The sequence below is a fragment of the Streptomyces sp. NPDC088745 genome, assembly GCF_044751045.1.
Lineage (GTDB): Bacteria > Actinomycetota > Actinomycetes > Streptomycetales > Streptomycetaceae > Streptomyces > Streptomyces cremeus.
Genome location: NZ_JBIVLB010000008.1, coordinates 1 through 57671 on the forward strand (window position 1 = coordinate 1; position 57671 = coordinate 57671).

Consider the following 57671-nt stretch of genomic DNA (forward strand, 5'->3'; position numbering starts at 1 on the left):
CGGTTACATTCCGAACCCGGAAGCTAAGCCTTTCAGCGCCGATGGTACTGCAGGGGGGACCCTGTGGGAGAGTAGGACGCCGCCGAACAAATTTTGATACGGGAAAGCCCCGCACCAGTCATGGTGCGGGGCTTTTCTGCGTTCACGGGTAATAGGGAACCTTCTCGGGTATCCCCGTCCGTCGGTTCTCCGGGAGATGGCAAAGTCCTAGAGACGGCCCGCAGCCTTCAGTGCCAGATAGGCGTCGGCCAGAGCAGGGGCCAGCTTGTCGGGGGTGGCATCGACGACCGTGACGCCGTATCGCCTGAGCTTCTCGGCGGTTTGCTCCCGCTGTTCCTGAGACTGGGCACCGGCAGCGGCCTCGTACACGGAATCCACGGAGCCGCGAGCTGCGGCCATTTCCGCAATGCGGGGGTCGGCCACGGAGGCGACCACGACCGTGTGGCGCTTGGTGAGCTGCGGCAGGACTGGGAGCAGGCCCTCCTCCACAGGCGCGGAGTCGATGCCGGTGAGGAGCACGACCAGAGAACGGCGGGGAGCGCAGGCGAGGACGGCGGCACTGAGGCCGCGTGTGTCCGTCTCCACGAATGCGGGTTCCAGTGGGGCCATCGCGTTGACCAGGGCGGGAAGGAGTTCACCCGAGGAGCGGCCCTGCACCTGGGTGCGGATGCGGCGATCGTGGGCCAGGAGGTCGACCCTGTCGCCGGCCCGGGAGGCGAGGGCCGCCAGCAGGAGAGCAGCGTCCATGGAAGCGTCGAGCCGGGGGACATCGCCCACGCGGCCGGCGGACGTGCGGCCGGTGTCCAGGACCAGGAGGATGTGGCGGTCCCGCTCGGGTCGCCAGGTGCGTACGGCGACCGAGTTCTGGCGGGCGGTCGCGCGCCAGTCGATGGAGCGGGTGTCGTCGCCGGGAACGTAGTCGCGAAGGCTGTCGAACTCGGTGCCCTCGCCACGGGTCAACACGCTGGTACGGCCGTCGAGTTCACGCAGCCGGGCCAGCTTCGACGGGAGGTGCTTGCGGCTGGCGAACGAGGGCAGGACGCGGACGGTCCAGGGGACGAGGTGACTGCCTTGGCGTGCGGCGAGTCCCAGCGGACCGTACGAGCGGACGGTGATGCGGTCGGCTTGGCGTTCACCGCGACGGCTGGGGCGCAACTCCGTTGTGAGACGGCGGCGTTCACCTGCGGGGACGGTGAACTCGTGGCGGGATGCCGCGGCCTCGGTGGCGGGGGGCCAGCTACTGGGCGGCCAGGCGTCGCGCAGGTGGGCGCGCAGGCGTCGGGGGGAGGGGTTGGTGACGGTCAGTTGGACGGTGGCGGTTTCGCCGAGTCGAACGGATGTATCACCAGATCGGGTGAATTGGAGCTTTCGCACTGGCGCGGCCAGTGCGAAGTCGCACAGGATTGCGAGTGTCAGGGGTGCGTTGACCGCGAGGATTCCTGACCAGCTCGGCGCGAGGATGCCGACGGGAAGTGAGCCGAGGGCCGCGAGCAGGGCGGTTCGTCCGGTGAGGGCCATGAGGTCGTCGCCCGTCTCAGCGAGGGACGGGGACGTGGGAGAGGACGGAGGTGATGACGGAATCGGCGGTGACGCCCTCCATCTCTGCTTCGGGGCGGAGTTGGACGCGGTGACGCAGCGTCGGGAGGGCGAGGGCCTTCACGTCGTCAGGGATGACGTAGTCCCTGCCGGTGAGCCAGGCCCAGGCGCGGGCGGTGGACAGCAGGGCGGTGGCGCCTCGCGGGGAGACGCCGAGCGTCAGTGAGGGGGAGGTGCGAGTGGCACGACAGATGTCGACGACGTAGCCGGTGATCTCAGGGGAGACCGAGGTCTTGGCGACCGCGGACCTGGCGGCTTCCAGATCGTCGGGGCCGGCGACGGGACGTACGCCCGCTGCCTTCAGGTCCCGGGGGTTGAAGCCTTCGGCGTGACGGGTCAGGACGTCGATCTCGTCCTGGCGGCCGGGGAGGGGGACGGTGAGTTTCAGGAGGAAGCGGTCCAACTGGGCTTCCGGGAGAGGGTAGGTGCCCTCGTACTCGACGGGGTTCTGGGTCGCTGCGACGAGGAAGGGGTCGGGCAGGAGGCGGGGCATGCCGTCGACCGTGACCTGACGTTCCTCCATCGCTTCGAGGAGGGAGGACTGGGTCTTGGGGGGCGTGCGGTTGATCTCGTCGGCGAGGAGGAGGTTGGTGAAGACGGGACCGGGCTGGAAGGAGAACTCGGAGGTGCGCGCGTCGTAGACCAGGGAGCCGGTGACGTCGCTGGGCATCAGGTCGGGGGTGAACTGGACGCGCTTGGTGTCGAGTTCGAGAGAGGCGGCCAGGGCGCGGACCAGGAGCGTCTTGGCGACGCCGGGGACTCCTTCGAGGAGGACGTGGCCGCGGCAGAGGAGCGCGACGACGAGGCCGGTGACCGCCGGGTCCTGGCCGACCACGGCCTTGGCGATCTCGGTGCGCAGGGCCTCCAGGGAGGCGCGAGCGCTGTCGGGGGTCTCGGCGGGGATCTCTGCGTGCTGGGCGCTCATGAGGCGCGGACCTCTCTTTCGAGGGCGTCGAGTTCGTCGGCCAGGCGGATGAGGCCGGTGTCGTGGGACGGGGCGGGACCGAACAGGAGGGATGCGAGGTCCCTGTCGGAGTGCGGCAGGCGTGCGGAGACGGCGGGCAGGAGGGCCGTCGCGGTGTGGGAGTGGGCGGTGGGGACGCCCAGGAGGGAGGAGAGGCGGGTGCGGGTCGCCGAGCGGAGGGCGGAGGCGGCGCGGTCGCGGGCGTTGGCCCGGCGGTAGAGGCGGGCGCGGCCCTCGGTGGTTTCGGAGGCGCGGATGGCGACCGGCAGGCGCTCGGTCACCAGGGGGCCGAGGCGGCGGGCCCGCCACAGGGCGGCGAGCAGGGCGGCCAGGGCGAGTTGGGCGGTTCCCCAGATCCAGCCGGGCGGGACCTGGGACAGGAAGCCGCCGGTGGTGTCGTCGGACGCGGGGCGGCCACCGGTGGCGGAGGGGTCGTCGAGCGAGGGGAGGTACCAGGTCAGACGGGGGCGGGAGCCGAGGAGTTGGAGGGCGAGGGAGGCGTTGCCCTGTTGGGCGAGGTTCTCGTTGAGGAGGAAGTCGGGGGCGCCCAGGAGGACGGTGTCGCCGCCGGCGGGGGTGTTGAGGCGGAGCAGCGAGGCGCGGCCGTCGACCGGATAGCAGGCGTCCGGGCGGCCGGAGCCGGGGAGGGAGGCTATGGGGGAGTAGAGGTGGCCGCCCAGGTCGGCGGGGCCGGCGGCGGTGGCGGCGGGCAGGGTGCAGCGGGGGGCCAGGGCCTCGACCGATGCGGGATGCGGGGCGGCGCGTACTCCTGGGGCCAGCGCGGAGAGGGCGGTGGAGGAGGGGGCGATGAGGACGGTGCGGCCGCCGGAGAGGGAGGTCGCCTGGTGGAGGCGGCGCTGCTGGGCGGTGGTGAGGAGGTTCGGGGAGGTGACCAGGAGGGTGGTGTCGGGGCCCGCTGTGGACGTGGCTTCGGCGAGGGTGGCGACGACGCGGGTGGGGACGCCGCGCTCCTTGAGGAGTTCCGCGACGGCGCGGGTGCCGGCGGGGGCGGCGGAGCGGGGGTCGAGGGCGTCGTGGCGGGAGCCGGACTGCAGAGCGGCGAGGACGATGCCGGTGAGCAGGATCAGGGCCAGGGCCAGCAGGGGGCCACGGGCGCGGGCCCAGAGCTGGCCGGTGGTGGGGGAGATCGAGGTGGCGGGCGGCGCGGTCGTCACAGGGCGGCCCACTCGGAGGACGGGGGCGGGGTGTCGGTCAGGGAGGGCCTGGTGCGTTCCAGATCGAGGTCCAGGTCGCGCAGGCGCAGGTATGCGGCCTCGTCGGCGGTGCGGTCGCCGTAGGTGACGTCGTCGAAGGAGCGGGCGGCGGCGTGCAGGCGGGCGGCGTGGTCGGGCAGGGAGCGGCCGGCCTCCGCTGCGGCTTCGTCGGCGGTGCGGCCGGGGCGCGGGTCGATGAGGGCGCGTTCCTCCAGGGAGCGGACCACGGCGCGCATGCGCTCCTGGACGGCGGGGTTCCAGCGCTGGGCGGCGGCGTGGGCCTCGGCGGCGGCGCGGTGTTCGGCGGAGCTGCGCGGGCGGTCGTCGAAGAGGGAGGCGGGGGAGGAGGGAGTACGGGTGGGAGTGCCGAGGCGCCACCACAGGCCGGCCAGGAGCAGGACGACGACCAGGGCGATGACGGCCAGGCCGAGCGGGCCTCCGGGAGTCGCCCCGGAGGCCGCGTGGAAGAGGTCGCCGATCCATTCCCAGAAGCGGTCGAGGGCCCGCTGGAGGAGGTTCGGGTCGTGCTCGTGGTACGCGGGCTCGGACAGTTCGCGCTCCGCCGCTTCGCGGGCGGGCAGGCGCGGGATGTCCAGGGGCGGATCGTCGCCCGCGCGTGTCCGGAGCCGGACCGTGGCAGTGTCCCCCGTCACCGGCACCGCCGCATCAGCTCCCTGGGGTCTGGTCGGCCGAGTGCTCCGTGTCGTAGCCGGAAAGGCCCGCGGCACGGGCGAGGTCCAGGTCGAGGGCCTCGCGGCGGATGCGCTGGTCGATGTAGAGGAGTACCGAAACGCCCGCGGAGATCGGGTACGTGATGCAGGCGGCGATCACCGCGCCGACGCCGCTGATGATCAGGAACGCCCAGCCGAACTCCGCGCTGGCGCCCTTCATCAGGTTCTCCAGGCCGCCGCCGTCCGCGAGCAGGGCCAAGAAGGTGAACACCATCACGATGAGCATCGAGACGACGGCCGTCAGCACGGCCGTCAGGAGCTGGATGCCGAAGACCCGCCACCAGGAGCCCTGCACCAGCTTCGCGGAGCGGCGCAGCGACCGGCCGATCGACTGACGTTCCAGCATCAGGGCAGGCGACGCCAGCGAGAAGCGGACCCACAGCCAGATCACAAGGACGGAAGCCGCGAGCACGCCGAGCGCGGAGAGCAGCGCACCGCCGACCGACCCGAGCAGCAGGCCCGGCAGGGCGGCCAGCGCCAGGATCGCCATGGAGCCGACGGTCAGCAGCAGAGTCAGGCCCAGCAGGGGCAGCAGACGGGGCTTGGCCTCGCGCCACGCGTCGCCCAGCGACACCGGGCGGCCCAGCACCGAGCGGCTGACCACGACGGTCAGCAGCGCCGTCGTGAAGAGGGTGCCGACCGCAGTGATCAGCAGGGTGGGCACCGTGGAGAACAGCTCGGCCTGCGCGGCCTCCACGCTCTGGCGCAGCGCCTCGTTCACGTCGGCCCCCGGGTCGGCCGTGGTGGCCGGGGGCGTCGGCAGGACGAACCGCTGCAGGAGCATGACGGCGATCTGGACGAGTACGGCGACGACCACCGTGACGCCCAGCACCGTCCGCCAGTGCGCGCGGGCCGTGGACACCGAGCCGTCGAGGATGTCGCCCAGGCCCAGCGGACGCAACGGGATCACCCCCGGCTTGGCGGCGGGCGGGGGGCCGCCCCAGCCGCCGGGGCCCGGAGCTCCCCAGCCGCCGCCCCGGGGGGCGCCGTTCCAGCCCTGTCGGGGCGGGGTCTGGGCGTGGCTGCGCGGTGCGGCGGAGCCCGGCGCGGACCACTGGCCGGCCGGCGGCTGCTCCTTCGACCACTTCGATCCGGAGGGCCCGGAAGGCATGGACTCGGGCGCCCCGTCGGCGGGCCCGGTCCCACCGGAGTTCTCCGGGGGACGGCCGTCGGAGGGGGCGGGTCCGGGCGAGGCCCAGCCCGGAGAGTCGTTCATCGTCGCTCCTTCACGGTGCCGGACCGCGGATGCGGCGGCTGGTTGCCAGCCATCGTGCCATGGGGGGTGTCCCCGTGGACCTGCCCCCGTCCTTCCTTACTGCCCTCCGCACCTTCAATTACCGGGGTCCCCCGGGGCAGACTGGGCGGATGGCTGATCACGACGCGCACAGCACGGTGGGCGCAGAACCGCCCACGCTGCCCTCGCTTCGATGGGAGGAGCCCCCCGAGGGCCCGGTCCTGGTGCTCCTCGACCAGACCCGGCTGCCGGTGGAAGAGGTCGAACTGGTCTGTACGGACGTGCCGGCGCTGGTGGGGGCCATCCAGCGCCTCGCCGTGCGGGGAGCCCCGCTGCTGGGCATCGCCGGGGCGTACGGAGTGGCGCTGGCCGCCCGGCGGGGCTTCGACGTGGAGGAGGCCGCCGGGCAGCTCGCGGGGGCGCGGCCCACCGCCGTCAACCTCGGGTACGGGGTGCGGCAGGCGGCCGGGGCGTATGCCGCCGCGCGCGAGAAGGGGCTCGGCGAGGAAGGGGCGGCGCAGGCCGCGCTGGACGCCGCGCGGGCACTGCACCGGGCGGACGCCCTGGCCAGTGCCGCCATGGCCCGGCACGGGCTCGCCCTGCTGGACGAGCTGCTGCCCGGCGGCAGCCACCGCGTCCTCACCCACTGCAACACCGGGGCGCTCGTCTCCGGCGGTGAGGGCACCGCGTTCGCCGTGGCGCTGGCCGCGCACCGGCAGGGGCGGCTGCGGCGCCTGTGGGTGGACGAGACGAGGCCGCTGCTCCAGGGCGCGCGGCTCACCGCGTACGAGGCGGCCCGGCACTCCATGGCGTACACCCTGCTGACGGACAACGCGGCGGGCTCCCTGTTCGCGGCGGGCGAGGTGGACGCCGTACTGATCGGGGCGGACCGGATCGCGGCGGACGGTTCGGTGGCGAACAAGGTGGGGAGCTATCCGCTGGCGGTCCTCGCCAAGTACCACCATGTGCCGTTCGTCGTGGTCGCCCCGCTGACCACGGTCGATCCGGCGACGCCGGACGGTGCGGCGATAGAGGTGGAGATGCGTTCCGGGCTCGAAGTGACGGAGTTCACCGGAGGGCTGCCGGCGGCGGGCGCGGAGGGGGGCGGCGGGCACGCCGTGGCACCGCTCGGGACCCAGGCGTACAACCCCGCCTTCGACGTCACACCGCCGGAACTGGTGACGGCGCTCGTCACCGAGGAGGGGGTCGTGTCACCGGTGACCGGGACCGCTCTCGCGGAGCTGTGTGCCAGGTCACCACGGACAGCGATGAGCTAATGGGATGATGGCGTTTATGAAAGGTCGCGTTCTCGTAGTTGACGACGACACCGCACTTGCCGAGATGTTGGGCATCGTGTTGCGTGGAGAAGGTTTTGAGCCGTCGTTCGTCGCCGACGGCGACAAAGCGCTGGCTGCGTTCAGGGAGGCGAAGCCCGATCTGGTGCTGCTGGACCTCATGCTGCCCGGACGGGACGGCATCGAGGTGTGCAGGCTGATCCGGGCGGAGTCCGGAGTGCCGATCGTCATGCTGACGGCGAAGAGCGACACCGTGGACGTGGTGGTGGGCCTCGAGTCCGGCGCCGACGACTACATCGTCAAGCCGTTCAAGCCCAAGGAGCTCGTCGCCCGGATCCGGGCGAGGCTGAGGAGGTCGGAGGAGCCCGCGCCGGAACAGCTGGCCATAGGTGACCTGGTCATCGATGTCGCCGGGCACTCGGTGAAGCGGGAGGGGCAGTCGATAGCGCTGACCCCGCTGGAGTTCGACCTGCTGGTCGCGCTCGCCCGCAAGCCGTGGCAGGTGTTCACGCGTGAGGTGCTGCTGGAGCAGGTCTGGGGGTACCGGCACGCCGCGGACACCCGGCTCGTCAACGTCCACGTCCAGCGACTGCGCTCGAAGGTCGAGAAGGACCCCGAGCGCCCCGAGATCGTCGTGACCGTGCGCGGCGTCGGCTACAAGGCCGGACCGAGCTGACATGAACCGTGGCAGTGCTGCTCCGAAGCCCGGGGAGCCGGGAAGCCGTACGGAGCGGGCTGCCGCAGCGGACCGCCCCGCGCGGGGCCCCAGGAAGGACCCCCCGCCGGGCGTCTCCGGCCACCCGGGACGCCGTACGTCCCGGGCCGGCCGGCTGCGCGAAGGCGGCCGGCTGCTCCAGGACGCGGCCCCCGGCGGCCCCGTCCTGCGCCTCGTCGTACGTCTCGTACGACGGCCCCTGCTGCCGGCGATACGGCTGTGGCGGCGCAACATCCAGCTCCGCGTGGTCGCCACGACGCTGCTGATGTCCCTCGGGGTGGTATTGCTGCTCGGCTTCGTCGTCATCAGCGCGGTCAGCAACGGACTGCTCAAGTCCAAGGTCGAGGCCGCCCAGAACCAGGCCCGCGGCGGTTTCGCCGTCGCCCAGGAACGGGCCAACGCGCCCGCCGACCCCGGCGGCAGGGACGGCGGCGAGAGCGACAACGCCGGGCGCAACGCCGCCAACTGGCGCTCCGACCTGGTGGAACAGCTCGCCAGCGGCGGCCAGAAGGCCTTCAACGTGGTCGCGCTCAGCGTCGCCAACGACGCGTCCGAGAGCCAGCGCGGCCCGCGCGCCTCCGGCGGCGTCGACCCCCAGGCGAGCGTGCCGCAGGAACTGCGCGAATCCCTCGACCGGGACTCCGAGACCTACCAGGTCAACTGGCGCATCGTGTACAGCAACGACGCCCAGCCCTCCGAGCCCGGCCTGGTCATCGGCAAGCGGCTCAATGACATCAGCGGCAGCCCGTACCAGCTGTACTACCTCTTCCCGCTGACGCAGGAGGAGGCCTCCCTCAAGGTCGTCACGAACACCCTGCTGACGGCGGGAGTGTTCGTCGTCGTGCTGCTCGGGGCCATCGCCTGGCTGGTCGTGCGCCAGGTCGTCACCCCGGTGCGGATGGCCGCCGGCGTCGCCGAGAGGCTCTCCGCGGGACGCCTCCAGGAACGCATGAAGGTCACCGGCGAGGACGACATCGCACGCCTCGGCGAGGCCTTCAACAAGATGGCGCAGAACCTCCAGCTCAAGATCCAGCAGTTGGAGGACCTGTCGCGGATGCAGCGGCGCTTCGTCTCCGACGTCTCGCACGAGCTGCGGACGCCGTTGACGACGGTACGGATGGCCGCCGACGTCATCCACGACTCCAAGAGCGACTTCGACCCGGTGACGGCGCGCTCCGCCGAACTGCTGGTCGGACAGATCGACCGGTTCGAATCGCTGCTTGCCGACCTGCTGGAGATCAGCCGCTTCGACGCCGGAGCCGCCGCGCTGGAGGCCGAACCGATCGACCTGCGCGAGGTCGTACGGCGCGTGATCGACGCGGCGGAACCGCTCGCCGAGCGCAAGGGCACCGTCGTCCGGGTCGTCGGCGACGAGCAGTCCGTGGTCGTCGAGGCCGACGCCCGGCGCGTCGAGCGGGTGCTGCGCAACCTCGTCGTCAACGCCGTCGAGCACGGCGAGGGACGCGACGTGGTGGTACGGCTGGGAGCGGCGGGCGGCGCCGTCGCCGTGGCGGTACGGGACTACGGCGTCGGCCTGAAGCCCGGCGAGGCCACCCGCGTCTTCAGCCGCTTCTGGCGGGCCGACCCGGCGCGGGCCCGCACCACGGGCGGCACCGGGCTCGGCCTGTCCATCGCCGTGGAGGACGCCCGGCTGCACGGCGGCTGGCTCCAGGCGTGGGGCGAGCCGGGCGGCGGATCGCAGTTCCGGCTGACCCTGCCGCGCACCGTGGACGAGCCCCTGCGCGGGTCGCCCATCCCGCTGGAGCCGGAGGACTCGCGCCGGGCACGCGCCCGGTTGGCGGAGGCGGAGCAGGCGGCCGGGCGGGACGCCGCGAACGCGCGGATCCCCGTACAGCAGACCGGGGAGCGGCGGGGCGGGCCCCTGCCCGCGCCGCGGACGGCGGCCGTCCCCACGGACCCGACGGCGCTGCCGGGCAACGGCGCGCGGGTCGTGTCGCGCAGTCTGGGCGACGAGGCACAGGACGGGCGCGCCGGGGCGGAGAACGGCGCCGGGGGCGGCGGACCCGGCGGGAGCGGACCGCGCGACAGTGCTGCGGACGGCGCTGCGGACGGCGCTGTGACCGGGAAGGCGCACGAGGGCCGCGACAGCGCTGCGGACGGCAGCGGGCGGGACGTGCGCGGTGGGCGCGACAGTGGCGTGGACGACGGCGACGGGGATGCACGCGGAGGGCGCGGCAGCGGTCACCGGGCGCCCCGCGACAGGGACCGGGAGGACAGCCCGCGTGGGCGTTGAGGGGCACAGCCGCAGCAGGAAACACACGAACACGAGCCGGACCGTCCGGGCACGCGGGCTGAGGGCGGTCGCCCTGGTCGCCGGCGCGGGCCTGCTGCTGACCGCCACCGGCTGCGGGTCCATGCCCGACCACGGCAACGTGCAGGAGGTCAAGGCGTCACCGCAGGTCGACACGCAGGTCCGCGTCTACAGCGTGCCGCCGCGGCCGGGGGACGCGCCCCGGGCCATCGTCGACGGGTTCATGGAGGCCATGACCAGCGACGACCCCGGCTTCGACACCGCGCGCAAGTACCTGACCCGCGAGGCGTCGAAGACCTGGAACCCCGGCAGCACCACCATCCTCGACGGCGCGGTGCCGAATCCCACGGACACGACGTCCGGGCACGACGGCGGCTCCCGCACCTTCCGGATCTCCGGGGAGCGGATCGCCGAGCTCGACAAGCAGAGCGCGTACACACCGCACACGGGGGCGTACGAGCAGACGCTGCGCCTGGTCAAGGAGAAGGGGCCGGGCAAGAAGGACAGCGCGGAGTGGCGCATCGACAGCCCGCCGCAGGGACTGGTGCTCGGCGAGTCGGACTTCCAGCGCATCTTCCGGTCGGTGAACAAGTACTACTTCGCCTCCACGGCGGGGGAGTCCAACCTGCTCGCTCTCGTCGCCGACCCCATTTACGTACGCAAGCGCACCGATCCGCAGACCCGGCTGGACCCCGTGGCGCAGGCGGTGAAGGCGGTCATGGACGGGCCGTCCGCCTGGCTCAGGAAGTCGGTCCGCTCGCGCTTCCCCACGAAGTCGGCGCTCAGGAACGGCACCAAGTCGCTGCCGATCGGCGACCACAACTCGCTGAAGGTGCCGCTCAACCCGGAGTCGGCGAACGCCGTCAACCAGAAGATGTGCACGGACATGGCGGCCCAACTGCTCTTCACGTTGCAGGACCTGACGTCCTCGACCCGGATCGACCAGGTGGAGATGCAGCGGCCCGACGACTCGCCGCTGTGCAAGCTGCACAAGAACAACGCCGCCGACTACGTGGCGGGCGGCGTCGTCGCGGCGGCCAGCTACCAGTACTTCCTGGACGGCGAGCGTCGCCTCGTGCGGGTGCGCAGCACCAGTGAGAGCGGGCCGGCGGAGCCGGTGCCGGGAATCGGCGAGCAGAAGCTGACGGTGCGGTCGGCGGGGATCTCGCGGGACGAGACCGTCGCGGCGGCGGTCTCGGACAGCGGGCACGAGATGTACGTCGCGCCGATGACGGCGGGCCGCGACGACTACCGGACGCCGTACCGCAGCGAGAAGGGAGCCAGGGAGACGCTGTCCGCGCCGAGTTGGGACGGGATGGGCGACCTGTGGTTCGCCGACCGGGACCAGCGGCGGCCGCGCGTGGTGCGGCTGGTGGACGGCGGCGGCACGGCGCAGGAGGTCCAGGTGGAGAGGCTCGGCGACGGGTACGTGGACTCGTTGCGGGTGTCGGCCGACGGGGTGCGGGTGGCGTTGCTGATCGTCGAGAAGGGCCGCAAGACGCTCAAGATCGGACGGGTGGAGCGCACCAGGACGGCCGCGGGCGAGAAGGTCATGATCGTGGGTCTGCGGCCCGCGGCCCCGCAGATGGAGGACGTGACGGCGATGTCCTGGGCCGGACAGAGCCGGCTCGTGGTGGCCGGGCGCGAGGCCGGGGGAGTGCAGCAGATGCGGTACGTCCGTACGGACGGCTCCAGTTCGGCGGAGGGGCTGCTGCCCGGCGCCAACCAGGTGACGGCGGTCGCGGCGTCGGACGCCGAGGGGGCGGCGGTGCTGGCGCAGACGAAGGAGGACGGCATCGTGCGGCTGCCGCCGGGGGCCAACTGGAAGACGCTGGTGAAGGTGGGCTCGATGCCGGTCTACCCGGGGTAGCGGCGGAAGGTTCCTCCGGGGCGCGCGCGTGCCTCGGTGGCCGGTGACGGCGGGTTCGACCCCTGGTTTTCCACAGGGAGTTGGGCCCGCCGTCGTGTGTTTTCCACAGGGGTGGCGGGAGGGTGGGGGCCCCGGCACAGTGGGGGCATGAAGCGATTACGGGGAGTTTGGCGGGAATTCGCCGCTCTGGTCCTGCCGGTGGCCTGCGCGGGCTGCGGCAGACCGCGGGAGCCGTCAGCGGTGTGCGCGGAGTGCGCCGAGCTGCTGCACGGGGGCGGGCCGGGGCGCGTACGGCCCTCGCCGCAGCCGCCGGGGCTGCCGGTCGTGCACGCGGCGGCCCGGTACGAGGACGCCCCGCGGGCGGTGCTCCTCGCGCACAAGGAGCGCGGCGCGCTCGGCCTGGCGGGCGAGCTGGGGCGGGCGTTGGCGGGGGCGGTGCGCGGCGCGGTGGGGGAGGTGGGGGCGGGGTGGGGGTGGGGTGGGGAGGGAGGGGAGGGGGAGCCCCCGGGAGCGTATCCCCCGGGCAGTTGGGTAAGTGCACCCCCAGTGGACGCGACGCAGGAAGTGGTTCTGGTGCCCGTGCCGTCCGCGCGGCGTTCGGTCGCCGTGCGGGGGCAGGACCCGGTGCGGCGGATCGCCTTCGCGGCAGCGGGTGAGCTGCGGCGGGGCGGGCTGGTGGCCCGGGTGGCTCCGGTGCTGCGGCAGTGCCGTCCGGTGGGCGACCAGGCCGGCCTGACTGCCCGCGAGCGGCTGGCGAACCTGTCCGGCGCCCTGGAGGCGGTCCCCGGTGCCGAGAGGCTGCTCACGGGCCCCCGGGCGGGTTTCGAGGACGTCTTCCGAGAGGTCCCGGCGGGTTCCCGGCCGGGCTCCGACGCCGGAGACGCCCCGGCGGGCGTCCGGGAGACCGGCCCGGCAGGCGCGGGGGCGGGTGTGACGGTGGTCCTGGTGGACGACCTCATGACCACCGGCGCCTCGCTGGCCGAGGCGGCGCGTGCGCTGCGGGCCTGCCGTGGTGCGTACGACAGGCGTCGGAGAAGACCCGGAAGGCCGGGGGAGTACTTACGTACCTCTGGGGGAAGGCCCGGCAATAGCGGATTCCCGACGATTGCGGCAGCGGTTGTCGCAGCTCCGCCGAAATCTTTCGAAATAAACTGGAACTGAGCGGGAACGTGCATCGTTGCAGGTAGCGAGAGGGAAAAACCACCTGAACGGAGGTACGCGCCGGTAGCGGGTGCCGATACCCCACCGGGCGGGCTATGTTCATAAGTGAGGAATGGCGGTCGCTGTGCCTCACTTATTGCACTGCCGTGCTGGTTTTCCCTCGCGCCCCGAAAATTGGAGGGTGTGGATCTTCCCCACGGGGGAGGAGGAGAGGAAGTCGCCTAGTCCGAGACTCCGGGACTGATCCGGAGTCTGGTGCAAAAAGGGAGACGCTCCGCAGCGAGCGGAGCAATCCGGGAACGGAGTTCTGCGTGGACATCGTCGTCAAGGGCCGCAAGACAGAGGTACCCGAGCGGTTCCGCAAGCACGTGGCGGAGAAGCTCAAGCTGGAGAGGATCCAGAAGCTCGACGGCAAGGTGATCAGCCTCGACGTGGAGGTGTCCAAGGAGCCCAACCCGAGGCAGGCGGACCGGTCCGACCGTGTGGAGATCACGGTGCACGGACGCGGTCCGGTGATCCGGGCCGAGGCGTCGGCGGGCGACGCGTACGCGGCGCTCGACCTGGCGACCGGCAAGCTCGAAGCGAGGCTGCGCAAGCAGCACGACAAGCGGCACACCCGCCGCGGCACCGGCAGGCTCTCGGCCGCCGAGGTCGGTGCGGCGGTACCCGACGCGGCCGTCATCGACGGCGACGGCCAACTCGTCGTGGACCACGGCGAGTCGGACGACGGTGTGCCCACCAAGAAGATCGGTTCGATCGAGGTGCAGGGCGAGGGACCGCTCGTGGTCCGCGAGAAGACCCACGTCGCCGCCCCCATGTCGCTCGATCAGGCGCTGTACGAGATGGAACTGGTCGGACACGACTTCTATCTCTTCGTCGACGCGGAGACCAAGCAGCCCAGCGTCGTCTACCGGCGACACGCGTACGACTACGGCGTCATCCACCTCGACACCGACCCGCTGGCGGAGTCCGAGGTCGGCGGCGCGGGCGGCGCACTCGGCGGCTGAGCGCCCCGCGGCGGGGTGCGGTGCGCCGCACCCCGCCTGAAGGCGGTGTCCCCGGAGGGCGTTCGCGCCTCCGGGGACACCGGTGCGTGCACCCTGAAGCGAGTCCTGAAGCGACCGTTCCGTCGCCGGGGCATGGAATCATGGCACCGCAAGTCAAGAAGTGCTCTGCGGACCGTGGTTGGCGCAGCACACGAACTTCGGGCCATGGCCTCAGGGGGAGGAACGATGGCGGACAGCTTCGGTCCGGTGCACGGCGGCGACTACGCACGGAATCTCGACCGCGGACCCGGGTCCGGACCGGGCCCCGGCCGTGACGGCGACCCGGACGAGGGCGCGTTCCGCAAGGAGCCGATCAGGGTGCTGGTGGTGGACGACCACGCGCTCTTCCGGCGCGGACTGGAGATCGTCCTCGCCCAGGAGGAGGACATCCAGGTCGTCGGTGAGGCCGGGGACGGCGCGGAGGCCGTGGACAAGGCAGCCGACCTGCTGCCGGACATCGTGCTGATGGACGTGCGGATGCCCCGGCGCGGCGGCATCGAGGCGTGCACCTCCATCAAGGAGGTGGCCCCCAGCGCGAAGATCATCATGCTGACGATCAGCGACGAGGAGGCCGACCTCTACGACGCGATCAAGGCGGGGGCGACGGGTTACCTGCTGAAGGAGATCTCCACGGACGAGGTGTCCACGGCGATCCGGGCGGTGGCCGACGGGCAGTCGCAGATCAGCCCCTCGATGGCGTCCAAGCTGCTCACCGAGTTCAAGTCGATGATCCAGCGCTCCGACGAGCGCCGGCTGGTGCCCGCGCCGCGGCTCACCGACCGGGAGCTGGAAGTGCTGAAGCTGGTGGCGACCGGGATGAACAACCGGGACATCGCCAAGGAGCTGTTCATCTCGGAGAACACCGTGAAGAACCACGTGCGCAACATCCTGGAGAAGCTTCAGCTGCATTCGCGCATGGAGGCCGTGGTGTACGCGATGCGGGAGAAGATCCTGGAGATCCGCTAGAGGCCCCCTCGCGGTCTCGGGCCCTCCCGGGGGTTCTCTCCTCGCCGGTCCCGGGCCCTTCCGGGCGCTCTCTCGCGGTCCCGGTCCCCTTCCAGGAGCTCCCCCCGGTGCTACGCGTCCAGCGCCGCCCGCAGCGGGGCGTGCAGTTCCGGGGGTGTCGTGCGGTCCAGGCGGATGTCCGTGCAGCCGACCCAGGACGCCGCCTCCCACAGGGCCCTGGCCATGTCCGGGACCGCCTTCGCGGACTCCAGCGAGACCTGCTTGGCCACCAGCACCGAGCCCTCCCGGGCCGGGTCCACGCGCCCCAGCAGCCTGCCGCCCGCCAGCAGCGGCATCGCGAAGTACCCGTGGATCCGCTTGGGCCGGGGGACGTACGCCTCCAGGCGGTGCGTGAAGCCGAAGATCCGCTCCGTGCGCGGCCGGTCCCAGATCAGTGAGTCGAAGGGCGACAGCAGGGTCGTGCGGTGCCGTCCGCGCGGGACCGCGGCCAGGGCCTGCGGGTCCGCCCAGGCGGGCCTGCCCCAGCCCTCGACCTCGACCGGCACCAGGCCCGAGTCCGCGATCACCGCGTCCACCTGGGCGTTCTTCAGCCGGTGGTAGTCGGAGATGTCCTCCCGGGTGCCGACCCCCAGGGAGCGGCCGGCGAGGGCGACCAGGCGTCGGACGCACTCCGTGTCGGAGAGGTCGTCGTGCTGGTGGGCGGCGGGGACGGCGCGCTCGGCCAGGTCGTACACCCGTTTCCAGCCGCGCCGCCGTGTGCACACCACGTCGCCGTGCATCAGGGCGCGTTCGACGGCGACCTTGGACTCCGACCAGTCCCACCACTCGCCGCCGTTCTTCGCGCCGCCCAACTCCGTCGCCGTGAGCGGGCCTTCGGCGCGCAACTGCTTGATCACGCGCTCGTACGCGCCGTCGGTGAGCTCGTGGTGCCACTGCGGGCGGGCGCGGTAGGCGCGGCGGCGGAACGCGAAGTGCGGCCATTCCTCGACGGGCAGGATGCAGGCCGCGTGCGACCAGTACTCGAAGGCGTGCGCGGGCTCGCCGTCGGGGGACCAGTAGGCGTCCTCGACCGTGCGCCGGGGCACCGCGCCCAGGCGGGCGTACGGAATCAGTTCGTGCGACCGGGCCAGCACGGAGATCGTGTCGAGCTGCACCGCGCCCAGGTGGCGCAGCACGCCCCGCACACCGGCCCGGCGGTCGGGGGCGCCCAGAAGTCCCTGGGCGCGCAGGGCGATCCGGCGGGCTTCGTCGGCGGAGAGGGCGACCGATGCGGGCGGCTGGAAGGTCATGACGGAAGACTAGAGGGCGGCACTGACATCGCGGGCGGGCGGCTCCGGCGCGGGCAGGTAGGGGTGCGGGGCGGGCAGCCCCAGGTCCGAGGGGAGCAGCGAGGCGCTCCAGGCGTCGCGGGTGGTCCCCTGGTGGAGGACGGCCGCGCGCCGCACGCCCTCCATGGTGAAGCCGAGCCCGAGGGCGAGCTCGCGCGAGGGGTGGTTGCCGACCAGGGCCTGCCAGCAGAGCCGGTCCACGGGCTGCGTCGTGAGGGCCCAGCGGACGGCCGCGTCGGCGGCCTCGCGGACGTAACCCCTCCTGCGGTGTTCGCGCACCGCCCAGAAGCCGAGCTCCCAGGTGCCGGGTTCCTGGAGGACGCCGATGCCCACCGCGGCGAGCAGCGGCCCGCCGCCCCGGGGGCGCACCGCGAAGTGGAAGCCGGTGCCGGTGCGCAGGCCCCGGGCCGAGATCTGCTCGACGAAGTACACCGCGTCCTGGCGCCCGTACGGGGAGGGAAGGGTCACCCAGCGCTGGATGTCGGGGTCCTGCGCCGCGTGGAACACCTCGTCGGTGTCCTCGGTGGCGAAGGGCCGCAGTTCCAGCCGTCCGGTGTGCAGCGCGAAGGGTTCCATGCACGGATTCTGGTCACCGTGCGCACCGGGGGCGAACACTTTTCGAGTGCTGCCCGGCACCTTCGGGACGCGCGGGGCGTTCACCATGTTGACGCCGGTGCGCCTTCGCGGCGGCGGACCTCCCGGGGCGGCTTGGTCCTCGCTTACGATGGCCGTTGCGGTGGGGCCCGCCTGCCGTGCCCGCGCCAAAGTCAGTACCGACCCACACAGTCACACCGACCCAGTGCACAGGCCCGACCGGCAAGGAGACCAGCCTCAGTGTCCGTCTTCAACAAGCTCATGCGTGCAGGCGAAGGCAAGATCCTGCGCAAACTGCACCGCATCGCGGACCAGGTCAACTCCATCGAAGAGGACTTCGTCAACCTCTCCGACGCCGAGTTGCGCGCCCTGACCGACGAGTACAAGCAGCGTCACGCCGACGGCGAGAGCCTCGACGACCTCATGCCCGAGGCCTTCGCGACCGTCCGCGAGGCGGCCAAGCGCGTCCTCGGCCAGCGTCACTACGACGTCCAGCTGATGGGCGGCGCGGCCCTGCACCTCGGTTACGTCGCCGAGATGAAGACCGGTGAGGGCAAGACCCTCGTCGGCACGCTTCCCGCGTATCTGAACGCACTGTCCGGCAAGGGCGTGCACCTGATCACCACGAACGACTACCTCGCCGAGCGTGACTCCGAGCTGATGGGCCGGGTGCACAAGTTCCTCGGCCTGGAGGTCGGCTGCATCATCGCGAACATGTCGCCGGCCGAGCGCCGCGCGCAGTACGCCTGCGACATCACGTACGGCACGAACAACGAGTTCGGCTTCGACTACCTCCGCGACAACATGGCCTGGTCGCAGGAGGAACTGGTCCAGCGCGGCCACAACTTCGCGATCGTCGACGAGGTCGACTCCATCCTCGTCGACGAGGCCCGTACGCCGCTGATCATCTCCGGTCCCGCCGACCAGGCCACCAAGTGGTACGGCGACTTCGCGAAGCTCGTGACCCGCCTGAAGAAGGGCGAGCCGGGCAACCCGCTGAAGGGCATCGAGGAGACCGGCGACTACGAGGTCGACGAGAAGAAGCGCACCGTCGGCATCCACGAGCCGGGCGTCGCCAAGGTCGAGGACTGGCTGGGCATCGACAACCTCTACGAGTCGGTCAACACCCCGCTCGTCGGTTACCTCAACAACGCGATCAAGGCCAAGGAACTCTTCAAGAAGGACAAGGACTACGTCGTCATCGACGGCGAAGTCATGATCGTCGACGAGCACACCGGCCGTGTGCTCGCGGGCCGCCGCTACAACGAGGGCATGCACCAGGCGATCGAGGCGAAGGAAGGGGTGGACATCAAGGACGAGAACCAGACCCTCGCCACGATCACCCTGCAGAACTTCTTCCGCCTCTACGACGGCCTGTCCGGCATGACCGGTACGGCGATGACCGAGGCCGCGGAGTTCCACCAGATCTACAAGCTGGGCGTCGTGCCGATCCCGACCAACCGGGACATGGTCCGCATCGACCAGTCGGACCTGATCTACCGCACCGAGGTCGCCAAGTTCAACGCGGTCGTCGACGACATCGCCGAGAAGCACGCCAAGGGCCAGCCGATCCTGGTCGGCACCACGTCCGTCGAGAAGTCCGAGTACCTCTCGCAGCAGCTCTCCAAGCGCGGCATCCAGCACGAGGTGCTCAACGCCAAGCAGCACGACCGGGAGGCGCCGATCATCGCCCAGGCCGGCCGCAAGGGCGCCGTGACCGTGGCCACCAACATGGCCGGCCGCGGTACGGACATCAAGCTCGGCGGCAACCCGGACGACCTCGCCGAGGCGGAGCTGCGCCAGCAGGGCCTGGACCCCGAGGAGCACATCGAGGAGTGGGCGGCCGCGCTGCCCGCCGCCCTGGAGCGCGCCGAGGCCGCCGTGAAGGCGGAGCACGACGAGGTGAAGGCCCTCGGCGGGCTGTACGTCCTGGGCACCGAGCGGCACGAGTCGCGCCGCATCGACAACCAGCTGCGCGGCCGTTCCGGCCGTCAGGGCGACCCGGGCGAGTCCCGGTTCTACCTGTCGCTGGGCGACGACCTGATGCGTCTGTTCAAGGCGGCCATGGTCGAGCGCGTCATGGCGATGGCCAACGTTCCCGACGACGTGCCGATCGAGAACAAGATGGTCACCCGTGCCATCGCCTCGGCGCAGTCGCAGGTCGAGCAGCAGAACTTCGAGACCCGCAAGAACGTCCTGAAGTACGACGAGGTCCTCAACCGGCAGCGCGAGGTCATCTACGGCGAGCGCCGCCGCGTCCTGAAGGGCGAGGACCTGCACGAGCAGATCAAGCACTTCATGGACGACACGATCGACGCCTACATCCAGGCCGAGACCGTCGAGGGCTTCGCCGAGGAGTGGGACCTGGACCGCCTGTGGGGCGCGTTCAAGCAGCTCTACCCGGTGAAGATCACGGTGGAGGACCTGGAGGAGGCCGCGGGCGACCGCGCGGGGATCACCGCCGAGTTCATCTCGGAGTCCATCAAGGACGACATCTACGAGCAGTACGCGGCCCGCGAGAAGCAGCTCGGCTCGGAGATCATGCGCGAGCTGGAGCGTCGCGTGGTGCTGTCCGTGCTGGACCGCAAGTGGCGTGAGCACCTCTACGAGATGGACTACCTCCAGGAGGGCATCGGTCTGCGCGCCATGGCGCAGAAGGACCCGCTGGTGGAGTACCAGCGCGAGGGCTTCGACATGTTCAACGCCATGATGGACGGCATCAAGGAGGAGTCCGTCGGCTACCTGTTCAACCTGGAGGTCCAGGTGGAGCAGCAGGTCGAGGAGGTCCCGGTGCAGGACGGTCCCTCGCTCACCAAGGAGGACGTGGTCCCGGCCGGCGCGTCGCGCCCGGAGATCCGTGCGAAGGGCCTGGAGGCCCCGCAGCGGCCGGACCGGCTGCACTTCTCCGCGCCGACCGTGGACGGCGAGGGCGGCGTCGTCGAGGGCGACTTCGAGAACGCCGGTGCCGACGGCCCGACCCGCTCGGAGTCCGACGGCCTGACCCGTGCCGAGCGCCGCAAGGCGCAGAAGGCCGCGGGCGGCCGTCGCCGCAAGAAGTAGCCTTCGCCGTCGCGCCGCCGGGCGCGCGCCCCTTCCGGGGGGGCGCGCCCGGCGGCGTTTCCCGGTGGGCCGGGGCGGCCGGCCGGTGTTCTCCGGCGCTCTGGGGCGGCCGGCCGGTGTTCTCCGGCGCGCCGGAGCGGGCGGGTGGTGCTTCCTCGGCGTGCTCGGGTGCCGGCGGTGGGCTCAGACCCGCGCGGGGGCCCTCTCGTCGCCCAGTTCCAGGGCGGTGCAGCGCCAGCGCCGGTCGGGGCTCTGCTCCAGCCGGTAGGCCATGGCGCGCACCTGCTCGCCCGCGCCGATCCCGGCGCACGCCTCGATGACGCCGGGGCGGGGGCTGAAGCCGCGGCAGTGCCGCACGACGGGACGCGGGCCCCGGGTGCGGAAGGGCGTCCGGGGCGCGAGGTCGACGAGCTGGTCGTAGGCGTCGCGGAACATCAGGTTCAGCATGCTGTGCGCCGGGCGCTGTCCGCTGAGCACCGCGAGCAGGAGTTCCGCGAACTGCTGCTGAGGGGTGCGCGGGGTGCGCGGCCGGGTGCGGACGGCGGTGCCCGTGCCGGGGCCGCGGGAGTCGCGACGGGCGGCGCCGGGCCGGGTCGTCGTGCCGTGCATAAAGATCGCCCCGCTCTGCCTGGCCGGTGTGGTACCCGGCGGTAACTTCTGGTGAAGGATCTTGTACGGTGCCGGGCCGCACGGTGGCAAGTGGCGTCCGCACCGCCCGCGCGCGGTCCGCCGAACCACCCATCAGGGTGAGAGCGCGCCCCGGCGCCGGGACGGGCCCGGGGCCGCGCGGCGCGGGGTGGACGGCCGTGCGGGGGGACCGCCGCCCCGATGGGGGACCCGGAACGTACCCTGGAGGCCCTGCTGAAGCCCTGTCGAGAAGCCCTTCCGGCCGGGGAAGCGACGACGAAAGCGGCACCGATGCGCCTCTACGTACCTACGACACTTCCTGGACTGGCCGCCGCGTACAAGGCCGGCGAGCTGGGGCCCGGTCCGCTCGTCGCCTACGCGGTGACGCCGGGTCTGCGCGAGTGGTACGTCTCGGACGACATGGAGGAGCTGGAGTACGCGGCCCTGGGGCGCGCGGCCGCCGCCTCGCTGCGGCTGGTCGCCGGGGACCCGGTCGCCGAGCGGCGCCGGGTCGTGGTCGCCGTGGACGTGGCGGACCACCTGGTGGTCGTCGACCCGGACGGGCGGGGCATGGACGCCGGGGCCATCGGCGAGGTGCGTGTGGAGGGGGCCGTACCGCTGAAGAAGGCGGCGGCCGTGCACGCGGACGCCGACGACGCGCGGGACGACGTGACGGCCGCCGCCGCCGCGCTGGGGGCCGCGGACCTCGGCGACGACGACGCGCAGTTCGTGGTGGACGGGGCGGAGGACCACGAACTGCTGTGGTTCGGGGTGCAGGAGATCGCCGGGCTCATCGGCTGAGCAGGGCGGGAAGCAGGGGAGCCGGGCCGGAATCCGGCGGGAGTTCCAGGTCAGTGGCTTTGTCAGTGGCGGTGGGTAACGTTCTTTCATGAGGACGCACCTGGTCTGGGACTGGAACGGCACACTGCTCGACGACATCACCGCGGTCGTCGGGGCATCCAATGCCGCGTTCGCGGAGATCGGCCTCCCGGCGATCACCGTGGAGCGCTACCGCGAGCTGTACTGCATACCGATCCCCAAGTTCTACGAGCGGCTGATGGGCCGGCTGCCCACCGACGCGGAGTGGCTCGTCATGGACGCCGCCTTCCACCGCCACTACGTGGAGCTGCGGGCGGCCTGCGGGCTGACCGACGGGGTCGAGGAGATACTCACCGGCTGGGGCGCCGCCGGGCGCAGCCAGTCGCTGCTGAGCATGTACGGGCACGACGAGCTGCTGCCGGTGGTGCGCGGCTACGGCATCGAGCGCCACTTCGTGCGGGTCGACGGCCGCACGGGCCCCTCCGGCGGCACCAAGGCGGCGCACATGGTGCGCCACCTCGCGGCCCTGGAGGGCGTCGACCCGTCCCGTGTCGTGGTCATCGGCGACGCCGTCGACGACGCCCTGGCGGCGGCGCACGTGGGGGCGGGCGCGGTGCTCTACACGGGCGGCTCGCACAGCCGGACCGTGCTGGAGGCCGCCGGGGTGCCGGTGGTGGACTCGCTGGCGGACGCGGTGCGCATCGCGCAGGACCTGGCGGCCTGACGAGGGGCCGCAGGCCGTACGGCGGGAGGTGTACGGCCCCCGGCCGGCGGGAGGCGCAGGGCAGGGACCGCAGGGCCGGGTGCCGTACGGCGGGAGGCGTAGGGCCGGGGGCCGCACGGTCGGCGATCCGTACGGGCGCCGTGTCCGGTCGTACGGCGGCGCCCCAGGTCGCCGGGGCCTTCGTCCGCGGCGCGGCCAGGAACTCGCGCGGCCCGGGGGCGCGGCTCTTGGCGAGGGGGCGTGCGCGGGCCGGGTCCCGCCGCCGTGAACACCGGTGCGTACGGGGCCCCTGTGCCGGAATGGACAAAACGTCGACCTTCTCCGCACTTTGTCCAACGTCCCGCGAATAACGCCTGCCGCCGAAGGAGGGATAGCCTGGTGCCGTGATCAGCGCGATACGACGCCTCGGGGGCGGTGCAGCCCCCGGCCTTCGCCCGGCGCACCACCGTGCCCGGGCCTTCGCTGATTCTCCGACCCCGGACACAAGGCCGCACACGCCGAAAACGGCGCACGTCGGCACGGGCGTCATCGGTTACCCATTTCCCGGCACACCGTCGACAGCGACCGGAAACCCCGTGTCGCGGCGCTGTGTCATCTTCACCACCTACGTCACGCAACGGCGCGCGACAGGAGCCAGAGGACATGCAGACCAAGCTGGACGAAGCCAAGGCCGAGCTGCTCGCACGGGCGGCCCGGGTAGCTGAGAACAGCCCGGCGGGGGGACTAACTCCGACTGGGTCCGAGGGCGAAGGGGCGCCCGACCAGGACGCACTGCTCGCGTATCTCCAGCGCTACTACCTCCACACGGCGCCCGAGGACCTCGGCGACCGTGACCCGGTCGACGTCTTCGGAGCGGCGCTCTCGCACTACCGGCTGGCGGCGAACCGCCCGCAGGGCACGGCGAACGTACGGGTGCACACCCCGACCGTGGAGGAGAACGGGTGGACGTGCAGTCACTCGGTCGTGGAAGTCGTGACGGACGACATGCCCTTCCTCGTCGACTCGGTGACCAATGAGCTGTCCCGCCAGGGCCGGGGCATCCACGTGGTCATCCACCCGCAGGTACTGGTCCGCCGGGACGTGACCGGCAAGCTCATCGAGGTGCTCGCCAAGCAGATCACCGGAGAGCTGCCGCACGACGCGATCGTCGAGTCGTGGATCCACGTCGAGATGGACCGCGAGACCGACCGCGGCGACCTCAAGCAGATCACCGCCGATCTGCTGCGCGTGCTGTCCGACGTCCGCGAGGCCGTCGAGGACTGGGAGAAGATGCGCGACTGCGCGCTGCGCATCGCCGACGGGCTGCCGGGCGAGCCCAAGGCCGCCGACCTCCCCGACCAGGAGGTCGAGGAGGCCCGCGAGCTGCTGCGCTGGCTGGCCGCCGACCACTTCACCTTCCTCGGCTACCGCGAGTACGAGCTGACCGGCGAGGACTCCCTCACCGCCGTGCCCGGCACCGGCCTCGGCGTCCTGCGCTCCGACCCCCAGCACCACGAGGACGACGAGACGCACCCCGTCTCCCCGTCGTTCTCCCGGCTGCCCGCCGACGCCCGCGCCAAGGCCCGTGAGCACAAGCTCCTGGTGCTCACCAAGGCCAACAGCCGCGCCACCGTGCACCGCCCCTCGTACCTCGACTACGTCGGGGTGAAGAAGTTCGACGCCGACGGCAACGTGGTGGGCGAGCGCCGCTTCCTCGGCCTGTTCTCCTCCGCCGCGTACACCGAGTCCGTACGGCGGGTCCCGGTCATCCGGCGCAAGGTCGCCGAGGTCCTCGAAGGCGCCGGCTTCACCGCCAACAGCCACGACGGCCGCGACCTGCTCCAGATTCTGGAGACCTACCCGCGCGACGAGCTGTTCCAGACCCCCGTCGACCAGCTCCGCTCCGTCGTCACCTCGGTGCTCTACCTCCAGGAGCGCCGCCGGCTGCGGCTGTACCTGCGCCAGGACGAGTACGGACGCTACTACTCGGCGATCGTCTACCTGCCGCGCGACCGCTACACCACGGCCGTGCGGCTGCGCCTGATCGACATCCTCAAGGAGGAGCTCGGCGGCACCAGCGTCGACTTCACCGCCTGGAACACCGAGTCGATCCTCTCCCGACTGCACTTCGTCGTCCGCGTCGAGCCCGGCACCGAGCTCACCGCCCTCACCGAGGCCGACGTCGAGCGCATCGAGGCCCGTCTCGCGGAGGCCGCCCGCTCCTGGTCCGACGGCTTCGCCGAGGCCCTCAACGCCGAACTCGGCGAGGAGCGCGCCGCCGAACTGCTGCGCCGCTACGGCCACGCCTTCCCCGAGGGCTACAAGGCCGACCACTCGCCGCGCGCCGCGGTCGCCGACCTGGTGCACCTGGAGCAGCTCACCCAGGGCGTCAAGGACTTCGCGCTGAGCCTGTACGAGCCGGTGGGCGCCGGCCCCGGCGAGCGCCGCTTCAAGATCTACCGCACCGGCGAGCAGGTCTCCCTGTCCGCCGTGCTGCCGGTGCTCCAACTGCTGGGCGTCGAGGTCGTCGACGAGCGTCCGTACGAACTGCGCTGCGCGGACCGCACGCACGCCTGGATCTACGACTTCGGGCTGCGCATGCCGCAGCTCCCGGGCGGCGGCGACTACCTCGCCGACGACGCCCGCGAGCGCTTCCAGGACGCCTTCGCCGCGGTGTGGACGGGGGCCGCCGAGAACGACGGCTTCAACTCGCTGGTGCTGCGCGCCGGGCTGACCTGGCGGCAGGCCGTCGTGCTGCGCGCGTACGCGAAGTACCTGCGCCAGGCCGGTGCCATGTTCAGCCAGGACTACATGGAGGACACCCTCCGCAACAACGTCCACACCACCCGGCTGCTGGTCTCCCTGTTCGAGGCGCGCATGTCGCCGGAGCGGCAGAAGGCCGGAACCGAGCTCACCGACGGACTGCTGGAGGAGCTGGACGGGGCGCTCGACCAGGTCGCCTCGCTGGACGAGGACCGCATCCTGCGCTCCTTCCTCACGGTCATCAAGGCGACGCTGCGGACCAACTTCTTCCAGCGGGCGGACGACGGCAGGCCGCACGCGTACGTGTCGATGAAGTTCGACCCGCAGGCGATCCCCGACCTTCCCGCGCCGCGTCCGGCGTACGAGATCTGGGTGTACTCGCCGCGCGTGGAGGGCGTGCACCTGCGCTTCGGCAAGGTGGCCCGCGGCGGTCTGCGCTGGTCGGACCGGCGCGAGGACTTCCGCACCGAGGTGCTCGGCCTGGTCAAGGCGCAGATGGTGAAGAACACCGTCATCGTGCCGGTCGGCGCCAAGGGCGGCTTCGTCGCGAAGAACCTCCCCGACCCGTCGGTGGACCGCGACGCGTGGCTGGCCGAGGGCATCGCCTCCTACCGGACGTTCATCTCGGCGCTGCTGGACATCACCGACAACATGGTGGCGGGCGAGGTCGTGCCGCCGCGCGACGTGGTCCGGCACGACGAGGACGACACGTACCTCGTGGTCGCCGCCGACAAGGGCACCGCGACGTTCTCCGACATCGCCAACGAGATCGCGATCGCCTACGACTTCTGGCTCGGCGACGCCTTCGCCTCGGGCGGCTCGGTCGGCTACGACCACAAGGGCATGGGCATCACCGCCCGCGGCGCCTGGGAGTCCGTCAAGCGGCACTTCCGCGAGCTCGGGCACGACACCCAGTCCGAGGACTTCACGGTCGTCGGCGTCGGCGACATGTCGGGCGACGTGTTCGGCAATGGCATGCTGCTGAGCGAGCACATCCGGCTGGTGGCCGCGTTCGACCACCGGCACATCTTCATCGACCCGACCCCGGACGCGGCCGTCTCCTATGCCGAGCGCCGGCGTCTGTTCGAGCTGCCGCGCAGCTCCTGGGCCGACTACAACACCGCGCTGCTCTCGCAGGGCGGCGGCATCCACCCGCGCAGCGCCAAGTCCATCCCGGTGAACGCCGCGATGCGCGAGGCGCTGGGGCTGGCGGCGGGCGTCTCCAAGATGACCCCGGCCGACCTGATGCAGGCCATCCTCAAGGCGCCGGTCGATCTGCTGTGGAACGGCGGCATCGGTACGTACGTCAAGTCCTCCGCCGAGTCCAACGCCGACGTCGGCGACAAGGCGAACGACGCGATCCGCGTCAACGGCGAGGACCTGCGGGTCAAGGTCGTCGGCGAGGGCGGCAACCTGGGCGCCACCCAGCTCGGCCGCATCGAGTTCGCCCGCGCGGGCGGCCGGATCAACACCGACGCCATCGACAACAGCGCCGGCGTGGACACCTCCGACCACGAGGTGAACATCAAGATCCTGCTCAACGCGCTGGTCACCGACGGCGACATGACGGTCAAGCAGCGCAACAAGCTGCTCGCCGAGATGACCGACGAGGTCGGCGCCCTGGTGCTGCGCAACAACTACGCGCAGAACACCGCCCTGGCGAACGCCGTCGCCCAGTCGCCGTCGCTGCTGCACGCGCACCAGCGCTTCATGCGGCGCCTCACCCGGGACGGCCACCTGGACCGGGCGCTGGAGTTCCTGCCCAACGACCGGCAGATCCGGGAATTGTTGAACAATTCCAAGGGGCTGTCGCAGCCGGAGCTGGCCGTCCTCATGGCGTACACGAAGATCACCGTCGCGGACGAGCTGATCTCCACCGGGCTGCCCGACGACCCGCACCTGCGGGTGCTGCTGCACGAGTACTTCCCCGCGCCGCTGCGGGAGAAGTTCGCCGAGCAGATCGACGCGCACGCGCTGCGCCGCGAGATCATCACCACGGTGCTGGTCAACGACACCGTCAACACCGGCGGCTCGACCTTCCTGCATCGGCTGCGCGAGGAGACCGGCGCGTCCATCGAGGAAGTCGTACGGGCGCAGTTCGCGGCGCGTGCGATCTTCGGCCTCAGCGAGGTCTGGGAGGCCGTCGAGGCGCTCGACAACCAGGTCGCGGCGGAGGTCCAGACGCAGATCCGGCTGCACTCGCGGCGGCTGGTCGAGCGCGGCACCCGCTGGCTGCTGGGCAACCGGCCGCAGCCGCTGGAGATCGGCGAGACCGTCGAGTTCTTCCGGGCGGGCGTGGCACGCGTCTGGGACGACCTGCCGAAGCTGCTGCGCGGCGCGGACCTGGAGTGGTACCAGGGCATCCTGGCCGAGCTCACCGGCGCCGGGGTGCCGGAGGGCCTGGCGCTGCGCGTGGCGGGCTTCTCCTCGGCCTTCCCGATCCTCGACGTGGTCGCCATCGCGGACCGGCTCGACAAGGACCCGATGGACGTCGCCGAGGTGTACTACGACCTCGGCGACCGGCTCGGCATCACGCAGCTCATGGACCGCATCATCGAGCTGCCGCGCGCCGACCGCTGGCAGTCCATGGCCCGCGCCTCCATCCGCGAGGACCTGTACGCCGCCCACGCCGGCCTGACCCAGGACGTGCTGTCCGTCGGGAACGGCAGCTCCACCCCGGAGCAGCGCTACAAGGCGTGGGAGGAGAAGAACGCGGCCCTGCTGGGACGCGCGCGGTCCACCCTGGAGGAGATCCAGGGCTCGGACGACTTCGACCTGGCCAACCTGTCGGTGGCGATGCGCACCATGCGCACGCTGCTGCGCAACCGGGTCTGACGCCTGGACCGAAGGGGCCCGCCACCCGGTGGCGGGCCCCTTCGGGCTTTCTAGGACGCGGGCCGGGCGACCGTCGACGCCCACAGCCGGCGGCAGGCCAGCAGCGCGGCCGCCACCAGCAGTCCGTTGCGCACGAGCATCAGCAGGCAGCCGTACACCGTCCCGGTGGTCACCTGCCCGTACGCCAGGGGATACGCGAGGGTGCTCACGAAGCACGCCAGCAGCAGGAGCTTCACCACCGGGCGCAGCACGCTCTCGCGCAGCGTCATGCACACGGCCGACAGCCCGATCAGCCAGATCATGTACTGCGGGCTGATCACCCGGCTGGTGACCACGAACAGCAGCACCGCGCACAGGGCCGCGTCGCACGCCGTCGCCGCGTTCCAGCGCCGCGCCCGCACCCGCCACAGCAGCAGCCAGCCGAACGCCAGCACCGTCAGGGCCAGGGAGGCGTGCGCGACGGTGGACACGTACGGGCCGAGGTACTCCATCGCGCCGTAGCGGTACTCGACCCGGTATGCCCCTTCGTACGGTGCGCCGACGAGCCGGGCGAGCGCCAGCGCGGTGCCGCCCAGCGACTCGATCTGCACCCCCCGGTTGCCCTGCTGGCGCAGGAAGTCGAAGGTGTGCGAGAACGCCAGCGCCAGCACGCCCAGCAGGGCCGCTGCGGACACCGCGGCCGATCCCCAGGCCGCCCGGGTGGTGCGTCCCCGGGGCGCGCCCAGGAGCGCCAGCGCCGGCCACACCTTCACCAGGGCGCCGACGGCCGCCAGCGCCCCGGCCGCCACCGGCCGCCGGCGCAGGGCGAGCAGCGCGAGGACGGCCAGCGCGGTCACCTGGACGTCGTAGCGCACGAGCGGCACGTGCAGCAGCAGCGGCAGCCCCGCCACCCACACCCACGCCCCCGCCAGACGGCCCTGCCGGCGTCCCGCGCGCACCAGCGCGGCGGTGACCACGGCGTCGACGAGCAGGGTGAGCGCGACGAACGCCTGGAAGTAACTGAGCCCCGGCACCAGTGCCGGTGACAGGATCACCAGGGCGGCCCCCGGCGGGTACTGCCACATCACGTCGTCCAACGGGAAGGCGCCGGAGAGCAGTTGCTCGTACCAGGTGCGGTAGATCCGGTGGACCTCCCCGTTGATGCCGTCGCCGACCCGGCCGAACACCTCCGAGACCAGCAGGACCTGGAGGGCGCGGGTGAGGATCCACACGACGGCCGGACGGACGGGCGAGGACCCGCGGGGGGCCCCGGGGGCCTGCGGGGCGGCCGGGGTGCTGGGGGCGAGCTGCGGGGACGTCATCGCCGGGATTTTAGAACGCCCGTGCCGGAAATCCCCGCCACCCGCCGCCGAGCCGTGAACGCCGTCACCAGGAACGGCACGGAGTCGGCGGCATGGTCCGTGGCGCCCATCGGATCGCCGAGGGCAGGAAGACAGGAAGACACCCACATGGATGACCTCGCGAAGGCCGCCGTCGCCGCGCTCAGCGGGTGAATCGGCAGGTCACGCGCGGCAGATGGGGTAAATCGAGGGTGAGCGACGCGCACACCGGGCGGACGGCAAGAATGGGGGCGCCGTCGTGTGCGGCATCCTCCATGAGTTGACGTCACAGGGAGAGAACCATGCACCAGTCCGCTTACGACCAGATGGCGCTCTGCGTGAAGGAGTACATGCCCCTGACCAAGCGACACCGTGTCGTCGACCTGGGGTCGCGGATCTCGCCGGGGCAGAGCCTCACCCACCGGGCCCTGTTGGCGGACCACAAGGTCGACTACGTGGGCATCGACGTCCTCGACGGGCCGAACGTGGACCGGGTCATGACCGACCCGTACCGCATCCCGTTGAAGTCCCGCAGCGCCGACGTCGTCATCTCCGGCCAGGCCTTCGAGCACATCCCGTTCTTCTGGGCCTCCATCATGGAGATCGGCCGGGTGCTGCGGCCCGGCGGGCACGCGTTCATCACCGCGCCCTCGCGCGGCAACGCCCATGACGCGCAGGACTGCTGGCGCTACTACCCGGACGGCTTCCGGGCGATGGCCGCGTACTGCGGACTCGAACTGCGCGAGGCCTTCACCGACTTCCCGCCCATGAAGGGCATCCGGCACGACTACCAGGCCATCGACGCCAAGCACGCCTACTGGGGCGACTCCGTCGGCGTCTTCCGCAAGCCGCGCCAGGCGCCGCACCTGCCCTACCGGATCTCGCGGGCGATCGTGCGCGAGGTGACGATCCGCTGGGCCAACCACATCGGCGGCGTCGAGGGCATCCCCGTCCCGGGCGCCCACCCGGACCGCAAGCTGGCCGGGCGCCCCAAGCAGGTGCCGGCGCCCGCCGCCGAGCCCGTGCAGTAGCCGCCCCGGGCCGCCGGGCGCGCCCCGCCCGGCGGTCACCCGGATGCCCGCACGTCGCATCCGGAGGCCGCCCACCGGCCCGTTGCAGGGTGACGGGGACATCGAATTCCTCCGGAGGGCGACCCCGCATGGCCACCGCATCCCCCACGGCCTCCCGCACCGTGCCCCCCGGCCCTCCCCCCGCGGTCCCCCGCCCGCCCCGGCCCGCCGGGACACGGCTGCCCCGGCCGCCGGACCTGGTGCTCGCCGGCTTCGTCTGCTTCCTGATGTGCGTCGCCTGGCGGCTGCCGTGGCTCGGCGACCTCGGGCAGCACGCCGCGGTGATCGAGCGGCTCACCCAGGACCTCACGGACCCCGGCAGCCCCCTGGTGAAGCGCCCCGGCGACAGCAGCCCGTACTACACGCCGTACACCGTCCTGGCGGCCCTCCTCGCGCGCCTCACCGGCCTGTCGGCCTTCGCGACGCTGAGCGTGTGCGCCGGCGTCAACGGCCTCGCCCTCGTCGTCGGGCTCCGCTGCTTCGTACGGACCTTGTCGCGGAGCGCCTGGGCGCCCGTGTGCGCCGTCCTGTTCATGGTCTTCCTGTGGGGGACGCACCTGTTCCTGTGGAGCGGCCACACGTCCCTGTCGGCGCTGTGCCTGTCCCTGTCGTATCCGTCCACCTTCGCCTTCTCGCTCGGGCTGTACCTGTGGGCGCGCCTGATGCGGGCGACCCGCGGACGCGCCGGTGTGCGGCACTGGGCGCTCACCGGGCTGCTCACCGGCACGCTGGTGCTCATTCACCCGGTCATGGCGATGGGGGCGCTGATCGGCTGCGCGGCCGTGTGCGCCGGTACGGTGCGCGGGCGCGGCCGGCACACCCTCGCGCGCGGTGCCGCGGCGACCGCCGGTGCGGTCCTCCCGCTGCTGCTGTGGCCGTACGGGAACGTCCTGTCGGTCCCCGACTCCTCGGCGCTGGACCACTTCCACGTCTCCGCCTACCAGGCCGTGCCCGAGCGGTACGGGCTGGCGCTGCTCGCCGTGCCCGTGCTGCTGCTGCGCCTGCGGCGCTCCCGGCGCGACCCCCTGGTGCTGCTGTGCCTGGGCACCGCGGCCGTCGCCGCCGCCGGGTGGTGGACCGGGCACTACACCTGGGGGAGGGTGCTGCCGTACCTCATGCTCGGGCTCCAGTGCGCCCTCGCCGTGGAGGTGTGCGCACCGTGGCCGCGCGCGCGGGCCGCGAGGACGGGCCACGCCCTGCTCGCCGCCCTGCTCGCCGTGGCGCTGCCGCTCGGCGCGTGGGCGCAGGCGGGGACGCTGCTCCACCTGCTGCCCGCCGGGGCGCTGCCGCGCGCGTTCACCGCCCGGGTGCAGTTCCTGCCGACCTGGCCGGGGTGGGAGTGGGCGATGCGCCATGTGCGCCGGGGCGACGTGGTGTTGACCAACCACTACCTGGCGTCGCGGATGCTGCCCGGCTACGGCGCGTACACGGTGATGCCCGCCTGGCCGCAGCCGGAGATCCCGGCGGCGGAGAGCGCACGCAGAGCCACCGACGTGGCCCGCGCGCTGAATGGCCGAACAGATGCGTTTCTTCGCCGAAAAGCCGTGTGCGGCGCTAAGGCCGACTGGCTGCTGTTGACCTGGAACCAATCAATTCCCGCTGGTCAGGGCTTCTTTACCGTGGCCACAGGTCCGGACAAGTCACGTCTCGTACGGGTGGATCTGCACTGTTGACGCACATAGGACATGTGTCCGGATTCTGACGGGACAGAGGCGCACGACACTATTTCCGCGTACTGTCCGTGCGCATGGTATGGCGTAACGCCGTGAATGGCGTCCTTCAGCAACTGACCGGCTACCAGCTGCGACGCGTCCCGGTTCCAGGCCAACGTCCCCGCCCGGGGGCCCGCCCCGCGGCGTCCGTCCCGGCCCCCGCGCCCAAGCCGCAGACCAGCCCCAAGCCCAAGGTCCTCGAACTGCCCGCCGACTACGACGACGGGGCGAAGGAGATCATCCGTGCGGTGAAGCCGTACTCGATGACCTCTCCCGAGCGGCTCAATGCCTTCATCCTGGCCACCCGGCACGTCGTCAAGCACGACATCCCCGGTGCGATCGTGGAATGCGGCGTGTGGCGCGGCGGCTCCATGCAGGCCTGCGCCAAGACCCTCCTCGCCGAGGGCGTCGAGGACCGCGAGCTCTACCTCTTCGACACCTTCGAGGGCATGACCCCGCCCACGGAGGAGGACAAGCGCCTCGACGGCAAGTCCGCCGCGCAGCTCCTGGAGGTCTACGGCAAGGACCGTCCGATCTGGGCCGTCGCCTCGCTGGACGACGTCAAGTCCGGTTTCGAGAAGGTCCCTTACCCGGCCGAGCGGCTGCACTACGTGCAGGGCAAGGTCGAGGACACCGTTCCCGAGCAGGCCCCGGAGCAGATCTCGATCCTGCGTCTGGACACCGACTGGTACGCCTCGACGAAGCACGAGCTCAAGCACCTGTACTCGCGTCTGGTGAGCGGCGGCGTGCTGCTCATCGACGACTACGGGTACTGGCAGGGCTCGCGGCAGGCCGTCGACGAGTTCCTGGAGGAGACCGGCGAGCAGTTGCTGCTGCTGCGCATGGACGAGGGGCGCATCGCGGTCAAGCCGTAACCGCGCGCAGGACCGGATCGGCCGTGGGGCCCGGCGGACGTCCGCCGGGCCCCGTCGTGTCCGCGCGCCCGGTTCAGTGCAGCTCCGCCGGGAGCAGGTCCGCGACGGCCTGCGCGGTGGTCCTGGCGTCCTGCTGGGCGGGCAGCACGGAGTCGGGGCGGGCCGGGTGGCCCGCGCCGGGGAAGCCGCTGCCGGATGTGCTGCCGGGTGTGCTGCCGGGCGCGGGTGCCGGAGTGCGGTCCTTGAGCGGTACGCAGTGGGGCAGGCCGCCGGTCTGGCCGAGGAAGACGCGGCGGACCACGCGCTCCGCCGCGTGCCCGTCGTCGTACGGGCAGAACCGGGCGCGGAAGGCCGCGCGCAACTGCGCCGAGCGGGAGCCCCGCCAGTGGCCGCTGCGGAAGATGTCGATCAGCTCGTCCTCGGTGCGGGCGACCGCGCCGGGCGGGAAGGCCCGGATGTCGAAGTACGTGCCGCGGGCGGCCTCGTAGGCCTCCAGGTCGTCGATGTGCAGGACGATCGGGCGGTCGAGGTTGGCGTAGTCGAACATCAGCGACGAGTAGTCCGTGATCAGGGCGTCCGAGGCCAGGCAGAGCGACTCGATCGAGTGATGTTCGCTCACATCGACGATGCGGGCCGAGCTGTGGGAACCCGGCCGGTGCAGCGGACCGTTGGCGAAGTAGTGGGCACGGGTCAGGATCACGTGCCGGGGCCCGAGGGACCGGGCGACGCGTTCGAGGTCGAGCGTCAGGCGCTGGGTCCGCCGGTAGTCGCGGTGCGTCGGAGCGTAGAGGACGGCGGTGGAGCCTTCGGGGATGTTCAGCGAGGCGCGGATGCGGGCGACGTCGTCGGCCGTGGCGCTCTGGAAGACGTCGTTGCGCGGATAGCCGTGTTCGAGGGTCGTGTAGGCGGAGGGGTAGGCCCTTCCCCAGACGAGGGAGGAGTGGCGGTTGGAGGACAGCAGGTAGTCCCACTTGTCGGTGTTCGCGAGCAGCTTCTCGAAGTCCATGGCCGCGGCGGGGCGGTCCTGGAGGTCGAGGCCCATCGACTTCAGCGGAGTGCCGTGCTGGGTCTGGAGGAGGACCTGGCCGGGGCGCTTGACGAGACGGTGGTCGAAGTTGACGTTGTTCACCAGGTACTTGGCGCGGGCCAGCGCACTCCAGTACGCGGCCGAGCCGGGACGCAGCCGGCGGGTGCCGACGGGCACGGTGTGGGCGTGCGCGGGACCGGTGATCCACGCGGTCCTTACGTGCGGGGCGAGTTCGCGGACCTTCGCCTCGATCGCGGCGGGGTTGCAGGAGTAGCCGCGGTTCCAGTACGCCGCGAACACCGCCTGGTTCTCGCGGACGGGCAGCCGCAGTTGGACGCGGTAGTGCAGTCGCATGGCGGCCGACCGCAGGACGCGCAGCAGGGCGCGGGTGCGGGAGCCGACCGTGCGGCGGACGGTCTGGACGACGGCGAGCAGGCGGTACGTGCGGTGGCTGCCCCGCCGGACGAGCGCCTGCCGCAGCCGGGTGCGGGTCGAGGGCGGGGCGAAGCGCGGGGCGGCGGGGGCGGTGGTGCTGCGGAAGGCGGCGGCCGGCCCGACGGCGCCGGACCCCGGGGCGGCGGCCAGGCGCAGGGCGGCCGCGTCTTCGGCGGCGGTGCCGGGGACGGTACGCGGGGATGTTCGGCGGGAGCGGGGGGAGGGGGGCGCGGGGGACGCGGGGGTGCCCGGGGTGGTGCTGGCGGTGAATGCGGTGCTGCCGGTGAGGGGGGTGTCACCGGTGAGGGAGATGCCGGTGAGGGGGCCGGTGCCGCCGAGGGGACCGGTGCTGTCGGCCGGGAGCGGGGCCGGGGCCTCCGCGCCGGGGCGGAGGCCGGCGGCGGCCTCCAAGGGCCGAGGGGTGGCCGTATGGCCGGAAGCCGGAGCGTCCGACCCGGGTGAGCCGGGGGCCTGCGCACCCGTGACCGAGGCCGCCGCTGCGTCCGCGCCCGGTCCCGCCTCCGCGCCCGTACCGGCGTTGCCGCTGCCGCTGCCGCCGTCGGCGGAGGAGAGGCGGCGGGCGGCGGCGGCCGCCGCGCGGCGTGCGGTGGCAGCCAGGGTCGCGGCCCGGCGGGCGGCGGGACGGCGCTTGCCCGGGGCTGCGGGATGGGTGCCCGCGTCCGATCCGACGGAGGCCGAGCTCGTGCCGGTGGAATCCGACTCCGTGCCGGCGGAGGCCGAGCCCGTGCCGGCACCGGAGTCCCCGGCTGCCGGGACCTCCGCGGCCTCCGCGGCTCCCGTGCGCTCCACGGCCCCCGGTACCTCCACGGCTCCCGGTACCTCCAGGGCCCCCGGGACCTCCGTGCCCTCCGCGGCCCCGGCGCACTCCGCCCGCTCCGCAGCCCCCGCCCGGCGGGCCGCCGAGCTGCGGGCGGCGATGCCGCGGGGGTGGGCGGGGAAGCGGGAGGTGCTGTCCGGGGTGCGGTACCGGCGGCAGTGGGCGCGGGCCCGCCGGAAGAACTCCGGGCGGCTGCCCCGGGGAAGCCGCCCCGGGCGGCTGAAGACCGTGCCGAAGTGGTCGATCATGCGGCGGTAGACGACCGGCCGCCAACCCGCCAGCTCCGGCCGGGAGTCCAGGAAGGCGAAGACCCGGTCGTACTGGTCGAACAGGTCGAAGTGCCGGCGGGATGCGGTGGAGAGGATGTTGCCCCGTCGGCGCTGCCGGTAGTGCACGCACACCTCGTCCAGCGTGGCGACGGTGGCCGCCGACAGCAGGACCGGGTAGGTCCAGGGGGTGTCCTCGTAGTAGCCGGGCGGGAAGGTGAGGCCCTCGCGCTCGACGAAGTCCCTGCGGTACGCCTTGTTCCAGGCCACCATCAGGACCCGCAGGAGGCCGGGGCGGTCGGAGAGGGGGAAGGACGCCGGGCCCTCCTCGTGCAACTCCCCGCTGAGCTGGTTGCGTTCGACCTCGCCGGTCCAGTACGTACGGGCGTAGTCGAAGACCAGGACGTCGGGCGAGTCCGTCTCCTTCAGCCGGTCCGAGACGGACTGGAGGGCGCCGGGCACCAGGGTGTCGTCGCCGTCGAGGAAGAGCAGGTAGTCGCCGCGGGCCTGTGCCATGCCGAGGTTGCGGGCGTTGCCCAGACCGCCGTTCCGCGCCGCGTGCAGGGGGCGTACGCGCGGGTCCCGGGCGGCGTACTCGTCGATGAGGTCGCCGCACGCGTCCGGCGAGCAGTCGTCCACCGCGATCAGCTCGAAGTCGTCGAAGGACTGGGTCAGCACCGAGTCAAGGCACTCCTCCAGATATTCCTGGACCTGGTAAGCGGGCACGATCACGCTGAACCGGGGCACGGCACATCCATGGGGTCGACGCGGGCAGGACCGGCCGCGCCCCGACAGCGCGGGCAGGCCGTACGCCCGGCAACGGACCGCGCGTGAAGCGGGTTACGCCGGATGCGGCATACGGGGGAACTTTCCACCGGAGCCGACACGAACGGGTGGTTCTTCCGCCTCAAGGGGCTGACACAGAAGGGTGGTTCGGCCGCGAAGGCCGAACCACCCCTGTCACACGCGTACTTGCCGTGCCCTACTTCACCGCTCCCGCCATCACCCCCGACACGAACTGCTTCTGGAAGGCGAAGAAGACGATCAGCGGGATGACCATCGACACGAAGGCGCCCGGCGCCAGCACGTCGATGTTGTTGCCGAACTGGCGGACCTGCTGCTGCAACGCCACCGTGATCGGCGGATTCGTGGCGTCCGCGAAGATCAGCGCGATCAGCATGTCGTTCCACACCCACAGGAACTGGAAGATCCCCAGCGACGCGATCGCCGGGCCGCCCAGCGGCATGACCACCCGCGTGAACAGCCTGATCTCGCCCGCCCCGTCGAGCCGTGCCGCCTCCAGGAGTTCACGCGGGATCTCCGCGAAGAAGTTCCGCAGCAGGAAGATCGCGAAGGGGAGGCCGAAGGCGACGTGGAAGAGGACGACCCCGAAGGTCGTCTCGAAGATGCCGACCACGCCGAACAGCTTCGCCACCGGCACGAGTGCCACCTGCACCGGCACCACCAGCAGTCCCACGACCACCATGAACCACCAGTCGCGGCCGGGGAAGTCCATCCACGCGAACGCGTACCCGGCGAGCGCGCCGATCACCACCACCAGCACCGTCGCCGGAACGGTGATCAGGGCCGTGCTGAGCAGGGAGTTGAGGACGGTCTCGTTCTGCAGGATCGACGAGTAGTTCTGGACGGTCAGCTCGGCGGGCTTGGTGAAGACCTGCCACCACCCGCTCGCCGCGATGTCCGCCGGGTCGCGCAGCGAGGAGATCAGCAGCCCGATCGTCGGCATCAGCCAGAACAGCCCGACCACGATCAGGAAGACCCGCATCACCCCGCCGCCGGCCGCCGCCGCGATCCGCGCCGCGGGGGACCGCTTCGCCCTGACGATGTCCGTGGAGTGCGTCATCGGCCCTGCTCCTTCCGCATACGACGGATGTTGAAGAGCATCACCGGGATCACCAGCAGCAGCAGGAACACCGCGATGGCACTGCCGATGCCGAGGTCCGCGTCGGTGCCGAACGACGACTGGTACAGCTGCAGGGCGAGGACGTTCGCGTCGTCCAGCGAGTTGCCGGGCGCGATGATGAACACCAGGTCGAAGATCTTCAGGACGTTGATCATCAGCGTGACGGTGACCACCGCGAGCACGGGGGCCAGCAGCGGCACGGTGATCCTGCGGAACACCTGCCACTCGTTCGCCCCGTCGACCCGCGCCGCCTCCAGCAGTTCACGCGGCAGACTCGCGAGTCCCGCCGCGATCAGCACCATCGCGAATCCGGCCCACATCCACACGTACGAACCGATGATGGCCGGGGTCACCACGTTCGGCCCGAGCCAGTCGACGCCGTTGTACTGCTCACGGAAGTTGCTCGCGGGCAGGCGCAGTTCGGCGCCGTCGGCCTTCGCGGAGAGCGAGAAGGTGCCGTCCGCCGCCGCCTTGGTGGAGTCGACGACCCTGCCGTCCTTGACCGCCTCGATCGTCAGTCCGCCCAGCCCGGACTCCTTGCTGTCGATGACGTTCGGCTTGCCGCCGCCACCGCGCGTGAAGTCCAGCCACGCCGTGCCGGTGACCCGGTCGGGCGCGGTCGCGGGAGCCTTCGCGAGCTGCGCGTCCTTCGGCATCTGGGCCGGGGCGACGCCGATCAGCGGCAGGTTGACCTGCTGTCCGAGCCGTACCGGCTCCTTGGTGACGTACGCGCCGCCGCCGGCGGCCTTCAGCGGATGCACCGGCAGCGGACGGGCCCTGGGATAGGTGGAGGACTCGGCGAAGGTGTCGTGGACGCCCACCCACACCGCGTTGGCCACGCCCCGGTCCGGGTCCTGCTCGTACACCAGCCGGAAGATGATGCCCGAGGCGAGCATCGAGATCGCCATCGGCATGAAGACGATCAGCTTGAACGCCGTTCCCCAGCGCACCCGTTCGGTGAGCACCGCGAAGATCAGTCCGAGGGCGGTGGCGACCGTCGGGGCGACGACCACCCAGATCAGGTTGTTCTTGATCGCGGTCAGGATGGTGTCGTCGGTGAAGAGGCGGACGTAGTTGTCGAGACCGGCGAAGCCGGTGCCGGCCTTGTCGAAGAAGCTGCGGTAGACGGAGAACCCGATCGGGTAGACCACGAGCGCGCCCAGCAGGATCAGCGCGGGCAGCAGGAAGCCGAACGCGATGATTCTGCGTGTGCCGGTCACGCTCTTGCGTTTGCCGGAAGTGGCGGGGGGCGGCGTCACGCTCGCCGCGCCCCCCGCTGTCGCTGCTTTCACGGCGTCAGTTCTTGTACGCGGCGGCCGCTTCGGTCTCCAGCTTCGCCTGCGTACCCGCGATGTCCTTCGGGTTGCGCACGAAGTCCTGGAGGATCTTCCACTCGCCCTTGCCGGGCGTGCCGCCGAACGACTGCGGCGCCTGGTCGGACATGTCGAAGCGGAAGTCGTCGCCCGCGCCGATCAGGGCCTTGGCGATGTCGCGCAGGGTGTCGTTGGGGTACGCCGACATGTCCACCGACTTGTTCGGCGAGATGAAGCCGCCCGCGCCCGCCGAGATCTTCGCCGAGTCGGTGGAGGCCAGGAAGGTCATCAGGGCCTTCGTCGCCGGGGTGTCCTTCAGCGCCACCGCGACGTCGCCGCCGGTCACCACCGGGGACTTGGCGCCGACCGCCGGGAAGGGGAACACCTTGGCGTCCGTGCCCAGCTTCGCCTTCGCCTGCTCGATGTTGACGGCCACGAAGTCGCCCTCGAAGACCATCGCGCCCTTGGGGGCGTCACCGGCGAAGGTGTTTTCCACCGACTTCGGGAACGCCGTGCCCACGGCCCCCTTCGAGCCGCCGACCAGGTAGTTCTCCTTGCCGAAGAGCTCCGCCATGGTGGTCAGCGCGTCCTTCACGGACGGGTCGGTCCACTTGATCTTGTGCTGGGCGAGCTGGTCGTACTTCTCCGGGCCCGCCTGCGAGAGGTAGATGTTCTCGAACCAGTCGGTGAGCGTCCAGCCGTCCGAGCCGCCCACCGAGACCGGGGTGACACCCGACTGGGAGATGGTCTCGGCCGTCGCCAGGAAGTCCTTCCAGGTCTTCGGCTCGGCGGCCCCCGCGTCCTCGAAGGCCTTGGTGTTGTACCAGATCAGCGACTTGTTCGCGGCCTTGTAGTACACCCCGTACTGGGTGCCGTCGACGGCCGCGATGTCCTTCCAGCCCTTGGAGTAGTTCTTGTCCAACTGGGCCTGGGTGCCCGCGTCGACGGGCTTGAGCCACTTGTTCGCGACGGCCTGCTTGAGCGCGCCCGGCTGCTGGAGCAGCGCGACGTCCGGGGGAGTGCCGCCGGAGATCTTCGAGCCGAGGTAGGTCAGCATGGCGTCCTGGGTCGGCACGTAGCTGACGGTCGCGCCGGTGCGCTTCTCGAACTCCTTGAGCACCTTCTGGAAGTTCTCCGCCTCGGCGCCCGTCCACACGGCGATGACCTGGAGTTTCTGGCCCTTGAGGTCGGGGAGCTTCAGCGCGTCGGCGGGCGGCTGCTGGGCTCCCGTGCCGCCCGACTCCTTCGGGTCCTTCGTGGCGCCGCCGTCGCCGCCGCAGCCGGTCAGGGCCAGTGCGCCCGCCGTCGCCGCGGCGAGAAGGATCCGCCGGGTCCGCTGTCGCCGCGGACCTGTGAACATGCCTCGCTGTTTCCGCTGGTGCAGAGTTGTGCGCATTACCGCCCCGTCTCTCCCGTGCACGTACGACCGGCCGAGCGCCGCTCTTTCACTGTCCCGTGGACTTCTTTCCCGTGGGTCAGTCCTACGCCCGGCGGTGGTGGCCCGCAATAGTGCCTTCGGTGTCAACTCGGCTTTCGTTGTGGCCTCGTGACGTGCGCTTCGCCTGTGGTGCGGATGTGCGGAGAAGGGACTGCGGGGGTACGGCGGAGGGCTTCGGAAATTTTCCGGGGTACGAAGAGGACGGCTTCGGGGCCGTCGACGGGAACGCAAAGGGGCTCGGCGCCCGCACGGCGGATGCCCGGGGTTCCCCGGTACATGCGCACGGTCCGCCGGAAACGCGGGAGTCGCGGCCCCCCGCCCGTGCGCTGCTCCGGGCCCGGGGGCGCGCGTACCGTCCTGTGCTCCGGTCAGCGGGCCCCCTGCGGGGACGCCAGCGGCGGCAGTGACGGGGCGTTGACCGTGCGCGCGGCCCGGTCCAGGGCGCTGGCCAGCAGTGCCAGGTCGGTCGGCCCGTTGCCCAGCTCGCGCACCGGGCGACGGGCCGGCGGGTCGCCCATCCGCTCCCACTCCAGCGGCACCACGGTCGGCCGCTGCGTCGCCGTGCGCGGAATGCGGCCCGTGACCCGGCCGCCCTGGAACGGCGTCACCGAACCGTCCGGGTACAGCAGCCGGCCCCGCCCCGGCGCGGGCTCCTCGGGCGCGGGCGCGGCGGGCGGCGGGTCGAGGACCACCCGCAACAGCCGCTCGCCGCGGGCCAGTTCGGTGTCCGCCGTGCGGTCCGGGCGTGCCGAGGCCGCCACCAGGTGCACCCCGAGCCGCTCCCCGTGCCGGGCGACCGCCTCCAGGGCCCGCACCACGGATCCCGCCGAAGGCCGCCCCGTACTGCCCAGCGCGGGCGCGACCAGCGCGTCGAAGTCGTCGACCAGCACCACCAGCCGGGGCAGTACGGACGGCCCGCCCTCGGCCTGCCGCGCCTGCCGTTCCCGTTCCCGCACGGCGGCGGGCCGCAGCCGCAGCGTCCCGGTGCTCGGGGCCTCTATGTCACCGGCGCCGGTGCGCTGCGCGCCGATGTGGGGTTCCTGCTGACCGGGGCGCACGGGGGCCTGCGCCGTCCCCTGCGCGCGCGCCGCCGGCACGGTCGGCACCGCCTGCTCCGGGCCCCGCCCGGCGTGCCGGTCCGCGAAGTCCAGCCCGCCCAGCACCTCCTCGCGGCGCTTCAGCTCCGCGCCCAGGGCCTGCGCGAACTCCCGCATCCGCACCGGGTCCGAGGCCACCAAGTGCGTCGAGACGTGCGGCAGTTCGGTGCAGGGCCGCAGGCCCTCGCCGCGCTCGCCGCCCGCCCCGTCGACCAGGATCAGCCCCAGCCGGTCCGGCCGGGCGGCCGCCGCGAGGGAGGCCGCCGCCGAACGCAGCAGTTCGGTGCGGCCGCTGCCCGCCGGGCCCTCGACCAGCAGGTGCGGCCCGTCCAGCGCCAGGTCCGCGCAGACCGGCCCGCGCGGACCCGCGCCCAGCACCGCCCAGGCCCGCGTCGCCCCGGGGACCTGCTCGTCGTCGGCCGCCGCCGCCCACCGCGCCATCAGGGACGCGGGGGTCGCCCTGGCCAGCCCCAGCTCGTCCAGCAGCCGCGACGTCGGCGGCAGCGTCGCCGCTGACAACCGCCCCGCGGCCCGCCCCTGCCCCGGCGGCCCGCCGGGCCCGAGGTCGGCGGCGTCCGTGCGCAGCGGGGTCAGCGCCCGCGCGAAGCGCTCCGCCCAGGCCGCCGAGACCGCGTCCACCGCGCCCAGCGTCCCGTGCCCGGCGCTGCGCCCGCCCGCCGTGCGCAGCACCCGCACCGCCGTGGCCACGTCGCCGCTCAGCAGCGCCACCGCCCCGCACTCGCGGAACGCGGGCGCGCTCGCGCACGCCAGGTCGTACGTGGTCTCCACCGGCGACAGCGGGGACGCCGCCGGGGTCTCGGCCAGGCACAGCACGTGGATGCCGTGCGCCGCGCCGTGTGCCGCGAGCCGGGCGGCGGCCTCGCGCAGCCCCGCCGAACCGGGGTCGCCGTCCATGACCACCACCGTGCGCGGCGCGTCCGCCTCCAGCGGCCCCTCCTCCGTACGTCGCGCCAACTCGGCCACCCGCGCGGCCGCCTGGTCGCGGTCGTAGGCCAGCAGCAGCCGGCAGTCCTGCCCGTGCGCCGGGCGCAGATGCGGCAGCCAGCCCAGCCAGCCCCACTCGCGGGTCCGCTCCTCGTCGGGCCGGGAGCGGTCCGCGCTGATCAGCACGATCTCCAGGTCGGTGGGGGAGTGCAGCGCGGCCAACTGCGCCACCACCGAACGCGCCAGCCCGGCCAGCCGTGCCCGGGGCCCCGCGAGCCCCAGCGAACCCGCCTCCTTGAGGCTCACCGTCACCGGCACCGACGGCAGCAGCCCCGCGCCGTCGGGCGCCGGCCGGTCGGCGGTGCCCAGGCGCACCACCAGCGCCTCGGGGTGCGCGGGCCCGCGCTCCCACAACCGGGGGCCCGGCTGGAGCGCGGTCAGCAGCAGCGCCGCCGCGTCCGGCCAGGGGTCGGGCACGGCGTGGGCGGGGACGGGCGCGGGCTGCGCGGGGGCGGCGGCCGGGGCGTGCGGAGCCGTCGGGGCGGGCGGCTCGTCCGCGTAGTCGTGCGTCGCCTCCCGGCCCCCGGCCAGGCGGCGGGCCCAGCCCCCTATCCCGCCGCGCCTGCGCGGTTCCTCCTGGCGGGCCTGGGCCTCCGGCCCGCCCCGGGCCGTGCGGTCGCCGCTGTCGATGACGCGTCCCGCGCCGTGCGTCCGGTCGGGCGCGTCGGCGAAGGGGCTCCGGCCCTGGTGGGGGGCGGAAGACCGGGGGGCGGGCGCGGTGTGCCGGGAGGCGTCGCCGTGACCGCCGGGGGCACCGGGGCCGCCGGGGGTGTCGTTGTGGTGGTCGTACGGTCCGGGGGCAGGGGTGCTTCCCGCGTGCCCGTACGCCCCCTGCGCGGGCACCGCGGCCTGCGGCGGGGCCGCGTCGGCCGGGGGCCGCCCGCTGACCCGGTGGTGCGGGGCGCCGCCCCCGTACCGCCCGGCGGCCGCGCCGGCGGCCGGGGCGGGCGGGGTGCGCGGCACCCGCAGGTGGCCCTCGCCGTCCGGGGCGGTGGGCAGCGCCCCGCCGTGCGCGCCCGGCGGGGCGAGCCGCAGGGCGGACTCGCCGACCCGCAGCAGCGCGCCGGGGGCCAGTCGTACGTCCCGGCGGCCGACCTCGCGGCCGTCCAGCGTCGTGCCGTTGGTGGAGCCGAGGTCGGCGACGGTGACCCGGCCGTCCTCGGCGAGCGTCACCGTGCAGTGCAGCCGGGACACGTCCGGGTCGTCCAGCGGCACGTCCGCGTCGGCGGAGCGGCCGACCCGGATCGGCCCGCCGTGCAACAGGTGCACGCCGCCCGCGTCGGGGCCCGCCACCACCTGGAGCTGCGTGAGGTCGGACAGCTCGGGGGCGTCCTCGTCGGCGGGCGCCTGGAGGGAGAGCACCGCCCCGTCGACCAGCGGCGGCTCGCCCAGGGCGCACCGTTGCGCGTCCAGGCGCTCGCGCCCGGCGTACACCACCACCGCGCCCGTGGTCTCCGGGCCGCCCGGCCCCTGCACGGCGGCCGCGAGCCCGGAGGCGACGGCGGCCAGCGCGGTCCCGGCGGGGGCGGTGACGAGCACGTCGCAGACCGCCGGGCCGGCTCCGGGCACCGGGGATCCCGGCACCGGCGCACCCGGCACCCGCGCTCCGGACGCCGCCGGCGCTCCGGGTGCTCCCGGCGCGGGGGCGCCCTGCGGGGCGGTTCTGCTCTGGCCGCTGCGCGGCGCGAGGACGGTCAGCCGGATCTGCATCGCGTCAGCGGTCCCTTCTGCGCGAAGCGCCGGCGAAGGGCCGCCGGGAAGCCGCGCAATCCGCCGCCCCCGCGAGGTCCCCCCACCCGGCGCGGACGCGTCGTCCGGTACAGGTCGGCACCCACCGTGGGGTGTTGAGGGCTTGGTGCGCCCTCGCGTACCCCAGAGGTCTGTGCTGATGGCATCCTCGCACCTGCCACTGACAACCTGCCCGCCGCCCGCCCCCAAGTGATCTTGAATGGTCGGCTGTGGGCGCAAAAGAGCCTGTATGGGGCATGCTCGGACAGGGTGCGCGGAGCCCGGTCCACGCGGCCGGGGCGGCCCGCCGAACGGCGGTGACGCACCCCGCACGGGCGTGCGGCAACCATCGGCCCGGCGGGCGCGTCTTTCCCGGGAACACGTGTACGGAGCGACTTCCGCCCCCGATCCGACGGACGCGACGCGTGTTCGGCCGGTGCCCCGTTCGGCGGCACTACAGTTGGGCAACCAGAAAAGCGGAAGGCCGGGCGGCCGGAACACCGGCGGCCCGCACAGGAACCACGATCAGGTCAGTCACCGACCAGCAGGGAGTGCATGACGTGCGGCCGGTAGGCAGTAAGTACCTGCTTGAGCAGCCGCTCGGGCGCGGCGCCACGGGCACCGTCTGGCGCGCCCGCCAGCGGGAGACGGCGGGCGCCGAGGCGGCCGTCGCGGGCCAGCCCGGAGAGACCGTCGCGATCAAGGTCCTCAAGGAGGAGCTCGCGAACGACGCGGACGTGGTGATGCGCTTCCTGCGCGAGCGCTCCGTGCTCCTGCGGCTCACCCACCCCAACATCGTGCGCACCCGCGACCTCGTCGTGGAGGGCGACCTCCTCGCCCTGGTCATGGACCTGATCGACGGTCCCGACCTGCACCGCTACCTCCGCGACAACGGCCCCCTCACCCCCGTCGCCGCCTCCCTGCTCACCGCGCAGATCGCCGACGCGCTCGCCGCCAGCCACGCGGACGGCGTCGTGCACCGCGACCTGAAGCCCGCGAACGTGCTCCTGGACGAGCGCGACGGCGCGATGCACCCGATGCTCACCGACTTCGGCATCGCCCGCCTCGCCGACTCCCCGGGCCTCACCCGCACCCACGAGTTCGTCGGCACCCCCGCCTACGTCGCGCCCGAGTCCGCCGAGGGCCGCCCGCAGACCTCCGCCGTCGACATCTACGGCGCGGGCATCCTGCTGTACGAGCTGGTCACCGGCCGGCCGCCGTTCGCGGGCGGCACCGCCCTGGAGGTGCTGCACCGGCACCTGAGCGAGGAGCCCCGGCGTCCCAGCACCGTCCCCGAGCCCCTGTGGACGGTCATCGAGCGCTGCCTGCGCAAGGAGCCCGACGAGCGTCCCAGCGCCGAGAACCTGGCCCGCGCCCTGCGCGTCGTCGCCGCCGGCATCGGGGTGCACTCCACCTCCGCCCAGGTCGAGGCGGCCCTGGGCGTGGGCGCCCTGCTCGCCCCGGACCCGGCCCCGGCGCCCGTCCCCGACACCGGGGCCGGCGCGTCCGGCGACGCGGAGCCGACGCAGGTGCTGCCGAGCAACGCGGGCTCGTACGACCCGGGCGCCGCCACCAGCGTGCTGCCCTCCACCGGCGCTCCCGGCGGCCCGCACGGCGGCGCCGACCCCACCGCCGTCATGCCCCCGGTGCCGCCGCGCCCGGCGGGCGCCCCGGCCGGCGCCGGACCCGAGGACCCGCACCCCTGGCAGAGCCAGCTGCGCGCCGCCCGCGACCGCAACGAGCAGACGCAGATGCAGTACCTGGACCCGGACCAGGACCCGCTGCGCCGCCGCCCCCAGCGCCAGCCGCAGCGCGACCGGCAGGGCCAGGGACAGTACGGCCAGGGCCAGGGGCAGTACGGCCAGGGACAGGGCCAGGGACAGGGCCAGCAGGGTCCGTACGGACAGCAGAACCAGGGCGGTTACGGCTACCCGCAGCAGCAGCCCCAGCAGCGTCCGCCGCAGCGCCCCCAGCCGCAGCAGAACCACGCCCCCCAGCGCCGCCGGCCCCAGGCGCCGCCCCCGCAGCAGCAACAGCAGCGGTACGCGCCGCAGCCGCAGCAGCCCCCGGCTCCGGCCCCGGCCGCGCCCGCCCCGCGCGAGCCGCGCCCGCCGAGGGAGCCGCGCCGGCGCAGCGCCAACCCGATGCGCATCCCGGGGCTCGGCTGCCTCAAGGGCTGTCTGTTCACCGTCGTGCTGCTGTTCGTCGCGGCCTGGCTGATCTGGGAGCTGACCCCGCTCCAGGAGTGGATCGGCACCACGAAGGGCTTCTTCGCGCAGCTCGGCGACTGGTGGGACAGCGCCGTGAAGTTCTTCAACGACCTCGGTGGCTCCACGCCCTGAGGGGCGGTGAGCAAGGAGACATGTCGACTTCCGGGGTGCGTTTCGTCCCCGGAAGTACGGAATGACGTCGTACAGGGGCCATCCTGTGCACTCAACGCCTCGTCGGCGGCGTACTTTGAGGACCGACGCCAGCCGCTGAGGGAGCAGTCTTGGCACGGAAAATCGGCAGCCGGTACACCGCCCACCAGATCCTCGGGCGAGGCAGCGCGGGCACGGTGTGGCTCGGCGAGGGACCCGAGGGGCCCGTCGCCATCAAGATGCTGCGCGAAGACCTCGCCTCCGACCAGGAGCTGGTCGGCCGCTTCGTCCAGGAGCGCACCGCCCTGCTCAAGCTGGACCACCCCCATGTGGTCTCGGTGCGCGACCTCGTCGTCGACGGCAACGACCTCGCCCTCGTCATGGACCTCGTACGGGGAACCGACCTGCGCACCCGCCTGGACCGCGAGCGCAGGCTCGCCCCCGAGGCGGCCGTCGCCATCGCCATCGACATCGCGGACGGCCTGGCCGCCGCGCACGCCGCCCAGATCGTGCACCGCGACGTCAAGCCCGAGAACGTGCTCCTGGACATGCAGGGACCGCTCGGCCCCGGCGGCGCGCACCCCGCCCTCCTCACGGACTTCGGCGTCGCCAAGCTCATCGACACCCCGCGCCGCACCAGGGCCACGAAGATCATCGGCACGCCGGACTACCTGGCCCCCGAGATTGTCGAGGGCCTGCCGCCGCGCGCCGCCGTCGACATCTACGCGCTCGCGACCGTCCTGTACGAGCTCCTCGCGGGCTTCACGCCCTTCGGCGGCGGCCACCCGGGCGCCGTGCTGCGCCGCCACGTCACGGAGACGGTGGTTCCCCTCCCGGGCATCCCGGAGGAGCTGTGGCAGCTCATAGTGCAGTGCCTCGCCAAGGCCCCGGCCTCCCGGCTGCGCGCCTCCGAGCTGGCGGCCGGCCTGCGTGAACAGCTCCCCTCGCTGGCCGGGATGCCGCCGCTGGACGTGGACGAGCCGGAGTCGGAGGCCTCCGTCCCGACCGTCTCGATGACGTACGAGGACGAGGCCCCCGCCCCGGAGCCGGTGCGCCGCAAGGGGGCCGTGCCGCTGGTCCCCGGCGGGTCCCTGGACTCCTCCAACCGCGACACCCACACCTCCATGCGCGTGCCCGCGCCGGACGAGCTGGCGGGCGGGCCGCTGGGCACCGCCCGGGTGCCCCGCGCCTCCGGCGACCGGCGCCCCGGCTCCGCGCGGCACCGCTCCGAGGTGCGCCGCCGCCGTCTCGTCATGACCACGGCGGGGGTCGCCCTCCTCGCGGCCCTCGGCGTGGGCGGCTGGCTCGCCGTCACCTCCTCCGACGAGGACCCCGCGCCGCCGCCCACGCACTCCTCCCCGGCCCAGCCCTGAGCCGCGCCCGGACCCTTCGCGGGGACCCGGGGCACGGCTGAGCCGGTACCCGTTAGGCTGGTGCACGTGGCAGTCGTCGATGTATCCGAAGAGCTGAAGTCCCTCTCCTCGACCATGGGGTCGATCGAGGCCGTCCTGGACCTCGAAAAGATGAGGGCCGACATCGCCGTGCTCGAAGAGCAGGCCGCGGCACCGTCCCTCTGGGACGACCCCGATGCCGCCCAGAAGATCACGAGCAAGCTCTCCCACCTCCAGGCCGAGCTCCGCAAGACCGAGGCCCTGCGCGGCCGCATCGACGACGTCGCGGTCATGTTCGAGCTCGCCGCCGACGAGGACGACGCGGACGCCCTCGCCGAGGCCGAGAACGAGCTGGTCTCCGTGCGCAAGGCGCTGGACGAGATGGAGGTCCGCACCCTCCTGTCCGGCGAGTACGACGAGCGCGAGGCGCTGGTCAACATCCGCGCCGAGGCCGGCGGCGTCGACGCGTCCGACTTCGCCGAGCGGCTCCAGCGCATGTACCTCCGCTGGGCCGAGCGGCACAACTACGCCACCGAGGTCTACGAGACCTCCTACGCGGAGGAGGCGGGCATCAAGTCCACCACCTTCGTGGTGAAGGCGCCGTACGCCTACGGCACGCTCTCCGTCGAGCAGGGCACGCACCGCCTGGTGCGCATCTCCCCGTTCGACAACCAGGGCCGCCGCCAGACCTCCTTCGCGGGCGTCGAGGTCCTGCCGGTGGTCGAGAAGACCGACCACATCGACATCGACGAGACCGAACTGCGCGTGGACGTCTACCGCGCGTCCGGCCCCGGCGGCCAGGGCGTCAACACCACCGACTCCGCGGTGCGCCTGACCCACATCCCCACCGGCATCGTCGTCTCCTGCCAGAACGAGCGCTCCCAGATCCAGAACAAGGCGAGCGCCATGAACGTCCTGCAGGCCAAGCTCCTCGAGCGCCGCCGCCAGGAGGAGCAGGCCGCCATGGACGCCCTCAAGGGCGACGGCGGCAACTCCTGGGGCAACCAGATGCGTTCGTACGTCCTGCACCCCTACCAGATGGTCAAGGACCTGCGCACGGAGTTCGAGGTCGGCAACCCGCAGGCGGTCCTCGACGGCGAGATCGACGGCTTCCTGGAGGCCGGCATCCGCTGGCGCAAGCAGCAGGAGAAGTAAGAGACGGCACAACGCCGACGAAGGCGCCGGGCCCGCACGGGTCCGGCGCCTTCGCGCCTTCGCGCGTTGCGCGGCGGGCGCCGTACATGTCACAGCCCGGTGTGCATCTCCCGGGCAAGTGCCCGTATAACCGGGCATCGCGCCCGGAACGTTCTTGACGCCCTTCTCGCGGCTGGGGGAGTGTGGCGGGCAGCATGCGTATGTCTGGGGCGGGTGTGAACGGGGGCCCGTGGACGGGCCCTTGAGGGGCGGTCCGGTGAAGTGGCGTCCCCGCCAAGGCCGTTGCCCCTGCATGGCTGCTCCAACGACTCGATTTCCAAGAGCTCGCCAGCTACTGGGGGTAGCAACCAGATGACCAACAAGATGCGGGTGCGTGTCGCGCGGATCGCCGCAGGCGCGGTGGTCGCCGCCGGAGCCTCGCTGACCGTCGCGGGCGTCGCCCAGGCCGCGGGATCCGGCGGTGCGCCCAAGGAGAAGGTCGGCGTCCAGCTCGACACCGGTGTGGTGCAGGCCGACGCCGGCGTCGACGCGGCCGACCCGGGCGGCAACGCCGCGGGCGACCCGGCCGCCGCCGGGGGGAACGCCGCGGGCGACCCGGCCACGGCCGGAGGCAACGCCGCGGGCGGCGCCGACCCGGGCGGCAACACGACCACGAACGGCGGCCCGACCACGACGGGCGGTCCCACCACCACGGGCGGCCCGACCACGACCGGCGGCCCCACCACCGGTGGTCCCACCACGACGGGCGGTCCCACGACCACCGGCGGCCCGACCACGACCGGCGGTCCCACCACCGGCGACCCGACCACCACGGGCGGCCCCACCACGACGGGCGGCCCCACCACGGGCGACCCGACCACGGCCGGCGGTCCCACCACGGGCGGTCCCACCACCGGCGGACCCACCACGACCGGTGGCAGCACCGCCGGCGGCCCGACCACGACCGGCGGCACCCCCACCACGGGCGGCACCACGGAAGGCAAGCCCACCGGCGGCAACACCACGGGCGAGACCCCCACCACCGGCGGTACCACCGGCGGCGAGGACCCCTCCACACCGCCCACCGACCCGACCACGGGCGGCAGCGGCACCGACGCGGGCACGGGCACCGGCACCAACGCGGGCACGGGCACCGGCACCAACGCCGGCACGGGCACCGGCACCGGTGACAACCTCGATGTCGACTCCGTCGCCAACCGGCCCGTCGAGCAGGCCACCCCGAAGGACGAGCTGGCCGCCACCGGCGCCGGTGACACCACGCTCCTCATGGTCGGCGCCGCGACGATGATCGCCGGCGGCGTCGCCTTCCGCTTCCTGCCCCGCCTGGGCGGACGCACCCCCGCGGCCTAGATCCGTCCCTCGGCCGTACGCGCGCGGAGCACCGCCCGTACGCACGGGGCGACAGCACGAAGGAGAGGGGCCCGGGACGCCGTCAAGCGCCCCGGGCCCCTCTCCCTCGTTCTCCCTCGTGTCTTCCCGTACCGTACGAACCCTTACGCGGCCTGGTGGGCCAGCAGGGCCATCGCCGCCACCAGCACCACCAGCAGCGCCAGCAGCGTCGCGGGATTGAGCTGAGCGAACGGGCCCTCGCGCTGCTCCAGGCGCTGCCTGCTCGCCCGGCAGGTCGCACAGCGGCCCTCGGCCACCGGCCCCGCGCAGTTCGCGCACACCAACCGGTCATAGGTCATGCGCTGTCCTCCTCCGGTCACCGGCCGCACACTCCGCGCCACCTGGATGCACATCCCGAATACTTCGCGTTCTCTCCCCCTAACGCACGGGGAAACGCATCCGTTCCCCTCCACTGTGCCAGCCGCCCGCCCGACGTGCGCGGCCCGGGTGCAAAGGGACGGCCCACGGGCACCCGCAGACACCCACGGGCACCACCGGACACCCCACGGTCACCCGCCGCCGCTCCGCAAACCGGAGCAAACCCCTCATCGCGGGGAAGCAGCCTGCACGGCCGGGGCCGGGTCGCGTATGGTCACGCACACCTACTCCCGGCGACCGTGGTGCACCTGTGATCCGATTCGACAACGTGTCCAAGTCCTACCCGAAGCAGAACCGCCCCGCCCTGCGGGACGTCTCCCTGGAAGTCGAGAAGGGCGAGTTCGTCTTCCTGGTCGGTTCCTCGGGTTCCGGCAAGTCCACCTTCCTGCGGCTGCTGCTGCGCGAGGAGCGCGCCAGCCAGGGGCAGGTGCACGTCCTGGGCAAGGACCTCGCGCGCCTGTCCAACTGGAAGGTGCCGCAGATGCGCCGCCAGCTCGGCACCGTCTTCCAGGACTTCCGCCTCCTGCCCAACAAGACGGTGGCCGAGAACGTCGCCTTCGCGCAAGAGGTCATCGGCAAGCCGCGCGGCGAGATCCGCAAGGCCGTCCCCCAGGTGCTCGACCTGGTCGGCCTCGGCGGCAAGGAGGACCGGATGCCCGGCGAGCTCTCCGGCGGTGAGCAGCAGCGCGTGGCCATCGCGCGGGCCTTCGTCAACCGTCCGATGCTGCTGATCGCGGACGAGCCGACCGGCAACCTCGACCCGCAGACCTCCGTCGGCATCATGAAGCTGCTGGACCGCATCAACCGCACCGGCACCACTGTGGTGATGGCGACCCACGACCAGCAGATCGTCGACCAGATGCGCAAGCGCGTCATCGAACTCGAGAAGGGCCGTCTCGTACGCGACCAGTCTCGCGGCGTCTACGGCTACCAGCACTGAAAGGACGCCGATGCGCGCCCAGTTCGTCCTGTCGGAGATCGGTGTCGGTCTCCGCCGGAACCTCACGATGACCTTCGCCGTCATCGTCTCCGTCGCTCTCTCCCTGGCACTCTTCGGCGGTGCCCTGCTGATGCGCAACCAGGTCAGCGAGATGAAGAGCTTCTGGTACGACAAGGTCAACATCTCCATCTACTTCTGCAACAAGAACGACGCCGAGACCGGCGTGCCGCAGTGCGCCAAGGGCGCCGTCACGGCGGAGCAGAAGCAGCAGGTCAAGGCCGACCTGGAGAAGATGGACGTCGTCGAGAGCGTCTTCTACGAGGACGCCGACCAGGCGTTCAAGCACTACAAGGAGCAGTTCGGCGACACCGCGATGGCGAACGTCATCACGCCGGACCAGATGCAGGAGTCCTACCGGGTCAAGCTCAAGGACCCGCAGAAGTACAAGGTGGTGGCCACCGCCTTCCAGGGCAGGGCGGGCGTGCAGTCCGTGGAGGACCAACGCTCCATCCTGGACCAGCTCTTCGAGCTGATGAACGGCATGAACGTCGCCGCGCTCTTCCTGATGGGGCTGATGCTCGTCATCGCGCTGATGCTGATCGTGAACACCGTGCGGGTCTCCGCGTTCAGCAGGCGGCGCGAGACCGGCATCATGCGGCTCGTCGGCGCGTCCAGTTTCTACATCCAGGCGCCGTTCATCATGGAGGCCGCCGTCGCCGGCCTCATCGGCGGCGTGCTCGCCTGCGTCCTGCTGGTGCTCGGCCGCTACTTCCTGATCGACCACGGCCTCGCGCTCGCCGACAAGATGGAGTTGGTGCAGTTCATCGGCTGGGACGCGGTGATCACCAAGCTGCCGCTGGTGCTGGCGATCAGCCTGTTGATGCCGGCGCTCGCCGCGTTCTTCGCGCTCCGGAAGTACTTGAAGGTGTAACCCGGGCACCTCCCGGCGCCCCCCGAACCACGTGCCCCGTACGGCATCCCGCCGTACGGGGCACGGCGTTTGTCCTAGACTTCTCGCCATGCCAGGCCCGGAATTCGGTATCCGGCCCCGCGGCCTGTGCCGCGGGGCAGCCCTGACCTTGGTCTTCGCGGGGGCGCTGGCCACCGTCTCGATGACCGGCCCATGGGTGTACGACGACGAGCCGCAGCCCGCCTCCGCGGTGCGGCCCGCCACCGCGCACGCGTCCCGCGGCGAAGCCGCCCGGGCGTCCGCGGACGCGGTGGCCCGCGCGGCGGCCGACGCGGTCGCCGACGGCAAGTCGGGCAAGAAGGCCGCCGAGGCGGCGGTCAGCCGCAGCGGCGACCGGTGGGGCGCGGTCTACGGCCCGGCGGAGTACGAGGACTTCGAGCAGTCCCTGGACGGCGAGTACACGGGCGTCGGCCTGGTCGCCAAGCGGTGCGCCGACGGCCGTGTCCAGGTCGAGCGGGTGCGCCCCGGCGGCCCCGCCGCGCGGGCGGGCCTGCGGCGCGGGGACGCGCTGCGCGGCATCGACGGCCGGGCGGTGGACCGCCGTCCGGTCACCGAGGTGGTCGCGCTGCTGCGCGGCGACGGCCTGGGCGCCGCGGCGGGCACCCCCGTACGCATCACGCTCCAGCGGGGCGCGAAGGTGTGGACGCAGGAGGTGCGGCGGGCGAACCTGCCCACCGACGCGGTCACCGTGGAGAACCTGGCCGACGGAGCGGTGCTGATCAAGGTGACGTCCTTCACCCGGGGCTCCGGGCAGCGGGTGCGCGAGGCCGTGCGCGGGGCCCCCGCGGGCAAGGGCGTCCTGCTGGACCTGCGCGGCAACGAGGGCGGGCTGGTCGACGAGGCCGTCACCGTGGCCGCCACCTTCCTGGACGGCGGGCTGGTGGCGACGTACGAGGACCACGGCAGGCAGCGGGCGCTGCACGCCGAGCGCGGCGGTGACCTGGCGCGACCGCTGGTCGTGCTCGTCGACGGCGGCACGATGAGCGCCGCCGAGCTGGTGACGGGCGCGCTGGCGGACCGGGGCCGGGTGCTGACCGTCGGCTCGCGGACCTTCGGCAAGGGTTCGGTGCAGAAGCCGCGCCGGCTCGCCGACGGCTCGGTCGCCGAACTGACCGTCGGCCACTACCGCACTCCCGCCGGGCGCGATCTGGACGGCCGGGGCATCACACCCGACCTGGTGGAGACCGAGCGGGCCCGGGAGCGGGCCGAGGCGGTATTGAGTGGCCTCCAGGGGGGCTCGTAGTGCGAAAATGACCGCACTATGGCAAAGGAAAAGGACCCCAAGCGCAAGATCATCGCGCAGAACAAGAAGGCCCGGCACGACTACACCGTCCTCGACACCTACGAGTGCGGGCTCGTGCTGATGGGCACCGAGGTGAAGTCCCTGCGGCTCGGCAGGGCGTCGCTGGTGGACGGCTTCGTGCAGATCGACGGCGGCGAGGCCTGGCTGCACAACATCCACGTCCCGCTGTACTCGCAGGGCACCTGGACCAACCACGCCGCACGGCGCAAGCGCAAGCTGCTGATGCACCGGGCGGAGATCGACAAGCTGGAGTCGAAGTCGAGCGAGAGCGGCCACACGATCGTTCCGCTCGCCCTGTACTTCAAGGACGGCCGGGTGAAGTGCGAGATCGCGCTCGCCAAGGGCAAGAAGGAGTACGACAAGCGGCAGACGCTGCGCGAGAAGCAGGACACGCGGGAGACGAACCGCGCGATCGCGGCGGTCAAGCGCAAGGAGCGCGGGTACCTGTAGCGGGCGTCCGGCGGGTACGGGCGCCGGTGGCCCGCGCCCGGCGGGAATTGACTGGCCTTGCCGGACGTCGGTCACGTACGATGGCTACTGCACCCCACTTGGTGAGGGGCGCACCTTGAAAAATCAACATGGGGATGATCGGTTTCGACAGCGGATGTCGAAGCAGGGGAAGCGTGTCGAGGAAGCGGCAATGATCTCGTAAACCATATGTCGCAACCAATAATCGCCAACACCAAGCGCGATTCCTTCGCCCTCGCTGCCTAAGTAGCGACTTGCGAAGTGTCAGCCCGGGGGTGATCCCGACCCGGATCCTGGCATCATCAAGGGATCTAAACTCACCGTCCCGGTCACGGGGACGGTGAGGAAACCAAACAGTGACTGAGCCCGTCGGAGACTTGTCTGCGTGATCTCCGGGGCCGAGAAAATCGCAGCAGACTGCACACGGAGAAGCCCTGATTCTGCACCGTTGGACGCGGGTTCGATTCCCGCCATCTCCACAGTTCCCATGTGAGGCGAAGGCCCGGCTGCTTGAGGCAGCCGGGCCTTCGTCGTGTCCGGACCGGTCCGCCCGGCGGGCGCGGAGCGGTGCGCGGGGTCGCGTGAGGCTCGCCATAGGGGGCGGCGCGAGGTCCTCGGGGGACGCCCTGTCGTATGCGTCACGTGATGTCTTATCTGCGCTAGAGATTGGGGGTAAATGGGTCTAATCGGACTCGGAACGATCCATTCCGGCTCGGGATATGTCATTGATGTGTGACAAGAGTGCACTCGCGAGAAGTGCTGTCACCCGCGTGCGCTACATTCGACGTCCGGGTGCAGTGTGATAGGGACGCTTGGACGGGTGGGGGCCCGGGCCGATGACGGATCCTGCTGGTCGCGCGCGCCCACCGATGAGCCAGTCAGTGGGGGATGTGCGAAGAGCCGTGAAGAACACTCCTGAGGGTGCCCAGACCGGGCAGACCCGCCAGATACGCCAGATACGCAACGCCGACGACCGGACGATGCAGCTCGACTCCGTCGGGCCGCACCTCGGCCAGCGTCGGCACGACCCTCCGCCGCTGCCCGAGCTGTCCACGGAGAGCCCCGACGGTCCCGTCTTCGTCGACGAGAGCGGCCGGCGCGGCAAGAAGCTCCGCAGGATCGGCTGGGTGCTCGGCGCGATATGCGCCTGTTACGCCGCGATGCTCATCGTCTCCCTCATCGGCGGCAACTCCCTCGCCCCGGGGCTGCCGATACCGGACTTCGCCTCCGACAAGACCGCGGAGAAGGTCAAGTCCGAGCCCGACCCCACCCCGTCCGTGCCCAAACCGGACGGCGTCCCGCCGGTCAGCGGCAACGAGGTCCCCGACGGCACCCAGCAGACCACCGGTGCCACCACCGGCAAGGTCCCCGCCGGCGGCACCAAGAAGGACGAGCCCAAGGACCCGAAGGACCCCACGAAGAAGCCCCCGGCCAAGGACCAGCCCGAGAAGCCGGGCGGCAACCAGCCCGGCGGCACTCCGGGCGGCACTCCCGGCGGCACTCCGGGCGGCAACCAGCCCGGTGGCACCCCGGGCGGCACTCCCGGCGGCACGCCGGGCGGCGACCCCGGCGGCACCCCGGGCGGCACTCCCGGCGGAACCCCCGGCGGCACTCCGGGCGGCACTCCCGGTGGAACCCCCGGCGGCACTCCGGGCGGCACTCCCGGTGGAACCCCCGGCGGCGACCCCGGCGGCACCCCGGGCGGCGCCGACGCCGGAGGCAACACCACCGACCCCAACGTTCCTGACCCGGTCGATCCGGCGAAGTAGAAGGCACGGCACGTAGATGTCCAACCCTCGCAGGCGTTCCTCCCAGGGCGCCCGCCGCTCCGCCGCGCGCGCACGCACGCCGCGCAACCGGCGGCGCTGGTTCCCCATGCGGTATCTGTTGCCGTCGCTGGTCCTCGTCGCCCTGATGGCGATGCTGCTGCTGCGCGGCTACGTACACAACGAGATCGACTCGGACCAGACCGGCGCCCGCCCGCCGGTCGACCAGGGCACGGTGCCGGAGGTCATCCGCAAGGGCGGCCCGGTGCTCGACACCCGGGACCCGAAGAAGCCCGAGGCGCGGCACGTCAAGGACAAGCACGTCGTCATCACCTTCGACGACGGCCCGGACCCGAAGTGGACGCCGAAGGTACTGGACAAGCTGAAGGAGTACGGCGCCCACGGCGTCTTCTTCGTCGTCGGCTCCAACGCCACCCGCTACCCCGAACTCGTCAAGCGCATCGTGGACGAGGGCCACGAGCTGGGTCTGCACACCTGGAACCACCCCGACCTCTCGTACAAGACGCGCGACGGCATCGACTCGCAGTTCTCGCGCAACCAGCTCGCGATAGCCGGCGCGGCCGGGGTGCACACCTCGCTGTTCCGGCCGCCGTACTCCTCCTTCGCCTACGCCTTCGACGACGCGAGCTGGCCGGTCGCCAAGTACGTCGGTGAGCTCGGCTACCTCACCGTCGTCAACGACACCGACTCCGAGGACTGGAAGCGGCCCGGCGTCGCGGAGATCATCAAGCGCGCCACGCCCAAGACCACCAAGGGCACCGTCGTGCTGATGCACGACTCCGGCGGCGACCGCACGCAGACCATCGACGCGCTGGACCAGTTCCTGCCGGACATGCAGAAGCGCGGCTTCAAGTTCACCAACCTCACCGAGGCGATGGGATACCCCTCCGCCCACTCCCCGGTGACCGGCGTCGAGCTGTGGAAGTCCAAGGCGTTCCTCGCCGCGATCACCGTCTCCGACGGCATCACCGACGTCCTGACCTACGGCCTGGCGCTCGTCGGCTCGCTCGTCATCGCGCGCTTCGGCCTGATGCTGATCCTCTCCTTCGTGCACGCCCGCAAGGTGCGCAAGCGAGGGTTCCGCTGGGGGCCCGAGATCACCAGACCGGTCACCGTGCTGGTTCCCGCGTACAACGAACGCGAGTGCATCGCGAACACCGTGCGCTCCCTGATGTCCAGCGACCATCCGATCGAGGTCATCGTCATCGACGACGGCTCCACGGACGGCACCGCCGACATCGTCGAGCAGATGCGCATCCCCAACGTCCGGGTGGTCCGCCAGCTGAACGCGGGCAAGCCCGCCGCGCTCAACAACGGCATCCGGCACGCGCGGTACGACATCATCGTGATGATGGACGGCGACACGGTCTTCGAGCCGTCCACCGTCCGCGAGCTGGTCCAGCCCTTCGGCGACCCGCGCGTCGGCGCGGTCGCGGGCAACGCCAAGGTCGGCAACCGCGACTCCCTCATCGGCGCCTGGCAGCACATCGAGTACGTGATGGGCTTCAACCTGGACCGCCGCCTGTACGACATGCTCGGCATCATGCCGACCATCCCGGGCGCGATCGGCGCGTTCCGCGCGGAGGCCCTGCACCGGGTCGGCGGCATGAGCGAGGACACCCTCGCCGAGGACACCGACATCACGATGGCCTTCCACCGCGAGGGCTGGAAGGTCGTGTACGCGGAGAAC

39 protein-coding genes, 1 rRNA gene and 1 other RNA gene (1 of these 41 running past the window's edge) are annotated in these 57671 nt (G+C 72.3%); 26 read left to right on the top strand and 15 right to left on the bottom strand.

Annotated elements, in window-relative coordinates:
* Positions 1 to 88, top strand: a 5S ribosomal RNA gene (rrf, locus tag ACIP93_RS21555); the annotation flags it as partial.
* 119 nt (positions 89 to 207) lie between these two features.
* On the opposite strand, the gene ACIP93_RS21560 is transcribed toward rrf, so the two are convergent.
* The 5 genes from ACIP93_RS21560 to ACIP93_RS21580 are packed head-to-tail and all read right to left on the bottom strand — an operon-like array spanning position 208 to position 5721.
* The gene (locus tag ACIP93_RS21560) at positions 208 to 1518 is read right to left on the bottom strand and encodes a DUF58 domain-containing protein (RefSeq protein WP_401761049.1); all 1311 of its coding nucleotides are present in this window, start codon (positions 1516 to 1518) and stop codon (positions 208 to 210) included.
* 16 nt (positions 1519 to 1534) lie between these two features.
* Positions 1535 to 2521 (bottom strand): AAA family ATPase, encoded by a 987-nt coding sequence (locus ACIP93_RS21565; protein WP_401761051.1) that lies wholly within the window; start codon positions 2519 to 2521, stop codon positions 1535 to 1537.
* Complete coding sequence (locus ACIP93_RS21570; protein ID WP_401761052.1) at positions 2518 to 3735, bottom strand: DUF4350 domain-containing protein; 1218 nt, start codon at positions 3733 to 3735, stop codon at positions 2518 to 2520. The genes ACIP93_RS21565 and ACIP93_RS21570 overlap by 4 nt, the downstream gene beginning before the upstream one ends.
* On the bottom strand, positions 3732 to 4433 hold the full coding sequence (locus tag ACIP93_RS21575; RefSeq protein WP_401761054.1) for a DUF4129 domain-containing protein: 702 nt from the start codon (positions 4431 to 4433) through the stop codon (positions 3732 to 3734). Before ACIP93_RS21575 ends, ACIP93_RS21570 begins: the two co-directional genes overlap by 4 nt.
* Before the next feature lie 7 nt (positions 4434 to 4440).
* Positions 4441 to 5721 (bottom strand): glycerophosphoryl diester phosphodiesterase membrane domain-containing protein, encoded by a 1281-nt coding sequence (locus ACIP93_RS21580; protein ID WP_401761055.1) that lies wholly within the window; start codon positions 5719 to 5721, stop codon positions 4441 to 4443.
* 149 nt (positions 5722 to 5870) lie between these two features.
* Here ACIP93_RS21580 and mtnA point away from each other — a divergent pair, with 149 nt between their 5' ends.
* The 7 genes from mtnA to ACIP93_RS21615 all read left to right on the top strand — a co-directional run bounded on the left by mtnA (position 5871) and on the right by ACIP93_RS21615 (position 15064).
* On the top strand, positions 5871 to 7016 hold the full coding sequence (mtnA, locus tag ACIP93_RS21585; RefSeq protein WP_345222368.1) for an S-methyl-5-thioribose-1-phosphate isomerase: 1146 nt from the start codon (positions 5871 to 5873) through the stop codon (positions 7014 to 7016).
* Between the two features lie 4 nt (positions 7017 to 7020).
* Positions 7021 to 7710: a two-component system response regulator MtrA gene (gene mtrA, locus ACIP93_RS21590; RefSeq protein ID WP_189823911.1), complete on the top strand. Its 690-nt coding sequence runs from the start codon at positions 7021 to 7023 to the stop codon at positions 7708 to 7710.
* 1 nt (position 7711) lies between these two features.
* Positions 7712 to 10003 (top strand): MtrAB system histidine kinase MtrB, encoded by a 2292-nt coding sequence (gene mtrB / locus ACIP93_RS21595; RefSeq protein WP_401761057.1) that lies wholly within the window; start codon positions 7712 to 7714, stop codon positions 10001 to 10003.
* Positions 9993 to 11891, top strand: coding sequence for an LpqB family beta-propeller domain-containing protein (locus ACIP93_RS21600; protein WP_401761059.1), 1899 nt, complete (start codon positions 9993 to 9995; stop codon positions 11889 to 11891). The genes mtrB and ACIP93_RS21600 overlap by 11 nt, the downstream gene beginning before the upstream one ends.
* A 147-nt stretch (positions 11892 to 12038) precedes the next feature.
* Entirely contained in the window at positions 12039 to 13052 is a 1014-nt protein-coding gene (locus ACIP93_RS21605) for a ComF family protein (protein ID WP_401761060.1), read from the top strand.
* Positions 13053 to 13363: 311 nt separating this feature from the next.
* Positions 13364 to 14059: a ribosome hibernation-promoting factor, HPF/YfiA family gene (hpf, locus tag ACIP93_RS21610; protein ID WP_345222384.1), complete on the top strand. Its 696-nt coding sequence runs from the start codon at positions 13364 to 13366 to the stop codon at positions 14057 to 14059.
* 225 nt (positions 14060 to 14284) lie between these two features.
* Entirely contained in the window at positions 14285 to 15064 is a 780-nt protein-coding gene (locus ACIP93_RS21615; protein WP_345222386.1) for a response regulator transcription factor, read from the top strand.
* Positions 15065 to 15174: 110 nt separating this feature from the next.
* Here ACIP93_RS21615 and ACIP93_RS21620 read toward each other — a convergent pair whose 3' ends face one another.
* Positions 15175 to 16353, bottom strand: coding sequence for a winged helix-turn-helix domain-containing protein (locus ACIP93_RS21620; RefSeq protein WP_401761062.1), 1179 nt, complete (start codon positions 16351 to 16353; stop codon positions 15175 to 15177).
* A 9-nt stretch (positions 16354 to 16362) separates the two neighbouring features.
* Complete coding sequence (locus tag ACIP93_RS21625) at positions 16363 to 16968, bottom strand: GNAT family N-acetyltransferase (protein WP_345222392.1); 606 nt, start codon at positions 16966 to 16968, stop codon at positions 16363 to 16365.
* A 258-nt stretch (positions 16969 to 17226) separates the two neighbouring features.
* Between ACIP93_RS21625 and secA the strand changes: the two genes are divergently transcribed.
* A complete protein-coding gene (gene secA, locus ACIP93_RS21630; protein WP_401761063.1) occupies positions 17227 to 20046 on the top strand; it encodes a preprotein translocase subunit SecA in 2820 nt (939 codons plus the stop codon).
* A 183-nt stretch (positions 20047 to 20229) separates the two neighbouring features.
* Here the strand turns inward: secA and ACIP93_RS21635 are convergent, their stop codons facing one another.
* Positions 20230 to 20655, bottom strand: coding sequence for an Rv3235 family protein (locus ACIP93_RS21635; protein ID WP_401761065.1), 426 nt, complete (start codon positions 20653 to 20655; stop codon positions 20230 to 20232).
* Between the two features lie 309 nt (positions 20656 to 20964).
* Between ACIP93_RS21635 and ACIP93_RS21640 the strand changes: the two genes are divergently transcribed.
* The 3 genes from ACIP93_RS21640 to ACIP93_RS21650 all read left to right on the top strand — a co-directional run bounded on the left by ACIP93_RS21640 (position 20965) and on the right by ACIP93_RS21650 (position 27793).
* Entirely contained in the window at positions 20965 to 21474 is a 510-nt protein-coding gene (locus ACIP93_RS21640) for a DUF6912 family protein (protein WP_401761067.1), read from the top strand.
* Positions 21475 to 21562: 88 nt separating this feature from the next.
* Positions 21563 to 22216, top strand: a complete 654-nt coding sequence (locus ACIP93_RS21645) for an HAD family hydrolase (RefSeq protein WP_401761069.1) — start codon at positions 21563 to 21565, stop codon at positions 22214 to 22216.
* Between the two features lie 642 nt (positions 22217 to 22858).
* Positions 22859 to 27793 (top strand): NAD-glutamate dehydrogenase, encoded by a 4935-nt coding sequence (locus tag ACIP93_RS21650; protein WP_345222406.1) that lies wholly within the window; start codon positions 22859 to 22861, stop codon positions 27791 to 27793.
* A 50-nt stretch (positions 27794 to 27843) separates the two neighbouring features.
* On the opposite strand, the gene ACIP93_RS21655 is transcribed toward ACIP93_RS21650, so the two are convergent.
* The gene (locus tag ACIP93_RS21655; RefSeq protein WP_345222409.1) at positions 27844 to 29094 is read right to left on the bottom strand and encodes a glycosyltransferase 87 family protein; all 1251 of its coding nucleotides are present in this window, start codon (positions 29092 to 29094) and stop codon (positions 27844 to 27846) included.
* A 320-nt stretch (positions 29095 to 29414) separates the two neighbouring features.
* On the opposite strand from ACIP93_RS21655, the gene ACIP93_RS21660 reads away from it, so the two are divergent.
* The 3 genes from ACIP93_RS21660 (at position 29415) to ACIP93_RS21670 (ending at position 32769) form a co-directional block, all read left to right on the top strand.
* Positions 29415 to 30143 carry a methyltransferase domain-containing protein gene (locus ACIP93_RS21660; protein WP_345222419.1) on the top strand — a complete coding sequence of 243 codons (729 nt, stop codon included), beginning with the start codon at positions 29415 to 29417 and terminating at the stop codon, positions 30141 to 30143.
* A gap of 128 nt (positions 30144 to 30271) precedes the next feature.
* Positions 30272 to 31855, top strand: a complete 1584-nt coding sequence (locus ACIP93_RS21665) for a hypothetical protein (RefSeq protein WP_401761072.1) — start codon at positions 30272 to 30274, stop codon at positions 31853 to 31855.
* 74 nt (positions 31856 to 31929) lie between these two features.
* Positions 31930 to 32769: a TylF/MycF/NovP-related O-methyltransferase gene (locus ACIP93_RS21670; protein ID WP_401761074.1), complete on the top strand. Its 840-nt coding sequence runs from the start codon at positions 31930 to 31932 to the stop codon at positions 32767 to 32769.
* Between the two features lie 73 nt (positions 32770 to 32842).
* On the opposite strand, the gene ACIP93_RS21675 is transcribed toward ACIP93_RS21670, so the two are convergent.
* From ACIP93_RS21675 to ACIP93_RS21695, 5 genes are all read right to left on the bottom strand, one after another.
* Positions 32843 to 36082, bottom strand: a complete 3240-nt coding sequence (locus ACIP93_RS21675) for a CDP-glycerol glycerophosphotransferase family protein (protein WP_401761076.1) — start codon at positions 36080 to 36082, stop codon at positions 32843 to 32845.
* A gap of 235 nt (positions 36083 to 36317) precedes the next feature.
* The gene (locus tag ACIP93_RS21680) at positions 36318 to 37199 is read right to left on the bottom strand and encodes a carbohydrate ABC transporter permease (RefSeq protein ID WP_345222429.1); all 882 of its coding nucleotides are present in this window, start codon (positions 37197 to 37199) and stop codon (positions 36318 to 36320) included.
* Positions 37196 to 38551: a carbohydrate ABC transporter permease gene (locus ACIP93_RS21685; protein WP_380837353.1), complete on the bottom strand. Its 1356-nt coding sequence runs from the start codon at positions 38549 to 38551 to the stop codon at positions 37196 to 37198. Before ACIP93_RS21685 ends, ACIP93_RS21680 begins: the two co-directional genes overlap by 4 nt.
* Before the next feature lie 4 nt (positions 38552 to 38555).
* Positions 38556 to 39932: an ABC transporter substrate-binding protein gene (locus ACIP93_RS21690; protein ID WP_401761078.1), complete on the bottom strand. Its 1377-nt coding sequence runs from the start codon at positions 39930 to 39932 to the stop codon at positions 38556 to 38558.
* A 446-nt stretch (positions 39933 to 40378) separates the two neighbouring features.
* Positions 40379 to 43822: an FHA domain-containing protein gene (locus ACIP93_RS21695; RefSeq protein ID WP_401761080.1), complete on the bottom strand. Its 3444-nt coding sequence runs from the start codon at positions 43820 to 43822 to the stop codon at positions 40379 to 40381.
* Positions 43823 to 44400: 578 nt separating this feature from the next.
* Here ACIP93_RS21695 and ACIP93_RS21700 point away from each other — a divergent pair.
* From ACIP93_RS21700 to ACIP93_RS21715, 4 genes are all read left to right on the top strand, one after another.
* Positions 44401 to 46182, top strand: coding sequence for a serine/threonine-protein kinase (locus ACIP93_RS21700; RefSeq protein ID WP_401761082.1), 1782 nt, complete (start codon positions 44401 to 44403; stop codon positions 46180 to 46182).
* 149 nt (positions 46183 to 46331) lie between these two features.
* Entirely contained in the window at positions 46332 to 47573 is a 1242-nt protein-coding gene (locus ACIP93_RS21705; protein ID WP_401761084.1) for a serine/threonine-protein kinase, read from the top strand.
* 66 nt (positions 47574 to 47639) lie between these two features.
* Positions 47640 to 48746: a peptide chain release factor 2 gene (gene prfB / locus ACIP93_RS21710; RefSeq protein ID WP_345222441.1), complete on the top strand. Its 1107-nt coding sequence runs from the start codon at positions 47640 to 47642 to the stop codon at positions 48744 to 48746.
* A 351-nt stretch (positions 48747 to 49097) separates the two neighbouring features.
* Positions 49098 to 50096, top strand: coding sequence for a hypothetical protein (locus ACIP93_RS21715; RefSeq protein WP_401761086.1), 999 nt, complete (start codon positions 49098 to 49100; stop codon positions 50094 to 50096).
* A gap of 143 nt (positions 50097 to 50239) precedes the next feature.
* Here ACIP93_RS21715 and ACIP93_RS21720 read toward each other — a convergent pair whose 3' ends face one another.
* Positions 50240 to 50434, bottom strand: coding sequence for a hypothetical protein (locus ACIP93_RS21720; protein WP_345222445.1), 195 nt, complete (start codon positions 50432 to 50434; stop codon positions 50240 to 50242).
* Positions 50435 to 50763: 329 nt separating this feature from the next.
* Between ACIP93_RS21720 and ftsE the strand changes: the two genes are divergently transcribed.
* From ftsE to ACIP93_RS21755, 7 genes are all read left to right on the top strand, one after another.
* The gene (gene ftsE / locus ACIP93_RS21725; RefSeq protein ID WP_189823941.1) at positions 50764 to 51453 is read left to right on the top strand and encodes a cell division ATP-binding protein FtsE; all 690 of its coding nucleotides are present in this window, start codon (positions 50764 to 50766) and stop codon (positions 51451 to 51453) included.
* 10 nt (positions 51454 to 51463) lie between these two features.
* On the top strand, positions 51464 to 52384 hold the full coding sequence (ftsX, locus tag ACIP93_RS21730) for a permease-like cell division protein FtsX (protein ID WP_345222449.1): 921 nt from the start codon (positions 51464 to 51466) through the stop codon (positions 52382 to 52384).
* A gap of 88 nt (positions 52385 to 52472) precedes the next feature.
* On the top strand, positions 52473 to 53666 hold the full coding sequence (locus ACIP93_RS21735) for a S41 family peptidase (RefSeq protein ID WP_401761087.1): 1194 nt from the start codon (positions 52473 to 52475) through the stop codon (positions 53664 to 53666).
* A gap of 18 nt (positions 53667 to 53684) precedes the next feature.
* Entirely contained in the window at positions 53685 to 54176 is a 492-nt protein-coding gene (smpB, locus tag ACIP93_RS21740; RefSeq protein ID WP_401761089.1) for an SsrA-binding protein SmpB, read from the top strand.
* Positions 54177 to 54306: 130 nt separating this feature from the next.
* Positions 54307 to 54676, top strand: a transfer-messenger RNA (tmRNA) gene (ssrA, locus tag ACIP93_RS21745).
* 420 nt (positions 54677 to 55096) lie between these two features.
* On the top strand, positions 55097 to 55963 hold the full coding sequence (locus tag ACIP93_RS21750; protein WP_345222454.1) for a DUF2975 domain-containing protein: 867 nt from the start codon (positions 55097 to 55099) through the stop codon (positions 55961 to 55963).
* Positions 55964 to 56069: 106 nt separating this feature from the next.
* Positions 56070 to 57671: the 5' portion of a glycosyltransferase gene (locus tag ACIP93_RS21755; RefSeq protein ID WP_345226431.1), read on the top strand. Its footprint extends 522 nt past the window's final position; only the first 1602 of its 2124 coding nucleotides appear in the window; it begins with the start codon at positions 56070 to 56072; its stop codon lies beyond the right edge, outside the window.

Excerpts from the sequence above, each read along its gene's own strand:
- ACIP93_RS21560 (WP_401761049.1), bottom strand. The coding sequence starts at position 1,518 with ATGGCCCTCACCGGACGAACCGCCCTGCTCGCGGCCCTCGGCTCACTT.
- ACIP93_RS21565 (WP_401761051.1), bottom strand. The coding sequence starts at position 2,521 with ATGAGCGCCCAGCACGCAGAGATCCCCGCCGAGACCCCCGACAGCGCT.
- ACIP93_RS21580 (WP_401761055.1), bottom strand. The coding sequence starts at position 5,721 with ATGAACGACTCTCCGGGCTGGGCCTCGCCCGGACCCGCCCCCTCCGAC.
- mtnA (WP_345222368.1), top strand. The coding sequence starts at position 5,871 with ATGGCTGATCACGACGCGCACAGCACGGTGGGCGCAGAACCGCCCACG.
- mtrA (WP_189823911.1), top strand. The coding sequence starts at position 7,021 with ATGATGGCGTTTATGAAAGGTCGCGTTCTCGTAGTTGACGACGACACC.
- mtrB (WP_401761057.1), top strand. The coding sequence starts at position 7,712 with ATGAACCGTGGCAGTGCTGCTCCGAAGCCCGGGGAGCCGGGAAGCCGT.
- ACIP93_RS21605 (WP_401761060.1), top strand. The coding sequence starts at position 12,039 with ATGAAGCGATTACGGGGAGTTTGGCGGGAATTCGCCGCTCTGGTCCTG.
- ACIP93_RS21615 (WP_345222386.1), top strand. The coding sequence starts at position 14,285 with ATGGCGGACAGCTTCGGTCCGGTGCACGGCGGCGACTACGCACGGAAT.
- ACIP93_RS21620 (WP_401761062.1), bottom strand. The coding sequence starts at position 16,353 with ATGACCTTCCAGCCGCCCGCATCGGTCGCCCTCTCCGCCGACGAAGCC.
- ACIP93_RS21625 (WP_345222392.1), bottom strand. The coding sequence starts at position 16,968 with ATGGAACCCTTCGCGCTGCACACCGGACGGCTGGAACTGCGGCCCTTC.
- ACIP93_RS21635 (WP_401761065.1), bottom strand. The coding sequence starts at position 20,655 with ATGCACGGCACGACGACCCGGCCCGGCGCCGCCCGTCGCGACTCCCGC.
- ACIP93_RS21640 (WP_401761067.1), top strand. The coding sequence starts at position 20,965 with ATGCGCCTCTACGTACCTACGACACTTCCTGGACTGGCCGCCGCGTAC.
- ACIP93_RS21645 (WP_401761069.1), top strand. The coding sequence starts at position 21,563 with ATGAGGACGCACCTGGTCTGGGACTGGAACGGCACACTGCTCGACGAC.
- ACIP93_RS21650 (WP_345222406.1), top strand. The coding sequence starts at position 22,859 with ATGCAGACCAAGCTGGACGAAGCCAAGGCCGAGCTGCTCGCACGGGCG.
- ACIP93_RS21655 (WP_345222409.1), bottom strand. The coding sequence starts at position 29,094 with ATGACGTCCCCGCAGCTCGCCCCCAGCACCCCGGCCGCCCCGCAGGCC.
- ACIP93_RS21660 (WP_345222419.1), top strand. The coding sequence starts at position 29,415 with ATGCACCAGTCCGCTTACGACCAGATGGCGCTCTGCGTGAAGGAGTAC.
- ACIP93_RS21665 (WP_401761072.1), top strand. The coding sequence starts at position 30,272 with ATGGCCACCGCATCCCCCACGGCCTCCCGCACCGTGCCCCCCGGCCCT.
- ACIP93_RS21670 (WP_401761074.1), top strand. The coding sequence starts at position 31,930 with ATGGTATGGCGTAACGCCGTGAATGGCGTCCTTCAGCAACTGACCGGC.
- ACIP93_RS21680 (WP_345222429.1), bottom strand. The coding sequence starts at position 37,199 with ATGACGCACTCCACGGACATCGTCAGGGCGAAGCGGTCCCCCGCGGCG.
- ACIP93_RS21690 (WP_401761078.1), bottom strand. The coding sequence starts at position 39,932 with ATGTTCACAGGTCCGCGGCGACAGCGGACCCGGCGGATCCTTCTCGCC.
- ACIP93_RS21695 (WP_401761080.1), bottom strand. The coding sequence starts at position 43,822 with ATGCAGATCCGGCTGACCGTCCTCGCGCCGCGCAGCGGCCAGAGCAGA.
- ACIP93_RS21715 (WP_401761086.1), top strand. The coding sequence starts at position 49,098 with ATGACCAACAAGATGCGGGTGCGTGTCGCGCGGATCGCCGCAGGCGCG.
- ACIP93_RS21720 (WP_345222445.1), bottom strand. The coding sequence starts at position 50,434 with ATGACCTATGACCGGTTGGTGTGCGCGAACTGCGCGGGGCCGGTGGCC.
- ftsX (WP_345222449.1), top strand. The coding sequence starts at position 51,464 with ATGCGCGCCCAGTTCGTCCTGTCGGAGATCGGTGTCGGTCTCCGCCGG.
- ACIP93_RS21735 (WP_401761087.1), top strand. The coding sequence starts at position 52,473 with ATGCCAGGCCCGGAATTCGGTATCCGGCCCCGCGGCCTGTGCCGCGGG.
- smpB (WP_401761089.1), top strand. The coding sequence starts at position 53,685 with ATGGCAAAGGAAAAGGACCCCAAGCGCAAGATCATCGCGCAGAACAAG.